Source organism: Cypionkella sp. TWP1-2-1b2 (genome assembly GCF_049896245.1).
Lineage (GTDB): Bacteria > Pseudomonadota > Alphaproteobacteria > Rhodobacterales > Rhodobacteraceae > Cypionkella.
Genome location: NZ_JAFCTX010000035.1, coordinates 1 through 46185 on the forward strand (window position 1 = coordinate 1; position 46185 = coordinate 46185).

Annotated in this window: 40 protein-coding genes and 5 pseudogenes; 29 read left to right on the forward strand and 16 right to left on the reverse strand. The window is 60.6% G+C overall.

The features are described from left to right. Positions 1-542: 542 nt before the first annotated feature. A complete protein-coding gene (locus tag ACP7AP_RS18745; protein ID WP_426036573.1) occupies positions 543-734 on the forward strand; it encodes a Mu-like prophage major head subunit gpT family protein in 192 nt (63 codons plus the stop codon). A 108-nt stretch (positions 735-842) separates the two neighbouring features. Here ACP7AP_RS18745 and ACP7AP_RS18750 read toward each other — a convergent pair whose 3' ends face one another. From ACP7AP_RS18750 to ACP7AP_RS18780, 7 genes are all read right to left on the reverse strand, one after another. Next, positions 843-1985 (reverse strand): OpgC family protein, encoded by a 1143-nt coding sequence (locus tag ACP7AP_RS18750; protein WP_426036575.1) that lies wholly within the window; start codon positions 1983-1985, stop codon positions 843-845. Next, positions 1978-3759 (reverse strand): glucans biosynthesis glucosyltransferase MdoH, encoded by a 1782-nt coding sequence (mdoH, locus tag ACP7AP_RS18755; RefSeq protein WP_426036577.1) that lies wholly within the window; start codon positions 3757-3759, stop codon positions 1978-1980. Before mdoH ends, ACP7AP_RS18750 begins: the two co-directional genes overlap by 8 nt. Positions 3760-3763: 4 nt before the next feature. Beyond that, entirely contained in the window at positions 3764-3940 is a 177-nt protein-coding gene (locus tag ACP7AP_RS18760) for a hypothetical protein (protein ID WP_426036579.1), read from the reverse strand. Between the two features lie 8 nt (positions 3941-3948). Next, a complete protein-coding gene (locus ACP7AP_RS18765) occupies positions 3949-5565 on the reverse strand; it encodes a glucan biosynthesis protein (protein WP_426036581.1) in 1617 nt (538 codons plus the stop codon). A gap of 349 nt (positions 5566-5914) precedes the next feature. Continuing rightward, positions 5915-6841, reverse strand: a complete 927-nt coding sequence (locus tag ACP7AP_RS18770; protein WP_426036583.1) for a nickel/cobalt transporter — start codon at positions 6839-6841, stop codon at positions 5915-5917. Beyond that, positions 6826-7467, reverse strand: a complete 642-nt coding sequence (locus ACP7AP_RS18775; RefSeq protein WP_426036585.1) for a DUF1007 family protein — start codon at positions 7465-7467, stop codon at positions 6826-6828. The genes ACP7AP_RS18770 and ACP7AP_RS18775 overlap by 16 nt, the downstream gene beginning before the upstream one ends. A 55-nt stretch (positions 7468-7522) precedes the next feature. Next, complete coding sequence (locus tag ACP7AP_RS18780) at positions 7523-9034, reverse strand: PLP-dependent aminotransferase family protein (protein ID WP_426036587.1); 1512 nt, start codon at positions 9032-9034, stop codon at positions 7523-7525. 112 nt (positions 9035-9146) lie between these two features. Between ACP7AP_RS18780 and ACP7AP_RS18785 the strand changes: the two genes are divergently transcribed. From ACP7AP_RS18785 to ACP7AP_RS18800, 4 genes are all read left to right on the forward strand, one after another. Further along, positions 9147-9830: a GNAT family N-acetyltransferase gene (locus ACP7AP_RS18785; RefSeq protein ID WP_426036589.1), complete on the forward strand. Its 684-nt coding sequence runs from the start codon at positions 9147-9149 to the stop codon at positions 9828-9830. Between the two features lie 10 nt (positions 9831-9840). Continuing rightward, positions 9841-10554: a pyridoxamine 5'-phosphate oxidase family protein gene (locus ACP7AP_RS18790; protein WP_426036591.1), complete on the forward strand. Its 714-nt coding sequence runs from the start codon at positions 9841-9843 to the stop codon at positions 10552-10554. Between the two features lie 99 nt (positions 10555-10653). After that, positions 10654-11355 carry a GntR family transcriptional regulator gene (locus ACP7AP_RS18795; protein WP_426036593.1) on the forward strand — a complete coding sequence of 234 codons (702 nt, stop codon included), beginning with the start codon at positions 10654-10656 and terminating at the stop codon, positions 11353-11355. Between the two features lie 126 nt (positions 11356-11481). Next, the gene (locus ACP7AP_RS18800) at positions 11482-12444 is read left to right on the forward strand and encodes a dihydrodipicolinate synthase family protein (protein WP_426036595.1); all 963 of its coding nucleotides are present in this window, start codon (positions 11482-11484) and stop codon (positions 12442-12444) included. 23 nt (positions 12445-12467) lie between these two features. Here the strand turns inward: ACP7AP_RS18800 and ACP7AP_RS18805 are convergent, their stop codons facing one another. Then, positions 12468-13076 carry a TetR/AcrR family transcriptional regulator gene (locus tag ACP7AP_RS18805; RefSeq protein WP_426036597.1) on the reverse strand — a complete coding sequence of 203 codons (609 nt, stop codon included), beginning with the start codon at positions 13074-13076 and terminating at the stop codon, positions 12468-12470. Between the two features lie 82 nt (positions 13077-13158). Between ACP7AP_RS18805 and ACP7AP_RS18810 the strand changes: the two genes are divergently transcribed. Further along, complete coding sequence (locus tag ACP7AP_RS18810; RefSeq protein ID WP_426036599.1) at positions 13159-14241, forward strand: aldo/keto reductase; 1083 nt, start codon at positions 13159-13161, stop codon at positions 14239-14241. A 46-nt stretch (positions 14242-14287) separates the two neighbouring features. On the opposite strand, the gene ACP7AP_RS18815 is transcribed toward ACP7AP_RS18810, so the two are convergent. From ACP7AP_RS18815 to ACP7AP_RS18825, 3 genes are all read right to left on the reverse strand, one after another. Next, positions 14288-16666: an aldehyde dehydrogenase family protein gene (locus ACP7AP_RS18815; RefSeq protein ID WP_426036601.1), complete on the reverse strand. Its 2379-nt coding sequence runs from the start codon at positions 16664-16666 to the stop codon at positions 14288-14290. Between the two features lie 3 nt (positions 16667-16669). After that, on the reverse strand, positions 16670-17671 hold the full coding sequence (deoC, locus tag ACP7AP_RS18820) for a deoxyribose-phosphate aldolase (RefSeq protein ID WP_426036651.1): 1002 nt from the start codon (positions 17669-17671) through the stop codon (positions 16670-16672). Positions 17672-17798: 127 nt separating this feature from the next. Next, positions 17799-18554, reverse strand: a complete 756-nt coding sequence (locus tag ACP7AP_RS18825) for a DeoR/GlpR family DNA-binding transcription regulator (protein WP_426036603.1) — start codon at positions 18552-18554, stop codon at positions 17799-17801. Positions 18555-18841: 287 nt separating this feature from the next. Here ACP7AP_RS18825 and ACP7AP_RS18830 point away from each other — a divergent pair, with 287 nt between their 5' ends. The 11 genes and pseudogenes from ACP7AP_RS18830 to ACP7AP_RS18880 all read left to right on the forward strand — a co-directional run bounded on the left by ACP7AP_RS18830 (position 18842) and on the right by ACP7AP_RS18880 (position 33595). Then, complete coding sequence (locus ACP7AP_RS18830) at positions 18842-19426, forward strand: ANTAR domain-containing response regulator (RefSeq protein WP_426036605.1); 585 nt, start codon at positions 18842-18844, stop codon at positions 19424-19426. Beyond that, entirely contained in the window at positions 19423-20595 is a 1173-nt protein-coding gene (locus ACP7AP_RS18835) for a CmpA/NrtA family ABC transporter substrate-binding protein (RefSeq protein WP_426036607.1), read from the forward strand. Before ACP7AP_RS18830 ends, ACP7AP_RS18835 begins: the two co-directional genes overlap by 4 nt. A 253-nt stretch (positions 20596-20848) precedes the next feature. Further along, complete coding sequence (locus ACP7AP_RS18840; RefSeq protein WP_426036609.1) at positions 20849-22207, forward strand: CmpA/NrtA family ABC transporter substrate-binding protein; 1359 nt, start codon at positions 20849-20851, stop codon at positions 22205-22207. A gap of 67 nt (positions 22208-22274) precedes the next feature. Then, positions 22275-23360 (forward strand): ABC transporter permease, encoded by a 1086-nt coding sequence (locus tag ACP7AP_RS18845; RefSeq protein ID WP_426036611.1) that lies wholly within the window; start codon positions 22275-22277, stop codon positions 23358-23360. A gap of 5 nt (positions 23361-23365) precedes the next feature. Beyond that, positions 23366-25009, forward strand: a complete 1644-nt coding sequence (locus ACP7AP_RS18850) for an ABC transporter ATP-binding protein (RefSeq protein ID WP_426036613.1) — start codon at positions 23366-23368, stop codon at positions 25007-25009. Next, positions 25009-27444, forward strand: coding sequence for a nitrite reductase large subunit NirB (gene nirB, locus ACP7AP_RS18855; protein WP_426036615.1), 2436 nt, complete (start codon positions 25009-25011; stop codon positions 27442-27444). Before ACP7AP_RS18850 ends, nirB begins: the two co-directional genes overlap by 1 nt. Then, positions 27441-27773, forward strand: coding sequence for a nitrite reductase small subunit NirD (gene nirD / locus ACP7AP_RS18860; RefSeq protein WP_426036617.1), 333 nt, complete (start codon positions 27441-27443; stop codon positions 27771-27773). The genes nirB and nirD overlap by 4 nt, the downstream gene beginning before the upstream one ends. Next, entirely contained in the window at positions 27770-30412 is a 2643-nt protein-coding gene (locus ACP7AP_RS18865; protein ID WP_426036619.1) for a molybdopterin-dependent oxidoreductase, read from the forward strand. Before nirD ends, ACP7AP_RS18865 begins: the two co-directional genes overlap by 4 nt. Then, complete coding sequence (gene cobA, locus ACP7AP_RS18870) at positions 30409-31281, forward strand: uroporphyrinogen-III C-methyltransferase (RefSeq protein ID WP_426036621.1); 873 nt, start codon at positions 30409-30411, stop codon at positions 31279-31281. The genes ACP7AP_RS18865 and cobA overlap by 4 nt, the downstream gene beginning before the upstream one ends. Positions 31282-31691: 410 nt before the next feature. Continuing rightward, a pseudogene (locus ACP7AP_RS18875) lies at positions 31692-32037 on the forward strand (hypothetical protein); the annotation flags it as partial. Between the two features lie 535 nt (positions 32038-32572). Next, positions 32573-33595 (forward strand): annotated as a pseudogene (locus ACP7AP_RS18880) (IS5 family transposase). Positions 33596-33838: 243 nt separating this feature from the next. Here ACP7AP_RS18880 and ACP7AP_RS18885 read toward each other — a convergent pair. Then, a pseudogene (locus tag ACP7AP_RS18885) lies at positions 33839-34673 on the reverse strand (IS5 family transposase). Positions 34674-34939: 266 nt separating this feature from the next. On the opposite strand from ACP7AP_RS18885, the pseudogene ACP7AP_RS18890 reads away from it, so the two are divergent. Then, a pseudogene (locus ACP7AP_RS18890) lies at positions 34940-35950 on the forward strand (IS110 family transposase). Between the two features lie 531 nt (positions 35951-36481). On the opposite strand, the gene ACP7AP_RS18895 reads toward ACP7AP_RS18890, so the two are convergent. The 3 genes from ACP7AP_RS18895 to ACP7AP_RS18905 all read right to left on the reverse strand — a co-directional run bounded on the left by ACP7AP_RS18895 (position 36482) and on the right by ACP7AP_RS18905 (position 38654). Beyond that, positions 36482-37126: a TorF family putative porin gene (locus ACP7AP_RS18895; RefSeq protein ID WP_426036623.1), complete on the reverse strand. Its 645-nt coding sequence runs from the start codon at positions 37124-37126 to the stop codon at positions 36482-36484. Positions 37127-37191: 65 nt separating this feature from the next. After that, positions 37192-37974 carry a hypothetical protein gene (locus tag ACP7AP_RS18900; RefSeq protein ID WP_426036625.1) on the reverse strand — a complete coding sequence of 261 codons (783 nt, stop codon included), beginning with the start codon at positions 37972-37974 and terminating at the stop codon, positions 37192-37194. Positions 37975-38009: 35 nt separating this feature from the next. Next, positions 38010-38654 carry a hypothetical protein gene (locus ACP7AP_RS18905; protein ID WP_426036627.1) on the reverse strand — a complete coding sequence of 215 codons (645 nt, stop codon included), beginning with the start codon at positions 38652-38654 and terminating at the stop codon, positions 38010-38012. A 178-nt stretch (positions 38655-38832) separates the two neighbouring features. On the opposite strand from ACP7AP_RS18905, the gene ACP7AP_RS18910 reads away from it, so the two are divergent. The 6 genes from ACP7AP_RS18910 (at position 38833) to ACP7AP_RS18935 (ending at position 42441) form a co-directional block, all read left to right on the forward strand. Next, positions 38833-39510 (forward strand): winged helix-turn-helix domain-containing protein, encoded by a 678-nt coding sequence (locus tag ACP7AP_RS18910; RefSeq protein ID WP_426036629.1) that lies wholly within the window; start codon positions 38833-38835, stop codon positions 39508-39510. 49 nt (positions 39511-39559) lie between these two features. Then, positions 39560-40858: an ATP-binding protein gene (locus tag ACP7AP_RS18915; RefSeq protein ID WP_426036631.1), complete on the forward strand. Its 1299-nt coding sequence runs from the start codon at positions 39560-39562 to the stop codon at positions 40856-40858. Between the two features lie 20 nt (positions 40859-40878). Beyond that, entirely contained in the window at positions 40879-41304 is a 426-nt protein-coding gene (locus ACP7AP_RS18920; protein WP_426036633.1) for a DedA family protein, read from the forward strand. Continuing rightward, positions 41301-41471, forward strand: coding sequence for a hypothetical protein (locus tag ACP7AP_RS18925; protein WP_426036635.1), 171 nt, complete (start codon positions 41301-41303; stop codon positions 41469-41471). The genes ACP7AP_RS18920 and ACP7AP_RS18925 overlap by 4 nt, the downstream gene beginning before the upstream one ends. A 336-nt stretch (positions 41472-41807) precedes the next feature. Further along, positions 41808-41996, forward strand: coding sequence for a hypothetical protein (locus ACP7AP_RS18930; RefSeq protein WP_426036637.1), 189 nt, complete (start codon positions 41808-41810; stop codon positions 41994-41996). 13 nt (positions 41997-42009) lie between these two features. Then, positions 42010-42441, forward strand: coding sequence for an LssY C-terminal domain-containing protein (locus tag ACP7AP_RS18935; RefSeq protein WP_426036639.1), 432 nt, complete (start codon positions 42010-42012; stop codon positions 42439-42441). A gap of 389 nt (positions 42442-42830) precedes the next feature. Here ACP7AP_RS18935 and ACP7AP_RS18940 read toward each other — a convergent pair whose 3' ends face one another. Beyond that, positions 42831-43442 carry a cytochrome b/b6 domain-containing protein gene (locus tag ACP7AP_RS18940; RefSeq protein WP_426036641.1) on the reverse strand — a complete coding sequence of 204 codons (612 nt, stop codon included), beginning with the start codon at positions 43440-43442 and terminating at the stop codon, positions 42831-42833. A gap of 194 nt (positions 43443-43636) precedes the next feature. Between ACP7AP_RS18940 and ACP7AP_RS18945 the strand changes: the two genes are divergently transcribed. From ACP7AP_RS18945 to ACP7AP_RS18965, 5 genes and pseudogenes are all read left to right on the forward strand, one after another. Next, positions 43637-43852, forward strand: a complete 216-nt coding sequence (locus ACP7AP_RS18945; protein WP_426036643.1) for a hypothetical protein — start codon at positions 43637-43639, stop codon at positions 43850-43852. A gap of 97 nt (positions 43853-43949) precedes the next feature. Next, positions 43950-44387: an MFS transporter gene (locus ACP7AP_RS18950; RefSeq protein WP_426036645.1), complete on the forward strand. Its 438-nt coding sequence runs from the start codon at positions 43950-43952 to the stop codon at positions 44385-44387. Positions 44388-44504: 117 nt separating this feature from the next. Further along, positions 44505-44831 carry a hypothetical protein gene (locus tag ACP7AP_RS18955; RefSeq protein ID WP_426036647.1) on the forward strand — a complete coding sequence of 109 codons (327 nt, stop codon included), beginning with the start codon at positions 44505-44507 and terminating at the stop codon, positions 44829-44831. Positions 44832-44925: 94 nt separating this feature from the next. Then, positions 44926-45354, forward strand: a complete 429-nt coding sequence (locus ACP7AP_RS18960) for a hypothetical protein (RefSeq protein WP_426036649.1) — start codon at positions 44926-44928, stop codon at positions 45352-45354. A gap of 263 nt (positions 45355-45617) precedes the next feature. Continuing rightward, a pseudogene (locus ACP7AP_RS18965) lies at positions 45618-46130 on the forward strand (ABC transporter ATP-binding protein). Positions 46131-46185 lie beyond the last annotated feature (55 nt).

Here is a 46185-nt window from a genome sequence, read left to right on the forward strand (position 1 = left end):
GGCATGGAGCGCCGTTCGACCCCAATGTCCCCGAAACCGACGAACTCAAACTCGCAGTCCTCAAGCTCGCGAAGAAGTGGAAGCCGACAAAAAAGTAGGCAGGTTCACCGGACGCTTACACACATTCTGTTTCCAACGTCGCCGCTACCCTGATCACCGCTTGCGGAGAACAAAAGGCTTTGATCGTGGTTGAGCGCCTTGGCGGTCAAAGAGTAGACATTCCCAAAAAAGTTGGTGGCAAGCTTGTAGAGGTTTTGGGCGCGGAAATCTTAGCGGTTCTCGTCGATAACTACGCTGGATGCAGAATCGACGTACCCTCGCGCGGCCATATTGAACGAACTCGCCGCCAAACACGGTGTCACCAGCATGTGGGTGCGCAAGCTGCGCGTCCAACTGGAAGCTGACACTTCCCCCGTCACCGAACCCCTGAAAATCTGATCATGGATATCACCGCTTCGCTGCTTAACGAAATGTTCAGCGGCTTTAACACCGTCTTCAACAAGGCAATGGCGGCAACGCCCGCATATTGATACAAGCTGGCGATGGATGTAAAATCCACCGGCTCCGATGAAACCTATGGCTGGTTGACGGGCGTTCCGCAGATGCGGGAATGGTTGGGCGAGCGGTACATCAAAAGCGTGACCGCCGCCCGCTACACCATCGAAAACCGCAAGTTCGAAAGCACGCTTCGGGTGAAGCGCGAAAACATCGAAGATAACCGCTTGGGCGTCTAGGGGCACGCGCAGCTTGGCTCATCCTCTATGCTTAAATATCCCCGCAGGAGGCTCTTTTGGTTGACCGCAGGTGCCTCCGGCGGGAGTATTTTGAAAAGAGCAAATCCTTTAGAGCGTGTCCGCGATCCGGGTCTGTTGCTGGCGCTTTTGGCCGTCGCGCAGCCATGCCACGGCGTAGAGGATCACCAAGCCGCCACCGATCAGCGCGGTGTCGAGCAAGAATGAGGGCGGGTTCATCGCTTTGGTGACTTGGGCTACATAAGCCAACACGGTGCTGGTGGCGAACACCGGCAGGGAATGTTGGCCGAGCAGGATCAGGCCCGCCACCTTCGGGCTGTTCGCCACGGTTTTCAGGGCGGGCAAGGCGCTGAGGGCGTAGGCGAGTGCCAGAATATGCAACAGGCGCGGCAGGAAGATAAAGCTTTTCTCGAACGAGGTGAAGACCGCCGGGAAATAGGCGTATTCGTGCAGCAGCCAAAGGGTATGGCCGCCCCAGTTTGCCACCCAGCCGATTTGTACCCAGAGGGCGGAGAGGATCAGGAACCCCCAAGCCAACCAAAGCGGTACTTTGCGCACGGCCAACCAGCGGCGGTTTTGCCGGATCGCGATTCCGGTCTGCATGCCTGCGACAAACAGCACCTGCCATGAGAACGGGTTGAAGAACCAGCCATTCGACAGCGGCCATGTTGGCATGGTGAAGCGGGCCAGACCGGCGAGAAACCACATCAGCAACGAGCCCGCCATCAACGCCCGTGGCCAGCGCACCGCCAGCGCCAGCAGCGCCGGAGCCCAAAGCATCAGCACGACATAGAGCGGCAGGATATCGGCATAGGCGAATTGGTGGCCGAGCGTTGAAAGCGGCAGCGCAAAGCCGTCCAAGTTTTCCAGCGCGGGGGCGATGTTGCGCTTGATCGCCATTTTGGCAACTTCGGAATCGTGTTGGGTGAAGGCGAACAGCGCGAGGATGCAGGCCACCACCAGCACATGCACCCACCACAGGGTGAAGGCGCGCTTCCATGGCCGCAAAGCCTCGGGCCAGCTTGCCCCGCGCAGGAATACAGCGCCATAGGCCAGCCCGGTCGCCATGCCCGACATCAGCACGAAGCCTTCGGCGCCATCGGAGAAGCCGAAGTTGCGCGAGGTCAAATTCTCGTGGATCGTGCCGGGGATGTGGTTGATATAGATCATCACCAACGCGATGCCGCGCAGCAGATCAATCCGGTAATCCCGGACGCGCGCGGGTTCAGCCAAGCTTGGCCTCCGCCAGCGGCGTGGCAGGGGCTGCGGGGGCGGTGATCGACCATGCGGCAAGCACGGCGTTGTGGCGGGTCAGGATTGGCGGGATCGTGGTGTCTTCTGGCACCGGAAACGCTTGAGGCCCTGCGATGCGCGAGGTCCACCAGATCAGCAGCGGGGCCGCTACCATCGGCAGGCCAACGGGCAGCAGCCACAGCGTCAGGACCGGGGCCATAAGATGGGTGGCGATCAAACCCGAAAGGCCCAGCCAAGAGATCCAGCTTCCGGCGGCCCAAGCCTCAGAAATATCCAATCCACCGTCTCCCCGGTTGTTCGGTGGCCAGCCACCGTCGCGTCCCAGAAGCACCTGTAAAACCGAACGGCTTTGGAAAGCCATCAGAATCGGTGCGATGAGCGAGGAAAGCGCCAGTTCGACCAGCATAGCGCGCAAGGAACCGCCGATGCCGCCAAAACCGCGCGCGCGTCCGGTGAAGATGGCATCCAGCGCCACCAGTAATTTTGGCATCACCAGAAGGCCGAAGACGCCGACGGCGAGGCCGATGGCTTTGGGGGTTTGGTCGTTGGGGAAGGTTGGGAACGGCCAGTTGGCCTCGGGGAAGTAATCGGGGATTTCGACCCAATAGACTGCAGCAATCGAGGCTGCAATGGAGGCCAGCCAGATCAGTGGGGCGATGTAGGCGAAGATGCCTTGGACGAAGACAAAGCGGCTCCAGAGTTTCAGGCCGGGGGCTATTACCAGTTTGGCATGTTGCAGGTTGCCCTGGCACCAGCGGCGGTCGCGCTTGGCGTGGTCGATGATATTCTCGGGGCCTTCTTCGTAAGAGCCTTCGAGATCGTCATCCAACCGGACCAGCCAGCCTGCACGGGCCAGCATGGCGGCCTCGACGTAATCATGGCTCATGATATGGCCGCCGAACGGGGCGCGGCCCGGCAGTTCCGGCAGGCCACAGCTTTCGGCCCAGGCACGGATGCGGACGATGGCGTTGTGGCCCCAGAACGGGCCGGTGCGGCCTTGGGTGGCGGCCAGACCGCGCGCGAAGATCGGCGAGTGGAAGCCTGCGGCGAATTGCATGGCGCGGCCAAAGCGGGTGGTGGCCCCGACGACACGCGGCAGGGTTTGCAAGAGGGCGAGTTTGGGGGCGGCCTCGATGCGGCGGATCATCTCAATGATGGTCTCGCCTTCCATCAGGCTATCGGCATCAAGGATTACTGCGTAGTCCCATGCTGCGCCGGAGGAGGCGATGAATTCTTCGATGTTGCCCGCCTTGCGGCCAGTGTTCTTTTCGCGCCTGCGGTAGAACATCCGGCCCTCGCCGTTCTGACGGGCGAGCAGGCGGGCGAACCAGTGTTGTTCTTGCAACGCGATCTTGTCGTCACGGGTGTCGGACAGCACGACGAAATCGACGCGCGCATTGATATGGGTGGCTTTCACAGACGCATCCATCGCGGCAATGCGGGCAAAGGTGATGCGCGGGTCTTCGTTGTAGACCGGCACGATGACCACGGTGCGGCCCTTGATGGTGCCGCTGACGCGGGCGACTGTGGGGCGTTGGCGCGAAGTCAGGCCGAGGAGGGCGGTGGCAGCGCCCCAAGCCAGCCACCAGGTGGAAAAGAAGATCAGCGTGCTGCGCAGCACATCCAGCAGGCCCACACCGTCCGCCGCGCCGTAGATCTGAAACACCATGCCAGCGGCTGCGGCGGCCAGAACGCTGGCGGCGATCGCCAAGGCGCGGGCGCTGATGGTGCGGTCGCGGGCGTTTTGGGCCATCGGATCAGCCGAGGCGGCGCAGGCCCGGGGCTAGGGCCCAAAGCCAGCTGCGCAGGGACCGCATCAAGCTGCCCGGCGGTGCGGTCAGCACTTGCTTTGGCATGGTCAGCGGCGCATGCGGCGGCAGCATGACATCGGCCATCCACGCCTGCTGCGTCGCAGGTTTTGCGTGGCTGGACATTGTTACACTCATGCAAGCACCCATTGATAAAGCCAGTTTTCCGACAACTTCCTACCATAACCCGTAATGTGGGCACCTAGTTCCACGGTGCCGCCCGGTTCGGCGGAAATATCCAGCACCAGACGCCAGAAATCGGTGCCGGGGATCTCGGACAGTGCCTGATGCGCGATTTCGCCGCCGGAAATCGTCACGATGGCTTTGACTTCGGCTTCGGGCGGCAGCGAGGCGAGCAGGCCGCCTTCGAAATCCACCACGAATTTACGGGTGCCATCGGCGTTATCGACACCCGAGACGCCGCCGATCCCGGCGCGGGTTTCTTTGACAAAGGCGATGTCCGAGGTGACATCGGCGGCCAAGGCACCCCAGCGCAGGCGGTAGCTGAATTCCATCATGGTGCCGGGGACGGGTTTGGCCTCGGGCACCCAGAAGGTGACGATGTTGTCGTTGACCTCAAGCGCGCTGGGGATTTCGACCAAGCGCACCGCGCCTTTGCCCCAATCGCCCAAAGGCTCGACCAACAGCGACGGGCGACGTTCGTAATGCGCGCCGGCGTCTTGATAGCTTTCAAAGTTGCGGTCGCGCTGCATCAGACCGAACGCGCGCGGGCTGGTTTCGGCGAAATACGATTCTGCGAGGCGTGGCGGGTTGTTCAGCGGCCGCCAGATGTGATCGCCATCGCCGCGATAGATCGCGAGGCCGTCACTGTCGTGGACGTTGGGGCGGTAGTCGTCGAAGGCGGCGCGGTTTTTCTCGGAAAACAGGAACATCGAGGTCAAGGGCGCGATGCCGATCTGATCGACCGCGTTGCGGAAGAACAGCCGGGCGGTGACGTCGATTTCGGTTTCAGCGCCCGGACGGATCACAAAGCGATACGCCCCGGTGCAGCTTTCGCTTTCTAGGGCTGCATAGACCGCGACTTCGCGGGCGAAGGGGGCGGGGGTTTCCAGCCAGAATTTTGAGAAGCGCGGGAATTCTTCGGGTTTGCCGAGGCCGGTGTTGATCGCAAGGCCACGCGCCGACAGACCATAGGCGTTGTCACGGCCCAAAGCGCGGAAATAGCTTGCCCCGAGGAAGGCCACGACTTCGTCGAACAGATCAGCGCGGTTCAAAGGTGCGTTCAGGCGGAAGCCTGCGACGCCCGGCAGCGGCTCATGCTTTGGCACGCGGGCAGCGACGCGGTCGTAATAGCGGAAATCGTCGGTCCAGAACGTCATCGGACGGGCCATACCGTCTTTGGTCTCAAACATCTGCACGGGTTCGGCGAACAGCCAGCCCAAGTGGAAGGCCTGCACGTTGAAGCCCGCTTTGGGGCCAGCCCAGCGGCCACGATCCGGGTTGAACTGCACGGCTTGGTAGTCGTCATAGTTGAAGCTGGTGAAGAAGCCTTCAACCTTGGCGGGGGCTTGGTGTGGCGTGGTCGCCCGTTGCTGCATTGCGGCGGTGAGGATATCAAAGTTGAATGGCTCTGCATTCACCACTTCTGGGGTCGCCGCAGCGGGGGCAGCCGTGTCGGCCCAAGCGGCGCTGGATAGGCTTGTGCTGCATTGCAGCAATGCCGCCGTACCCAGCAAAGCCAGGACGGAGCGGCGGTGGATGATCGCGGACAAACCCGGCTGACCCGGCATATTCACTCCTGCTCCCCGATTCGGGGAAAACTTAACGTAATTCGCAGGTTATCGGAAGTCGCGCCAGATGTCATGCTATGCAACCTCAGCAATCCTGCCATGCTGCAATCGCAAAGGATGCCGGACGCTAAGCCTAGACCCATTCAGGGGTTCAGATGGGGGAGGATGCACAAAAGGTCAATTCCAGATGTGTTAGCGGGCATCACAGGGTGGTGAAATGCGCGAGAAACTGCCGCATATAGGGGCAAATCGTGCTGCAACTGCACAGGGGGCGGCTTTCTGGCGAGATTTGGCGGCTGGGTTGGCCAGTATTTTCGCGGGAAAATCGCGAAAGGCCAGGGTGGGGGCGTTACAGTGTCTGAGTCAGCAGGGTAAGCGCGATGAGGGTGATCAGACTGCCCGCCAGAACCTCAACCCACGGCAAAACCTGCGCCACGCGGTGGAATGGCAGGTTGGCCAAAGCGCCCTCGCGCGCCCAGACAGCCATGCCTGCGACGGCGACGGTGATCACCGAAGTGCCAAGCCCCATCGCGAAAGCGCCTGCGATGCCCGCCAGAGCGATGCCGAGTTGCCATGTCAGGATCAGCAGGAACAACGCACCCGAGCAGGGGCGCAGGGCCACGCCGATGATCAGGGCGGCGCGGTCTTTCCAGCTGGTGGCACGTTTAAGCTCGGCAAGGCTGGGGCCGTGGGAATGGCCGCAGCCGCAGTCGGCGTCATGATGGTGGTGATGATGGTCGTGGTCGTGTGCCTGTGGCGCAAGCACAGCCGCTTGCCGCCAGATTTTGCGCAGGCCGCGTGTTGCCAGCCAGAGGCCCACTGCTGCGATTGCCAGCGTGCCAATCGGGGCCATCACGTCTTGTGCTACATTTTGGGCGGCGTCGCGGGTCCAGCCGAGCAGGGCAACGCCCGCGTAGACCAAGGCCACCGCGACCAGGCTTTGCGCCAGACTGGCGGCGAGGGAAATGCTGGCCAGCGACCAGAATGGCACCCTGCGGCCCATGCCATAGCCGCCGATCAGTACCTTGCCATGGCCGGGCCCAGCGGCATGCAGCACGCCATAGCTGAAGCAGACCGCAAGAAGGGCGAACAGCGCGCCCGGCCTGCCCTGCTTGATCGCGCGTACTCCGGCGGCGAGTTCATTTTGGATGGCGCGTTGGGCCTCGATCACCCAGCGTTCCAGCACCAAGAGGCCACCTGTCAGCCAGAGCGCCAGCAGGATCAAGGCAAGGAGCGCGCCAAGGCTGAGCAGGGTGCGTTTCAGTTTGGGCGGCATGTGACCTCCATCGCTTCGGCGAAATCGGCACCGAGTTCGGGATAGGCGGCTTCGGCATCTTGTGGCAGAGCGGCGATGGCGGCATCAAGTTTGGCGCGGGCGGCGTCTAAATCGGGCAACAGGGTGCGGGCGGTGCAGCCTGTGGCGTTGGTCAGGTTGGTGCCGAGTTTCAGGTAGTAGCCGACGTAGAGAGTGGGGTCGTAGACTTGGATCAGCAGCGGTTGGGTGATCTCAATCGGTTGGGCGAAGCTGCGGTAGTGGGTGGAGAGGATCTTGGCGTCTTTGTAGGCGACGGTCCAATCCGAGGGGCCGGCAAGCGGTAGCGGCTGGCCTGCCATCGAGGCATAGGTGTCGCCGGGATAACCTGCGTCCCAGTGCATATCAAAGCCGTTCAACTGGGTGGTTTCCTCGGGCGTCAGGTTGCCGTCGAAATCGGGATCAAGGCCCTTGTCGGTGATGATCTGCAGCGAGGTCAGGTCATCATAGCTCCATGTGATGCGTAGGCCCGTGGCGCGGTGTTGGCTGTCGAAGATCACCTCTAGCCCGGTGTCGATGAAGACATGCGGATGGGCTTGGGCGGTTTGCGCCCAGCACAGCAGCGTCATTGCCAAAGCCAGCGGTTTCATCGGCACTCCCTGTCTTGCGCGGACCCTAGAGTGGTGGCGGGGAAAGGCCAATGCTTTAGCTGTTGGGTGGCTGTTGTTTGCCATGCGGCTCGCGGGTGAGGGGATGCAGGGCTTGGCGGATGGCGGTGATGGCGGTCTTGATTTGGGCGGCATCAAAACTGCCGAAGCCGAGCAGCAGGCCGCAAGTGGGGGAGTGGGCGTAGAAGGGAGAGAGGGCGCGGGTTTCGATGCCGAGGCCGCGCAGGGTGGTGGCAAGATGCACATCGTCCAAGGGGGTGTGGAAGCGGAACAGCACATGCATGCCCTGATCGCCGGGGACGACGGTGCCGAAATCGGTCAGTTGGGCGGCACATTCCGCCAAGAGGATCGCGCGGCGGGCGGCGAACAGCAGGCGGATGCGGCGGATATGGGCGTCGTAATGGCCGCCTGCGAGGTATTCGGCTAGCACGCGCTGATCGGTGCTTTGCGCGTGGCGGTCGGCTAAGATGCGCGCGCCTGCGAAGGCGTCGGCTAGGCGCGTGGGCGCGATCAGGTAGCCCAAGCGGAGGCCGGGGAACAGCATTTTGCTGAAAGTGCCAAGGTAGATCACCGCACCTTCGGCGGCATCCAAACCCGCGAGGGCTGGAATGGGGCGGCCATCGTAGCGCAGCTCGCTGTCGTAGTCGTCCTCGATGATCCAAGCCTTGCGCGCCTGCGCCCAAGTCAGCAAGGCCAAGCGCCGCTCCATCGTCAGCACCGCGCCTAAAGGGTATTGGTGCGAGGGGGTGACGTAGGCTCCGGCGGCATGGGGGGCGAGATGCAGACCTGCGGCTACGCTGAGGCCATCATGATCGACAGGGATGGGCACTGCGATGAGGCCCGCATCTTGCACCACGGCGCGCAAAGGGATGTAGCCGGGGTTTTCCAGCCAGACCTGATCTCCGGGTTGGAACAGCACGCGGGCGGTAAGCGACAGACCTTGCTGAGTGCCTGCTGTTATCAGGATTTGGTCGGGCGTGCAGGTGATGCCGCGCATCCGGCGGACATATTCGGCGATCTGGATGCGCAGGGCTGGCAGGCCGTGTGGTCCGCTGTAGGCGGCGTCGCGCCATGGGGTGCGGGCTTGGGCGATGGCGATGCGGGTCCATGCTTTGCCGGGGGCGAGGGTTTCATTCGGGGCGCTGATGGCGAGGGGGATGGCGGCTTGCACGGTGAGATTGCGCGCTACCTCGGCCAGCAGGGCGGCGCGAGGGGGCAAGTCGGTACGTAGCGGGGGTTTGGATTTTGTGCCGGGGGGCAGAGGTATGCTGATCTGGCCTTGTGGGACGACTCGGGTGCCTGATCCGGGTTTGGCCTCTAAGTAGCCTTCGGCGATCAGTTGGGCATAGGCGGTATCGGCGGTCATCCGCGACACGCCCAAGGCGGCTGCGAGCGCGCGGGTGGAGGGGACTTGCTCGGCGGGGCGCAGGGTTTGCGCCAGCACCGCTGTGCGCAGATGTGCGGCGATTTGATCGGCCAGTGGAGCGGCTGAAAGGCCTCGGTTGAGGGGGATTTGAATTTGAAACGGGGCGGCGGCGGTTCTGCTCATATGGGTAATCCATGCTTTATACTGGCTGGATGATTATTTCGATTACTGGCTCTGTATATCTATCCGGTATCCTTCTAGCCATAGGGCATAGCCTTGCCGAAGGAGCATCAAAATGGCCGAAAACATGCAGCATTGGACATCGCGTCCACGCCCCGAAGCCGTGCCGCTGGAGGGGCGGTTTGTGCGGCTGGAAAAGCTGGAGGCAAAGCATGCCGATCAGCTTTACGATGCCTCGGTCCCCATGGATGCCGATGCGAAGTTCACTTGGCTGGCGGAGAATCCGCCCGAGGATCAGGCCAGTTTCCGCGCTTGGGTGGAGAAGGTTTCGGCCAGTGCCGACCCGATTTACTTTGCGATCATCGACAAAGCGACGGGCAAGGTCGCGGGGCGGCAGACCTTGATGCGGATTGATGCGGCCAATGGGGTGGTGGAGATTGGCAATATCTATTGGGGGCCGTTGATGGCGCGCAAGGCGGCGGCGACCGAGGCTTTGTTTCTGTTCGCGCAATATGCTTTCGATACGCTGGGCTATCGGCGGTTTGAGTGGAAATGCAACAATGACAATCTGCCGTCAAAGCAGGCGGCGCTGCGGTTTGGCTTTCAATATGAGGGGCTGTTTCGCCAGCATTTCGTGATCAAGGGGTTGAACCGGGACACCGCTTGGTTTGCGATGATCGACAAGGATTGGGTTAAGCTGAAGCCTGCTTATGAAGCGTGGCTGTCGCCGGATAACTTCGATGCCAGTGGGGTGCAGAAGCGGCGTTTGGAAGATATTCGCGCCGATTTTGGTGCGTGAGGGCATAGCAATGGCACCGCAAAGTTGTCCCGTCGACGCAACCAACCAGTTGAAGCGCCGCCATGATCGCGGCTTTTACGACCATGACACTGTGCATAAATTGCTGGATGCGGCGGTGCTGTGCCATGTGTCTTATGTGATTGACGGCGCACCCTATTGCACGCCGACTTTGTTCTGGCGCGAGGGGTCTACGCTGTATTGGCACGGCAGCAGCGCCAGCCGGATGCTGCGCAACCAAAGCAAGGGCCAAGCCGCCTGTCTGACGGTGACGCATCTCGACAGCCTTGTGTTGGCGCGCTCGGGGTTCAACCATTCTGCGGATTACCGATCTGTGATGGCGTTTGGCCATGCGCGGTTGCTGGACGACCCTGCCGAAAAGGCGGCGGCGCTGATGGCGGTGGTGGATCGGCTTTATCCCGGTCGCAGTGCGATGTTGCGGGCGAGTTTGGCGCAAGAGGTGAAGGCGACGGCGGTGGTGGCGATGGAGATTGAGCGCGCCTCGGCCAAGATCCGGGCGCGGGGGGTGGTGGATGAGGATGAAGATTACGCGCTGCCGATCTATGCCGAGCGGTTGCCGGTGAGGACCGTGATCGGCGCGCCAGAGCCCTGCCCGCGGTTGCTGACGGGAGTGACGCGACCTGCGGCTCTGGACGGCTATCGGGCGGGGCTATTGTTGGAAGATGCGCTGTGCGAGGCCCATGCGGCAAGTTTTTCCAAGGAATGATCGCGGCTAAAGTGGGCGCACTGGGCAGGGGCGGCACGCGAAGCGGTTGATTGGCGGGGGGCGTGGCCGTAACTGTGGGGGCCACAGAAGGATGATTTCATGGACAACTCGCCCCCTGCCCCGCCTGAACGCAAACGCGGGTCGGGCGTCAAGATGGTCTATGATCTTTTGCGCGATGACATTCTTGATCTGGTGATGCCGCCCGGCAGCCCGATTGATGAGGTGCAACTGGCGGAGCGGTTTGCGATCTCACGCACGCCGATCCGCGAGGCTTTGACACGGCTGGCGATGGAAGGCTTGATCGACACGTTGCCGAACCGGTCTACCATGGTGGCGCAGATCGACTTTGTGAACCTGCATACGTTTTTTGATGCGATCACCCTGATGTACCGGGTGACGACCCGGCTTGCAGCGCAGAATTGGCGGGCGGGTGATCTGGAGGTGATCCGGGCGCATCAGGCGGAGTATCTGGCCGCGTTTGAGGCGCATGACGCTTTGGCGATGATCGGCACCAATCGGGATTTTCATGCGGCTATCGCCGAGGCGGGGCGGAATCCGTATTATCTGTCGCTGTTCTTGCGGCTGCTGGATGAGGGGCGGCGGATATTGCGGTTGTATTATCAATCGTTTGACGACCGACCGCCGGCTTCGGTGATCACCGAGCATGAGGATATTATTGCGGCGATTGCGGCACGGGATGTGGCGCGCGCGGATGTGCTGGCGAAGGCGCATGCGGATCAGATTGTGGGGCAGATTCAGCGGCTGATGGCGCGGGATCAGCGACAGGATATTGCTTTGTAGGGTTAGCCTAAGTTTTTTGTAGACAAGTAAAATACAATATGTATATTATTGCGGAGAGATGGTTCCTCCGGCAGGTGCCTCATGGCGTCACAGGGGCCAATCGCGATTATCACAGGGATTAAGCAGATGCAGTCCGAGATCTTTTCAGGGGTGATTCCCGCGTTGATGACGCCTTGCACGCCAGACCGCCGCCCGGATTTTGACGCTTTGGTACGCAAAGCGCGGGAGTTGGTCGCGGCGGGGATGTCGGCGGTGGTCTATTGCGGCTCGATGGGAGATTGGCCGCTGTTGACCGATGCGCAGCGGATGGAAGGTGTGGCGCGGCTGGTGGCGGCGGGGATCAAGGTTGTGGTCGGCACCGGGGCGATCAATACCGCGTCGGCTGTGGCGCTCGCGCGGCACGCGGCGGAAGTGGGCGCGCATGGGTTGATGGTTATTCCTCGCGTTTTGTCACGCGGCCCCTCGCCCAGCGCGCAGAAGGCGCATTTCAAAGCGATCTTGTCGGCAGCGCCCAATCTGCCTGCGGTGATCTACAACAGCCCGTATTATGGCTTTGTCACCCGCGCTGATTTGTTCACCGCGCTCAGGGCCGAGCATCCCAATCTGGTCGGTTTCAAGGAATTCGGCGGCCCTGCCGAGATGCGCTATGCGGGGGAGTTTATCACCTCGGCTGGTGATGGCGTGACGCTGATGGTTGGGGTGGATACCGGAGTGGTGAACGGGTTTGTCAACTGTGGGGCCTCGGGGGCTATCACCGGGATTGGCTGCGTGTTGCCGCGCCCGGTGCTGACGCTGTGCAATTTGTCACGGGCGGCGGCGGCTGGCGATGTTGAGGCGCGGCAGAAGGCGCTGGAGTTGGAAGCGGCGTTTGCCGTGCTGTCATCGTTCGATGAAGGCCCGGATTTGGTGTTGTATTTCAAATACCTGTTGGAGTTGCAGGGCGAGGCGGAATATGCGCTGCATTTTAACGAAACTGACGTATTTAGCGCCAGCCAGCGCGGCTATGCAGAGGCGCAGTTCAAGCTGTTTACCGCTTGGTATGACGTGTGGAGCAAGCAGGGCGGAGCGGTGGCGCGCTGTTTGGCTTAGGCGCGATCAAGCTGGCGGCGTAATCAGGCGGGCCAGCAGGTCAGCGCGCAATCGGCGATCCCGAGCAGGCTTTCGCGCGTGCTGCCATCGCGGGCGAGAATCGACATGCCTTGGATCACTGCGACAACCATCGCAGCCAGAGCAGCGGCGCTGGTTGCGGGCGGCAGCGCGCCGCTGGTGATGTCTTGGGCGATCCGCGCGGTGAGACGCGTGATGATATCTTGCCGTATCGCTGCGACGGCGTGTTGAACGGCTTGCGAGGTGCTTGATCCGCTGGCGGTTGCGCTGGCCAAAAGGCAGCCGCGCGGGGTGGATGTGCCGGTAAAGCCGTGGGCGGCGGCGTAGAGCATAGCGCGCGCGGCAGATTGGGCAGTGGGGGCTTGATCCAACTGGCGCTGCAAATCTTCGGGCGCTGTGGCGTAAAGCCGTGTCGACTCCAGAAACAACTGCTGTTTGTCACCAAAGGCCGTGTAGAGGCTGGGCGCGGATATGCCCATCGCCGCCGTCAGATCGTTGATCGAAGTTGTCTCATAGCCATGCTGCCAAAACGTCAGCATCGCCTGCTTTAAGGCGGCTTGACGATCAAACGACAGCGGGCGACCGGGTTTGCGGGTGGGGGCGGTGGATTTCATAGTGATCACTATTAAACGGATTGACCCGCGCTGGCAAGCGGTCTAAGCAATCCATAGTGATCACTATGGATTAGGAAACATCATGTCTTTGACCGATTATCGCACGTTGGGCCGCTCGGGCCTTGTCGTAAGCCCGCTTGCGCTTGGCACCATGACCTTCGGGCCGGGGGGCTGGAATGCCGATGACGCTGTAGCGCGGGAAATCTTTGACAGCTATCGGGCGGCGGGCGGGAATTTTGTTGATACCGCCGATATCTACGCGGGTGGAGAAAGCGAGGTGCTGCTAGGGCAGTTCATCAAGCAAATCCAATCCCGCGACGAGATGGTGTTGGCGACGAAATTTGGCTTCAATGGCTCGGCCAGCCCACTGACCGCGACGCAGGCGGGCGGCGGCAATCCGAACGCGGGGGGGGCGGGGGCGAAGAATATTCATCGCGCGCTGGATGCCTCGCTGCGGCGGTTGAGCACGGATTACATTGATCTTTACTGGATGCATATCTGGGATGGCGTCACCCCGGTTGAGGAAATTGTGCAAACGCTGGGCGACTTGGTGCGGGCGGGGAAGATCCGCTATTATGCGTTTTCGGATATGCCCGCGTGGCTTGCGATGAAGGCCGCGACGATTGCCGCTGAACGCCGGGTTCCCGGACCTATTGCGATGCAGTTGGAATATTCGCTTGTGGCGCGGGATGTGGAAAGCGAGCATTTCCCTGCGGCGCGTGAGGCCGGGATGGGCGTGATGCCGTGGAGCCCGCTGGCGGGTGGTTTTCTGACCGGAAAGTATCAGCGTGAGAACACCAGTGGCAGCGGACGACTGAGCGGCGCCAATCCGTTTGGCGACAGCAAATTCACTGCACGGAACTGGGATATATTGGCGGAGTTGCGCGCTGTGGCGCAGGAACAGGGTCGCCCGCTGGCACAGGTTGCGTTGGCTTGGGTGATGGCGCGGCCCGGTGTGAGCTCGACCTTGATCGGGGCCAGCAGCGTGGCGCAACTGGAAATCAATATCGCGGCTTGTGAGATCACGCTGACTGCGGCGCAAATGCAGCGGCTGGATAGCGCAAGCGCGCCCGCGATGGGGTTTTCGGCATCGCTGACGCAACCGATGATCCGGCAGATGGTGTTTGGCGGTCGTGCCGTCACCGGATGGGGCGAGATGGTTTAAGGCGCGTCAGAGGGCCATCGCTGGCCCTCTGACACGTATAACGGGTTCAGACTCCGTAAGGTATCCAGATGTTCTTTACCGAAGTTGCGTGACGCAGCCAGTCTGCACCCTCGGCGCTTGGGTGGTGCCAATCGGTGAGGCGTCCGTGATCGACAAATGTGCGTTTGAGGTTGCTGGCGGAGAGGCGTTCCACTGACTCGGACAGGGCTTCCGAGCCGAAGGCCCAGAGTGCGTCAACGTCGGCATGAGTGGCCAGGGCTTCCGCCAAGGGTTGTTGATCACCTGTGACGATGTTGAGCACGCCATCGGGCAGATCAGAGGTTTCCAGCACCGCGTAGAAATCGGTGGCCGACAGCGGATGCGGCGCGCTGGGGACTGCTATCACGCGGTTGCCCATGGCGATCAGCGGCGCGGTCAGGCTGATCAGGCCCAAAAGCGGGGCTTCTGGCGGGCAGATCACCCCGACGACGCCGATGGGCTCAACCATCGCCAAAGCCACGCCGCGCAGGGGTGGGGCGTGGACGCTGCCTTCGTATTTATCGGCCCAAGCGGCGTAGCCGAACAGCCGCTCGATCGAGGCTTCGACCTCGGCATCGGCTTTGGCTGTGCTTTGACCTGTCATGGCGCTGATGCGGCTTGCGAATTCGGCGGCGCGGGCGGAGAGGTTTTCGGCGATGTAGTACAGCACTTGCGCGCGATTGTGGGCGGTGGTGTTGGCCCAACCTTCGGCCTTGCGGCCGGCGGCGACGGCGTTGCGGATATCCTTGCGGTTGCCCTCGCCGACTTCGGCAATGAGTGCGCCTTTCGGGGTCAGCACCGGGCGGGAGTAGTTACCATCGGGGCGGGCTTGTTTGCCTGCGATGAACAGCTTGGCGGTGCGGTCGATGGTTGGGGCCGCGAATTCGATTATCGAAGCCGCGCGGGCGGTGATTGGCGGCTGCGTTGGGCGCAGTTTGCGGCCTAGCATGGCTTTGGGCTTAAGGTATTCATAAGCGCCTTCGCGGCCACCTTCACGGCCAAAGCCGGATTCCTTGCGGCCACCGAAGCCGACCGCTGCATCGAACAGGTTGGTGGCATTGACCCAGACGACGCCCGCCTCGACCTTGGCCGCGACTTGCAGGGCGAGGCTGATGGATTCACTCCAGATGCTGGCGGAGAGGCCGTAGCGGGAATGGTTGGCGAGTTGAATGGCCTCATCCGGGGTGCGGAAGGTCATGGTGACGGCAACGGGGCCGAAAATTTCCTCCTGCGCGACGGTGTGGGCGGGTTGCACGTTTGTCAGCAGGGTTGGCGGGTAGAAGCAGCCGTTCTCGGGCATATCTATCGCAACTTGATAGAGGGTCGCGCCTTCGGCCACGCCCTGCGCCACGAGGGCGCGGATGCGGTCGGCCTGCACCGGGGCGACGATGGCGCCCATGTCGATGCACTTGTCGAGGGGGGAGCCTAGGCGCAAAGTCTCCATCCGGCGTTTCAGGCGGCGGATGAAATCTTCGGCAATGCCCTCTTGCAGCAGGAGGCGAGAGCCAGCGCAGCAGACTTGGCCTTGGTTGAACCAGATCGCATCGACGACGCCTTCGACAGCGCCATCGAGATCGGCATCATCGAACACGATGAAAGGGGATTTGCCGCCGAGTTCCAGGGTTAGGGATTTGCCCGTGCCTGCGGTGCGTTGGCGGATCAGGCGGCCAACTTCGGTCGATCCGGTGAAGGCGATTTTGTCGATGCCGGGGTGATCGACCAGCAGCGCCCCGGTGTCGCCTTCTCCGGTCACGATGTTGATCACGCCTGCGGGAAGGCCAGCGGCTTGGGCCAGTTCGGCAAACAGCAGCGCGGTGAGCGAGGTGTATTCAGCGGGTTTCAGCACCACGGTGTTGCCCAAAGCCAAGGCGGGGGCGAGTTTCCATGCCAGCATCAGGAACGGGAAATTCCACGGGATGATCTGGCCGACCACGCCGACGGGCGCGTGATCGGGGAAAGCGGTTGTTTGCAGTTGCGCCCATCCGGCGTGGTGGATGAAATGGCGGGCGGCGAGGGGCACGTCGATGTCGCGGGTTTCGCGGATGGGTTTGCCGTTGTCGATGGCCTCGACCACGGCGATCAGGCGGGCGTGGCGCTGGATCATCCGGGCGAGGGCATAAAGATGGCGGGCGCGGGCGTGGCCGGAGAGTTTCGCCCATGGGGCTTGGGCTTTGCGGGCGGCAGTGACGGCGGCATCTACATCTGTCGTTGTGCCGTGGGCTAATTTTGCCAGCGGTTTGCCCGTGGCGGGCTCGAAGGTTTGGAAGCTGTGATCCGGCGTGGTGAAGCTGCCTGCGATGAAATGGCCAAAGCTGTGGTTGTGGCGGGCGAGCCAAGCGCGGGCCTCGTTGTCGGATTCTTGCGAAAGACCATAGGACATATCGTCGAAATACTTTGCAATATTCATCGGTTATCCGATCGGGTGTCGGTTGAAAGCGGAATAGCCGCCCGTGACATGGGTTTCGAGTTGGCGTTCGATATCGGCCAGAAGCGAGGACGCGCCGATGCGGAACAGATCGGGTTCCAGCCAAGGGCGACCCAATTCTTCCTTCATCAGGAACTGCTGCAGCAGCACGTCTTTGGTGGTGGCGATGCCGCCCGCGGGTTTGTAGCCAACGCGGTACCCGGTACGATCATGGTAGGCGCGGATGGTGCGGATCATCGTCAGCGTCACCGCAGGTGTCGCGTTAACCGCCTCTTTCCCGGTCGAGGTTTTGATGAAATCTGCGCCCGCCATCATGCATACAAGGCTGGCTTGCGCGACATTGCGCAGGGTTTTCAATTCGCCCGTAGCAAGGATGGCTTTGACATGGGCATCGCCACAAGCGGCGCGGAAATCGCGCATCTCGTCGTAGAGGGTTTGCCAGTTGCCGGTCAGCACATGTTCGCGGGTGATCACGATGTCGATTTCAGCGGCCCCATCGGCGACCGAAGCCGCGATTTCGCGCAGTTTTACGTCATGCGGGGCAAGGCCTGCTGGGAAGCCGGTGGAGACGGCGGCAACGGGAACCCCGGTGCCTGCAAGGGCTTCAACCGCCGTGGCGACAAAGCGGTGATAGACGCAGACAGCGCCTGTGGTGATGCGGCGGTCGGCCATGCCGAGGGCGTCTTGCAGGGCGGGGGTCAATGGCTGTGCCGCCTTGGCGCACAGCCTTCGGACGCGTCCGGCGGTGTCGTCACCGCTGAGCGTGGTGAGGTCGATGCAGGTGAGGGCTTTCAATAACCAAGCCGCCTGAGCATCCTTTTTGACGCTGCGCCGACCGGGCAGACTGGCGACGCGGCGATCGGTGGCAGATTGGTTGACGCGGGTTTGGGCCACCCATTCCAGATCAAGCGGCATGCCTGCGTTGCGCCCATCGTGCAAAGTTGCCCGCTGCACCCTTGCAATGTCTGCCTGTATTTCCGGCTGCAATATTGTCACCGCGCGCCCTCCACTGCATCTGATCTTCAAAGCAATCCAACGCGCAACCTTCGTGCCGATTCGGCGTATTGCTTAATTGCGTTATTTTTATACCATAATATTTGTTATATTCACAACATTAATTTGCCACGATGCCGGATTGCCAGCTTGTGCCATCCAGCGGCAGCGGACCCGCTTCGGTGATTATCGCGTCAAAATCATCGGTATCCGCAAAATGCGCGGGGCGCACCCGACAGATCTTGCTTTGGTCGCAGACCAGATAGCGGCGCTGCGCCATCTGCATCGCTTTGCGCTTGATCGGCACCTCGTGGAATTGTTCACAAGACACGCCGCGCTGTTGGTCGATGCCAGAGGCGGACAGGAAGGAGGCATTGATGCCCAAAGCGTTCAGCGTGTCGGCCCCCGAAGCCCCGGCGAAAGAGGCCGAGGCGGGGTGATAGACACCACCCAGCAGGATAAGTGTAATATTTGGCTTTGCAATTAAACGATCTGCAATGTTGAAAGCATAGCAAACCACCGTCAGCCGGGTATCGGCGGGGATGAGATCAACGAGATGGATCAGTGTGCTGCCGCAATCTATGAACACGGTTTCGTCCGGTTGCAAATAGCGCAGGGCATGAATGGAGGCTTGACGCTTGGCGACGGAATGGCTTTCGGCAGCACGGCCTATCGCATAGGGGGCCTCAAGATCAGGCCTGCCCGCCGCAATGATATGTGGGCCGAGCGTGCCAAACAGATCGGGGTTTTCTGCTACATCGCGCCGCACCGTCATTTCTGACACCTGCATCAACGCCGCAGCTTCTTTCAGGTGGATCACCTTTCGCTCTGCCAAAGCCAGCGACAGCGCCATGATACGGCGGTTTTTTGCGTTCACTTTTGCAGTCCCTGAACTGTGACGTTATGTTAATTTTATAACATAATTGGCAAGTTTTCAATGTTTGTTATGAAGGAAACAATTCGAAGGCCTATCTGCTGATCTTAGTTTTCCGGTTGCAAGGGAAGCGCGCGGGGGGACCCGAAAACTTCGCCCCCCGCACATTTTCAATGCACGAGCACGACGTCTGCCCAATGTTATAGCACAGGCTAGGATATAGCCTGTTGCTGGCCCTGTTGATTGCAGTTGCGCTTTCCTCGCGTGTCGCATCGCCATCTTGCATTTGCATGGTACAAAGACTTTCCATCATTGTGGTTGAAAAGGACCGCGCCCGCGCGATGCTGATCGTTGATGGCCTGCGCGATGCGGGTGATTTTGATGTGATGGTGATTGCCGAGGAGACCGGACTTGCGCGCCGCATCGCCCAGCGCAACCCGGATCTGGTGTTGATTGATGCCGGAAATCCGTCGCGCGATGTGCTGGAGGAGTTGGCCTTGGCAACGGGGCCGACCGAGCGCCCGGTGGCGATGTTTGTTGATCAAAGCGACGGCAGCCTGACCAAAGCTGCTATTGAGGCGGGAATGTCGGCCTATGTTGTGGATGGGCTGCGGGCGGATCGGATCAAGCCGATCTTGGATGCGGCCATCGCGCGGTTTCATATGCTGCAAAAGATGCGGATTGAGTTGGCTGAGATTCGCCGGGCTCTGGAAGAACGCAAGGCGATTGACCGCGCCAAGGGGATTTTGATGCGGGCGCGGGGTCTGTCCGAGGAAGACGCTTACGCTTTGCTGCGCAAAACCGCGATGGATCAGGGGCGCAAGCTGGCAGACATCGCAGCGGCGCTTGTGATGTCTGCGGATTTGTTGAAATGAGCGTGCCGTTGCGCCTTGGCTATGTGCCGCTGCTGGATGCTGCGCCCTTAATCATCGCCGAGACTTTGGGCTTTGCCGAGGAAGAAGGCCTGTCGTTAGACCTGCACACCGCGCCCAGTTGGGCGGCGTTACGCGATATGCTGGCGGTGGGTCAGGTTGATGCGGCGCAGATGTTGGCCCCCGTGCCTGTTGCGATGGCCTTGGGGCTGGGGAGTGGCCCGGTGCGGTTTGAGGCGCTTTGCGTGCTGAACCTGAACGGCAATGTGATCGGGATTTCCAACGCTTTGTCCGCCAAGATGGCTGGCGCGGGCTATGGCTTTGATTTCGCCGATGCTGCGGCGGCGGGGCGGGCTTTGCTGGCCGCTTCTCCGAATCTGCGCATCGGTGTGCCCTATACGTTTTCGATGCACCGCGAGTTGCTGCAGTATTGGCTGGCCGCCTCCGGCGCGAGTGCGGCGCAACTGGACATCCGCACTGTGCCGCCGCCGCGCATGGCCGAGGCGCTGCAGGCTGGTGAAATTGACCTGTTCTGCGTCGGCGAACCTTGGGGGTCAGTCGCAGTGGAAAACGGTTCCGGCACCCTGTTGTTGCCGACGTCGGCCTTGTGGGCGCGGGCACCAGAGAAGGTCCTCGCGACACGGTTGGGCTGGGCCGCAGCCGAGCCCGCGCTGGTTGGGCCGTTGCTGCGGGCGCTGTGGCGCGCGGGGCGTTGGTTGGGGCGGGCGGAAAACCACATTATCGCGGCTGAGATGCTGACGGCACAGGGGCGTATTCCGGTCTCGGCGGAACTGGTGGAGCGGGCGCTGACGGGTCGGATTACGACCGCGCCGGATGGCACCGAGCACCTGACTCCGCAGTTGATCGAGTTCTTTGAGGGGGCTGCGGGTTTTCCATGGCGCAGTCAGGCGGCGTGGATTGGCGCATCTTTGGCGGGGCGGCATGGGCTGGATGTGGCAGAGGCCGCAGATGCTGCCGCTGGCGTGTTCCGCAGTGATTTGTACCGCCTGCATTTGCGCCCGGCCGGAGCCATTTTGCCAAGCGCATCCGAGAAACTGGAGGGTGCTTTGGCGCAGCCCACTGCCGTTCCTGCCGAGCGCGGCCAGCTGATTCTGCCCGCCGACCGCTTTTTTGATGCCCGGATTTTCGACCTGACCGCGCCTGTGCGCTGAAAAAAGCGGCGTCCCGATGCCGCGCATGCGAAATCGCCACAATTCGCGCAAAATCCGACACGGATGATTTGACGCTGCAACGCAGCATCGGCATGTTTAACACAAGCCGAAGGCAATGACGCCTTCACCGCCGACCCCCAAAGTTGGGAAAAATCCGAGCACCGCCGCTCGATCCACTGCCTTGAATGGGCATGGGATCTGGCGGCTTTTTGCATTTCAACGCCCCCGCCTCGGGGCCATCCGGGACCCAGATATGACACGTTTCGCCAGCCTGCTTGCCACGACCGCCCTGCTTGCCGTCCCCGCCTTCGCCGAAACTCCCGGCATTGAGAAATCCGAACTGACGCTGGGTTTCATCAAGCTGACCGACATGGCCCCATTGGCGATTGCCAAGGAAAAGGGCTTTTTCGAAGATGAAGGCCTGTCGGTAACGCTTGTGGCGCAGTCGAACTGGAAAGTGCTGCTGGATGGCGTGGTTTCCGGCGAGTTGGACGGCGCGCATATGCTGGCGGGGCAGCCGATTGCGGCCTCGATTGGCTATGGCACCAAGGCGAAACTGGTCACGCCGTTCTCGATGGATCTGAACGGCAATGCGATCACGGTTTCCAATGCGGTGTGGGAGGCGATGAAGCCCGGCCTTAAGATGGAGGGCGACAAGCCTGCGCATCCGATCTCGGCTGCTGCGCTGAAGCCAGTGATTGAGGCTTACGCCGCCGAGGGCAAGCCGTTCAACCTTGGCATGGTGTTCCCGGTATCAACGCATAACTATGAACTCCGCTATTGGTTGGCCGCTGGTGGCATCAATCCGGGGCTTTACTCGGCGGATGATGTGTCGGGCCAGATCGGTGGCGATGTGCTGATTTCAGTGACGCCACCGCCGCAAATGCCTGCGACTTTGGAAGCTGGCACTATTGACGGCTACGCGGTGGGTGAGCCGTGGAACCAAGCCGCGGTGGCCAAGGGCATTGGCGTGCCGGTGATCACCGACAATGACATCTGGAAGAACAACCCGGAAAAGGTGTTCGGGCTGACGGCGGAGTTTGTCGAGGCCAATCCGCAGACCACGATTGCGCTGACCAAAGCGCTGATCCGCGCCGCGATCTGGCTGGATGAAAATGACAACGCTAACCGGGCCGAAGCGGTGCAGATCCTGTCCAGCCCGGATTATGTTGGTGTGGATGCGGCGGTGCTTGCCAAGTCGATGACGGGGACGTTTGAATATGAAAAGGGCGACACCCGCCCTGCCCCCGATTTCAACGTATTCTTCCGCTATAACGCCACCTTCCCCTACTATTCTGATGCAGTCTGGTATCTGACCCAGATGCGTCGCTGGGGCCAGATTGCCGAGGGCAAACCGGATGCGTGGTTCGATGAAACCGCGAAATCGGTCTACAAACCCGATATCTACAAAGCTGCTGCCGAGGCTTTGATCGCTGATGGCCATGCCACCGCTGACGAGTTCGATTTTGACGCCAACGGTTACCGCGAACCTTCTGCCGATTTCATCGACGGGGTGTCCTATGATGGCACCAAACCCAACGCCTATATCGACAGCCTGACGATTGGGCTGAAAGACGGCCAGACCGTCGCGGGCGGCGAAATCATCAACTGATCCAATACCTTCTCTGAATTGACGGGTGGAATACCGCCCGTCAACGCCGCCGCTGATGGAGACTGACATGACCCTGCTCGACCCCGCCGCTTTGCCGGAAGAACCTAAAGCCGACCGCGCGCTGCGGCTGGACAAGCTGTATCGCTTGATCAGCAAATGCGACAAATGGTTCAAACTGCTGGGGCTGGCTTGGATCACCCCGATCTGGCGGGCGCTGGCGGGCGACAATCCGCGCGGGCAAGTGCCGGAAATCTGGCGGCTGGCGGTGGTGCCCATGCTGGCGATTGCCGGATTTTTGGCCCTGTGGGCCAGCCTTGCGCCGATGGTGCAGACCTCGCTGGGGGCTATTCCGGGGCCGGTGCAGGTGTGGGAGCAGGCGGTGGCACTGGACGCCAGTGCTGCGGCAGAGGGCGTAAAAGAGCAGGAGTTCTACGCCAAACAGGCCGCGAAAAATGCGGCTTTGGTGGCGGAAGGCAAGGCGGATGAGGTGAAAACCCCCGCTTATACCGGCAAGCCGACCTATTACGCGCAGATTTGGACCTCGATCAAGACGGTGTTTGCGGGGTTTATGATTGGCACGATTATTGCAGTGCCTTTGGGGATTTTGGCGGGGCTTTCGGCGACGGCAAATGCCGCGATCAACCCTTTGGTGCAGCTGTTCAAACCGGTGTCACCGTTGGCGTGGTTGCCGATTGTGACGATGGTGGTCTCAGCAGTGTATACCGATGGCGATTTGCCGAAAAGCTTCATCGTTTCCGCCTTTACCGTGACCTTGTGTTCGCTGTGGCCAACCCTGATCAACACCTCGCTGGGGGTGGCCTCGATCGACAGAGATCTGGTCAACGTTTCCCGCGTGCTGAAGCTGTCGCTGTGGAAAAAGATCACCCGGCTGGTGCTGCCCTCGGCGTTGCCGCTGATTTTCACCGGGTTGCGGCTGTCGTTGGGCGTGGGTTGGATGGTGTTGATCGCGGCGGAAATGCTGGCGCAGAATCCGGGCTTGGGCAAGTTCGTCTGGGATGAGTTTCAGAACGGGTCAGAGCAATCGCTGGCGAAAATAATGGTCGCGGTGCTGACGATTGGCATCATCGGCTTTTTGCTCGACCGGGTGATGTTCGCTTTGCAGTCGCTATTCACCTTCTCGAACAATCGGTGATCGCGATGGGCATCCTTGAGTTTAACAACGTTTCCAAGGGCTACGGCGATACGCCTGTGCTGCGCAACTTAAGCTTTCAGGTGCAGGACGGCGAGTTTCTGGCGATCCTTGGCTTTTCCGGTTCGGGTAAAACCACGCTGATCAATCTGATGGCGGGGCTGACCCTGCCGGATCGCGGCGAGGTCAGTTTCAAGGGCGCGCCCGTGACGGGGCCGGGGCCAGAGCGGGGGCTGGTGTTTCAATCCTATGCGCTGATGCCGTGGCTGACGGTGGCGGGCAATATCGGGCTGGCGGTGGATGCTGTGTCTAAGGGCAGCAAGGCCGAGCGCGCCGCTTTGGTGCAGAAATATATCCAGATGGTGGGCTTGGGGCATGCCGCAGACCGTCGTCCTGCGGAATTGTCGGGCGGCATGCGGCAGCGGGTGGCGGTGGCGCGGGCTTTGGCGATGCAGCCCGAAGTTCTGCTGATGGACGAGCCTTTGTCGGCCTTGGATGCGCTGACGCGGGGCAATGTGGCCTCGGAAATTGAGGCGATCTGGGCGGCGGACAAGCGCACTGTCGTGCTGATCACCAATGATGTGGAGGAGGCGTTGGTGCTCGCCGACCGCATCCTGTGCCTGAACCCCGATGGTTCTCTGGGGGCAGCGTTCCCGGTCAACCTACCCCGGCCGCGTGATCGCAATGTGATGGGTGAAAGCAATAAATTTAAAAATTTGCGCGCCGATGTCACCGCTTATCTGATGGATGTTGGCATCAAATCGAAATTGCCGGAAACCCGGCTGCTGCCCAGCCTGACCCCGCGCCACGCCTTGCCCAGCGCCTATGCCAAGGCGGCCAATTCGGCGATGGACGCGCGCTATCTGCGCTATTCGCAACTGCACAAGGTCTATGCGACGCCGAAGGGGCCTTTGACGGTGGTGGAGGATTTCAATCTGGTGCTGAAGAAGGGCGAATTCGTCAGTCTGATAGGCCATTCCGGTTGTGGCAAGTCTACCGTGCTGACGATGACAGCCGGGCTGAACAGCATCTCAAAAGGTGCGATCACGCTGGATGGCACCCACATTGAAGGCGCTGACCCTGAACGCGCCGTGGTGTTCCAATCGCCCAATCTGTTTCCGTGGCTAACGGCCAAGGAGAACGTCGCCATTGGGGTGGACAAGGTCTATCCGAAATCCACTCAGGTCGAGCGGCAAGAGGTGGTTGAGTATTACCTTGAGCGTGTCGGCCTTGGCGATGCGATGGACCGCCAAGCCGCCGACATGTCGAACGGCATGCAGCAACGGGTGGGGATCGCGCGGGCTTTTGCCTTGTCACCGAAGCTATTGCTGCTGGACGAGCCGTTCGGGATGCTCGACAGCCTGACCCGGTGGGAGTTGCAGGAAGTGCTGATGGAGGTGTGGAGCCGCACCAAAGTCACCGCCGTTTGTGTGACGCATGATGTGGACGAGGCGATTTTGCTGGCTGACCGCGTGGTGATGATGACCAACGGGCCAAACGCCACCATTGGCAAGATCACCGAGGTCAACCTGCCGCGCCCGCGCAGCCGCCGCAGTCTGATGGAACACCCCGACTATTACAACTACCGCAGCGAAGTGCTTGCATTCCTTGAAGAATACGAACACGGCCACAAGAAGAAGGACGTAGCCTGATGAAACAGAAATTGGTCGTCATCGGTGCGGGCATGGCCTCGGGCCGGGTGCTGGAGCAGTTGACCGAACTTGCCCCAGATGCGTTTGACATCACCTTGTTCAACGCCGAACCGCGCGGGAACTACAACCGGATCATGCTGTCGCCGGTGTTGTCGGGCGAAATGACATACTCTGAAATCGTCACGCATGATGAGGATTGGTATGCCGAGCGTGGTGTGAAAACCGTGCTGGGTCACGCCGTTACCAAGATCGACCGTGACGCCAAAACCGTGACCAGCGATGGGGTGGAAACGCCCTATGATCAGCTGATCATCGCCACCGGATCGGCTCCGTTCATTATCCCGGTGCCAGGGCATAAGCTGCCGGGCGTTGTCACCTACCGCGATCTCGAAGACACCAATGCGATGATCGCGGCGGCCAAACCGGGGGCTAAGGCTGTGGTGATTGGCGGCGGTCTGCTGGGGTTGGAGGCCGCTGCCGGGATGCAGTTGCGCGGCATGGAGGTGGTGGTTATTCACATCATGGGCCATCTGATGGAGCGTCAGTTGGACCCGGCTGCGGGCTATTTACTACAAAAGTCGCTGGAGGCGCGGGGGATGAAAATCCACTGCAAAGGGGCGACCAAGGGCATCCTTGGGCATGAGCGGGTGGAGGCCGTTCTGCTGGAGGATGGCACGGTTTATGACGCCGATATCGTCTGCATGGCGGTGGGTATCCGGCCAGAGGTGCGGCTGGCCAATGATGCGCATCTGGATGTCGGGCGTGGCATCACGGTGAATGATGCGATGCAAACCAGCGATCCGTCGATCTGGGCGGTGGGCGAATGTGTCGAGCATAACAAGCAGTTGTTCGGGCTTGTGGCACCTTTGTATGACCAAGCCAAGGTCTTGGCGCAGGCTTTGCTGGGGCAGGATAGCGCGTTCCGTCCGGTGCAGACGGCGACCAAACTTAAGGTGACGGGCTGCGATCTGTTCAGCGCTGGCGACTTCGCCGACGGTCCGGGCCGCGAGGATATCGTGTTCCGCGACCCGGCGCGCGGCGTCTATAAACGGCTGATGATTGAGGGCGACAAGCTGCTGGGTGCGGTGATGTATGGTGACACCGCTGACGGCAACTGGTTCTTCGGGCTGATCAAAGACGGCACCGATATCACCCCGATGCGAGAGTCGTTGATCTTCGGCCCCGCCTATCAGGGGGGTGCCCAAACGGACCCTATGGCAGCCGTTGCAGCCTTGCCGCCTAGCGCGGAGATTTGTGGCTGTAACGGCGTTTGTAAGGGCAAGATTGTTGATGCGATTTTGGCTGGGGCCAATACGTTGGACCTCGTGCGCAGCGCCACCAAGGCCAGTTCCAGCTGCGGCACCTGCACCGGGCTGGTCGAGCAGGTGATGGCGGTGACGTTGGGCGACAGCTTTACCGCCAACGCCAATCCGGCAATGTGCAAATGCACCGACCACACCCATGAGGATGTGCGGCGGCTGATCAAGTCGATGGCCTTGAGGTCGATTCCGGCGGTGATGCAGGAGCTTGGCTGGCGCTCGGTTGGCGGCTGTGCAAGCTGCCGACCAGCGCTGAATTATTACCTGATCGCCGATTGGCCGACGGAATATGTCGATGACCGCCAAAGCCGTTTCGTCAATGAGCGTAACCACGGCAATATCCAGAAAGACGGCACCTATTCGGTGGTGCCGCGCATGTGGGGCGGTGTTACGACGCCGGATGAGTTGCGCGCGATTGCCGATGCGGCCGACAAATATCAGGTGCCGCTTGTGAAGGTGACGGGCGGGCAGCGCATCGACCTTCTGGGCGTGAAAAAGCACGATCTGCCCGCAATCTGGCAAGACCTGAACGCGGCGGGGATGGTGTCAGGCCATGCCTATGCCAAGGGTCTGCGGACGGTAAAGACTTGCGTGGGCACAGATTTCTGTCGCTTTGGCACGCAAGATTCGACTGGGCTGGGCATCAAGCTGGAGAAGCTGTTGTGGGGGTCTTGGACGCCTGCGAAGGTGAAACTCGGCGTCTCGGGGTGCCCGCGCAACTGTGCGGAAGCGACCTGCAAGGATATCGGCGTGGTCTGCGTCGATAGTGGATATGAGATTTCGGTGGCGGGTGCTGCCGGGATGGATGTGCGCGAAACCGAATTTCTGTGCAAAGCCACAACCGAGGCGGAAACCATGGAAATCATCGCGGCTTTCACCCAGCTTTACCGCGAAAACAGCCGCTATCTGCACCGGATTTACAAATGGATCGCCAAGGTCGGCCTTGGTTGGTGTCAGGAGCAGATGGCCGATCTGTCGGTGCGCCGGGCTTTGTATGACCGCTTTATGTTGTCGCAATCGGTCTATCAGATTGATCCGTGGGCGGAACTTTCCAAACCCGATCAGCTGGCGCAATGGGCGCCGATGGCCGACCTTTCGCTGGAGGCAGCAGAATGAACTGGATCGACATTGGCGCGCTGAGCGACATCCCGGCGCAGGGTGCGCGGGTGGTGAAGACGGCTCAGGGCTGTGTCGCGGTGTTCCGCACTGCTGAGGACCGGGTGTTTGCGATTGATGATGCCTGCCCGCACAAGGGCGGGCCGCTGTCGGAAGGCATCGTGCATGGCAATGCTGTAACCTGCCCGCTGCACGCCTGGGTTTTCAGCTTGGAAACCGGGATGGCGCAGGGGGTGGATGAGGGTTCGGTGCAAAGCTATCCCGCACGGGTCGAGGCGGGGCGAATTTTGCTCGATGCCAACCGTTTGGCCCGTAGGGCCGCCGCATGATACACCAGCCCCACGCGCCTGAACCCGGCCAAGCGCGCACCACCTGCCCCTATTGCGGCGTCGGGTGTGGCATCTTGGCTGCGGCAGATGGCAAAGGCGGGTTGAGTGTGAAGGGCGATCCCGATCATCCGGCCAACAAGGGGCGGCTGTGTTCCAAGGGCAGCGCTTTGGGCGAAACCGTGGGGCTGGAGGGGCGGCTGTTGGCGCCGCGTGTGTTTGGGCAAGAGGTGGCTTGGGACGATGCTTTGGGCGTGGTTGCCAAGCGGTTTTCTAAGGTGATCGCAGATTATGGCCCGGATGCGGTGGCGTTTTATGTCTCGGGGCAGTTGCTAACGGAAGATTACTACGTTGCCAATAAGCTGATGAAGGGTTTCATCGGGTCCGCAAATATTGACACTAATTCAAGGCTTTGCATGGCGTCATCGGTCGCGGGGCATAGGCGTGCGTTTGGATCTGACACCGTGCCGGGGCTTTATGAAGACCTAGAGCTGGCTGATCTGGTGGTTCTGACCGGATCGAACCTCGCCTGGTGCCATCCGGTTTTGTATCAGCGCCTCGCGAGCGCCAAAGTTGCCCGCCCTGCGATGAAAATCGTGGTGATAGATCCAAGGCGCACGGCCACTTGCGACATTGCCGATCTTCATTTGGCGATTGCGCCTGGGTCCGATGCGGCTTTGTTCAACGCGCTGCTGGTGGCGATTGCCGACACCGGGGCGGCCAACCTTAGCTATATGTCCAATGTCACAGGCTACCCCGAGGCCCTGACCGCTGCCTGCGCCAGTGATCCCACAGAGACGGGCCTGCCCGCAGCCGATCTGGCCGCGTTCTTGCGGCTGTGGACCAGCACAGAAAAGGTCGTCACTGTCTGTAGCCAAGGCATCAACCAGTCCTCGTCGGGCAGCGATAAGGTCAACGCGATCATCAACTGCCACCTTGCTACGGGGTGCATTGGACGCCCCGGCATGGGGCCGTTTTCGGTGACGGGCCAGCCCAATGCGATGGGTGGGCGCGAAGTGGGGGGCCTCGCCAATATGCTTGCCTGCCATCTGGATATTGAGAACCAAAGCCACCGCGATGCGGTACAAGGCTTCTGGGCCAGCCCCGCGATGGCGCAAAAGCCGGGGCTAAAGGCGGTCGATATGTTCCGCGCGGTGGCGGATGGCACGATCAAAGCCATCTGGATCATCCACACCAACCCCGCCGTTACCATGCCCGACGCCGATGCCGTGACCGCCGCCATCAAAGCCTGCCCCTTCGTCGTCGTCAGCGATATCACGGCCCAAACCGACACCGCGCAGCTTGCGCATGTGCTGCTGCCCGCCACCGCTTGGGGCGAAAAGAGCGGCACCGTCACCAATTCTGACCGCACCATCAGCCGCCAACGCAGCATTCTGCCGCGCCCCGGCAAGGCGCGGCCTGACTGGTGGGCTTTGGCGCAGGTCGCCACCCGGATGGGCCACGGCAACGCCTTTGCGTGGCAGACCGAAGCCGAGATTTTCAACGAATATGCCGCACTTTCGGGCATTGCAGGCAGCTTGGGCAGCGACTTTGACATTTCAAACCTCGCGCAGCTAAGCGAAGCCGACTATGCAGGCCTCGCCCCTTTCACATGGCCGCAAAACCCACGCAAGCAAGGTGGCCGCTTCTTCGCCACGGGTACATTCCACACCCCCGACGCCCGCGGCCATATGGTGCCAATCACCCCCCGCGCACCGCAGGCCCTGACCGCCGCACACCCGTTCCGGCTGAACACCGGACGCATCCGCGACCAATGGCATACGATGACCCGCACCGCCAAATCGCCGCGCCTGAGCCAGCATCTGGCGGAGCCCTTTGTGGAAATTCATCCGAGCGATGCCGCACGCCTGAACATCCAACCCGATGATCTGGTTGAGCTTTCCAATGGACATGGCCGCAATATCCTGCGCGCGCTGATCAGCCAGAACGCAGCCCCCGGCCAGTTGTTTGCGCCGATGCACTGGACGGCTGAGACTGCCTCTGCTGCCCGCATAGACGCACTGGTGCCCAGCATTGTTGACCCGATCTCGGGCCAACCCGAAAGCAAAGCCGCCGCCGTTGCTGCCCAACTTTACCCCGCGCAATGGTTTGGTTTCGCGGTCAGCGCCACGCCGCTACAGCCGCAATCGGAATACTGGGCACGCGCACGCGTCCCCGGCGGTTGGCGGATGGAACTCGCAGGCCTGCACACGCCAGAAGATTGGGTGGCCTATGCCCGCCGTCTATTCGCCCTGCCCGGTGCCGAATCCGCCACCGTCATCGACGCCAAACGCGGCCTTGCCCGCATCGCGTTTCATGCCGAGGGCCGCCTGCTCGCCGCGCTGTTTGCAGGCCCCAGCCCCGTCGCCGTTGGCCGCGATCACTTGGCCAGCCGCCTCAACCAATCCGAACCCACCATCCTTGCAGGTCGCCCCCGCGCTGATATGCCCGACCCCGGTGCCACGGTTTGCGCCTGCCTGAATGTCGGGATCAACACCATCCGCGCGGCGATCCAATCGGGCCGCGCGCTGAGTGTTGCCGCGTTGGGTGAGGCCTTGGGTGCAGGCACGTCCTGCGGATCTTGCCGCCCCGAACTTGCCGGATTGCTCACCCGTTTCAAACTGCCAGAGGCTGCCGAATGATCACCCTTGCGCCCAAGCCGTTGTTTACAAACATGATCCTTGCATTCCGGGCGTGGCAAGCGCGCCTGCCCAGCCGTGCCAAGGCCCACATCACCCCGCAAACAAAAGCCGCCAAACAAGGCTTCGTCAGCTTTGTCGGCGCTGGCCCCGGTTCGGCGGATCTGATCACTTTGCGGGGATTGGAGCGTCTGCAAGCCGCCGATATGGTCTATTATGATCGCCTCGCCGATCCGGCTTTGCTGAAGCGTGCGCGCAATGGGGCCCGCCTGATCTATGTCGGCAAAGCCCCCGGCTGCCATGCGATGCCACAGGCCCAGATCAACTCTTTGCTGGTGCAATCGGCGCAGGCGGGCCAACAAGTCGTGCGGTTGAAATGCGGTGACCCCGGTATCTTTGGCCGCGGGGCCGAGGAAGCCGATGCGATGAACGCCGCTGGGGTGGAGTGGGAGATCGTGCCGGGTGTCACCTCGGCGTGTGCTGCGGCTGCCTCGGCCCGCAGCTTTCTGACCGAGCGTGGTCAGACCGAACGGTTGATCCTTGCCACCGGGCATCTGCGCCACGACGGCGCGCAGGATTGGACCACCACGGCGCAGGCGGGCACGACTTTGGCCTGCTATATGGCGGTGTCGCAGGCAGCATCCATGACGCAAGGGTTGCTTGGCGCGGGCTGGCCTGCTGAGAGTGCCGTGCAGGTGATCTCAAAGGCGCAGACCCGTGAGGAGCGAGTGTTTCACTGCCGTCTGGATGGGCTGGAAGCGCTTTGCGCGCAATATCCGAACCTCAATCCAGCGATCTTGCTGATCCGTTGGACGCTGAGTGACGCGACCTCTGGAGCGTTACGGGTCAACACCGTTGCGGTATCCGCCTGATCCCGTTCTTCGACAGAACGAATTTTGCACCGCAACGCCCGTCCGTGGTGATCATTCGGGCCGAAAGCTGTTATCGCGACTCTGATCTGGCGGGCTGTCCTACCAGACTGGTGTCGAAATCACTTTGGGTCGCGATGAAGGCCAATCTGCCTCTACCCGCTTATATCCTGCTTTCCGCCAAGAGTAAGGCGACGCTTGCTGCGATTTACTAGCGTGGCACGCAGCAGAACACATTGCACCCGTGGGAGCGCGATCTGGCCTATATCGCCGCATGGAAAGCCGCGGTTTTGGGTCCTCACCCCGGTCTTCCCTCCCGAAAATAATGGGCGGCGGAAGTAGAACTTTCTCGGCAAGATGCACGAGTTGATTTCGAATGAAGACAATCAGATACACTGTGGCTTAGATCATCCATAGCCCAGCAGACGCATGCAGGGCATACTGTCGAGAGAAGCGATTGTGCGGCTGCCGAGGGTGGTGCGCCGGTGGCCGAACTTTACCGCGAACATGGCATGATGCCATTGCCCGGCAATGGTTTGGCTGCAAATCATGACAGGGAGCGCCTCGTTCTACAAATGGCGGGCGAAGTATGGCGGCATGGATGCGGCCCTGATCGGCCAGATGAAGGCGATGGATAGAGCCATTTGTTCAAGCCCAATGGCGCGGGAGAACCGTCGTCTGAAGCGGATGTATGCCGAGTTGAGCATGCAGGCGGATTTGCCGAAGGTGGCGTTTGGAAAATGTATGGTCCGCCCCGCTATTTTAAGGTTTTCGTGGGTGACGCAGCGGCGCGCGTAAATCTATCCGGCTTCTGATCAGTCAGCCGCTTTTGGCGACAAGGCCTTGATGACATCCGCCCCATGGATTCCAGATGAGTGGCACGGGATGATGTCGGGTTTTTGCGCTTGGCTTACCCGCGGTCGATCAACGGTTTGGTCATCCGTTGGCTGGCAGGTGATGCGCGCATCAGCGCGAAGCACGCCCCCTGCAATGGGTTTGTGATAAAGGATCTGCTCAGGCAGCGGTGCCTTTTGACCGTGAAGCATGGCTGCGGCTTAGATGCCCAGGTCCAAGTCGCCCGTCGGCAGCTGTTAGCAATCTTGGTATTGCATGCCTTATCACTCATGCGAATTTACTATGTATGCGAAAACATACAAAATGAGTGACTGACCGTTGCAAAAAGTTGCACGTAAATCGTTACGCGCACCAGATATATGTTTCGCGTGCCATAACAGGCCCTGTTGCACAAATCGGCGGGATTCCCTGTGCGACTCCGTGGTGTTAGTCGGCGTGGATAAGCAAACCCACACCGCCTACCTACCGCACCACCAACTGGCGCAGCGACAACTCCGCCCTCAAGCAGTATGGTTCGTTGCTGATCTGGTTCGATCCTGCGACAGTCTGGCTGGCTGAACCGCGTGGTAAGCGAGGCCGTTCGGCCACCTTCACTGACGCGGCGATCCAAGCGTGCCAGACTTTGAAGGCTCTGTTCCGCCTGCCACTCCGGCAGACGACCGGACTGGTCGCGAGCCTTCTGGAGCTTGCAGGGTTGGATCGGCCCGTGCCCGACTTCAGCACATTCCGTCGCCGTCACTAAGGTCTGAATGTTGCCATCCCCTATCGCCAGAGCACGGGTGCCCTGCATCTTTTGATCCCCTCTCGTGGCTTGCCCGCAAACCACCGCCGGGCAACGGACAGCACCGGGATCAAGGCCGAGGGTGAGGACGAGTGGTTCGCCAAGAAACACGGGCCAAGAAGCACGGGCCATCGAAACCTCGGCAGTGGCGCAAGGTGCACCTTGGGATCGATGCCGACACGCTGGAGATCAGGGCCATCGAGATGACCGGCAGCCGGGTCGGGGACGCGCCGATGCTGCCCGAACGGCTGGACCAGGTCCTGCGGATCACCCCATCGACAAGCTCAGCGCCCCCCTCACGGTTTGCAAGCAAACCGTTGCCGGGCAACGGACGGTGCTTATGACACCCGCGCCTGCCACGCAGCCATCGCGGCGCGCAGCGCCTCTGCCGTAATTCCTGCACGCAAGAACGCGCAGCCATGGCTGAAAACCACGCGCGGCGCGCAGGCCAGCAACGACACTGTCCGCGCCCCTCGTCGCCTCGGCCGCACCATCTGGAGGCGCTGGAGCGGGTATCACCGACGAAGCTTGCTCGAGACAAAGATGCGATGCTTCAAGCTGCGCGGCGCGCGCGTCATGGCGCGCGATTTCGACACACGGGTCGCAGAACCACAGATCAGGGCAGCAATCCTGAACCGCTTTACAGCGCTCGGAACTCCCGAAACTCAACGCGTGGGGTGAGTCTGTTCAAGGGAAGGGAAAAATCGACCTCAGACTAATTTGTGCAAAAGAGCCCATAAAATGCACTGAACTATTTTGTATTTTGACACAAGAAGCTGCCGGACCCGGTCTGCGGCACTGGTTCTCTATTGAAGCTTCGTCTGACAGTGGGAACGGCCTGACAGCGACTATGTCGTTTTGCAGCAAGAGATGGTGCGACAACTCGATGTTGAAACTTGACGCTGGTGATCCTAGGGTCAGGACTCATAGCCAGAACATGACGGTTGCGGCAAGGGCGCAGGCTGAGAGGAACAGGTCAGCGCATCGTTCGTAGCGTGTCGCGATCCTGCGCCAGTCTTTGAGACGGGCGAACATGTCCTCGATCCATTGCCTGGTAGGGCATGCCTTCGTGCCCGAGAAGGTTGTGTCGTTTGTGGTAGAGGTCATTATCATGAGAAATGGTGGTTTTGCGGCCCTTGCGGGCAGGGATGCAGGGCTGAATATCGCGCTCGATCAATGCGTTGCGGAACTAGTCAGCATCATACCCGCGATCTGCCAGCAAGGTCCCTGCCTTGGGCAATGAGGGCAGCAGTGCCCGCGCCCTAATGTAGTCGCTGGTCTGCCCGGCACTCAGATACATTCCGATGGGGCGACCCTTCGCATCCGTCACCACATGCAGTTTCGAGTTCAGCCCACCCTTGGTGCGACCGATGAACCGCTTGCACCCCCCTTTTTGCCCCGCAGGCTGGACGCTGTGCGACGGGCTTTCAAATGGGTCGCGTCGATCATGATCGTCTCGACGTCCTGGCCCCCTGCGGCCAATTCGGTCAGTATCCGAGCGAACACCCCAAGACGGCTCCAGCCCACCCATCTGTTGTAAAGCGTCTTCGGAGGGCCATAGAACGCAGGTGCGTCGCGCCACCTCAACCCGTTGCGAGTGACAAAGATAATGCCACTCAGCACTCGCCCACTCTCACGGTTTGCAAGCAAACCGTTGCCGTGCAACGGGATCATCCACACGAGGCACCCCGTGCGACAACGGGAAAAATGGCTTGAGACGCTCCATCTGCGCCTCTGTCAGCCAGAACAGATCATCCATGCGACACCCCCTTGATGCCGAGAATCAATCAAACAGCGACAGCGAGCCCAAGCAATTTTACAGGTCCCGACCCTAGGCCGACGTCAGGTCTGCCAATTTAGTTCAGCGCCGCATTTTACTCGCCGTCATGCGATGCTGTAACGGGACTGAACATCGCGCGCTGCTCGTTACCGTTTGCAAGATCAGGGAAGTTGTCGATCTTCCCGTATCGGAGCCAAAAGGCGGACTACGGGATGAAACTGTTTGTCGGGTTGGATGTGTAGTGGGTGAAGACCGCGATTTGCGTGATCAGCGCGCATCGGAAGATCAAGAAAGAAGCTGAGGTTGTCAGCGAGCCAGAAGCGCTCGCACGCTGGATCGGCGCGCAGAATGGCACCACCGATGCCAGTGGCCTTGGGGCGGGTCCTTTGTCGCAATAGCTGCATCGCGACCTGATTGCGGCTGAACTCGAAACCGTGCTGAGGGAAACACGGCAAGTGAAGGGGGCGTTGAAGGCGATGCCGATCAAGACAGATCGCCGCGATGCGGACCGCATTGCGCGCCTGCTTCACCTCGGCGTGTTCCGGCCAGTTCACTGCAAATCTGTCTCGGCGCAAGAGGTCCGTGTCGTGCTCGGTGCCCGAAGGGTCCAACGGGGCATGATTGCGTTGGAAATGTCCCGGCGCGGGCTTTTGCGAAACTTCGGCCTCATGGTGGGTGCCATCTCTCGGGGCAGGTATGAACGGGGCAGGTATGCATATCGCATTCGCGAAATGGCGGATGGAAATGCGATGCTAGAGGCCGCGACAGGGCCGATGCTTCGGGCGCGGGCATCATTGCGACAAGAACTGGCGGGATTGGAGCGCCGTGTCCGCCAAATGGCTCAGGATGATCCGGTATGCCGACAGCTGATGTCGATGTACCGAGTAGGCGCGGTTGTCGCGTCGAGCTACCGATCAGCCGTCGATGATCGCTCCCGGTTGCCATCCTCGCAGAAGGTTCGGTCGTGGGTCAGTATGACACCATCGCGCCACCAATCCGGCGAACACGACGTCTCCGGCGGCATCACCAAGGCTGGCGATGTCAACTTAAGCTGCGCGTTATGTCAGGCCGCGACCGTGATGATGCATCGCGGGCGTCCGACATGGCTTTAAACATGGGCCCCACAGCTCACCCGCCGCCGTGCCCCAAAGCGCGCCATGGTCGCCTTGGCGCGTCGTATCAGCGTTATCCTTCATCGGATGTGGGGTGATGATACCGACCTTTGGTCAGACACCGCCACTCCTCATGCGCCCTGACAAATTGCACTCGCAACCGTTGCCTGCCTGACTGCAGGCTTTCGAGACCCCCACCATGGACGTGGCTCCGATGAAGCCATGGTCAGGACTGTTGCCGATCAACGTCGCGCACGCCTGTGAGATGGGCACATCGGAATTGCATTTGAACCAGCATCATGTTGGCAGCCACGCGCTGACCACGGACCGAAGCATGCACCCGGCAGAATCTCTGACAAAGTCAGCGACGAAAGCGGCACGGCTAAAACCGAAGCCTGGATTGGCAACGCAGCCATGCGAATGCCTTTGCATGCCAAAAGGCGCTTGACAGGGAAGACCCCGTTTCCGAAATTCTAAGCCTAGGCGAAAATATCCCGATGAACGTGGCGAGAAGCATGGTGCTGGCGATGGCCCCGCCAAGGGCTTGTGGCCATATTCTGCCGTTTTCTACAGGTAATCCCAAATGGTACGCCAACCGGGTTGAAGAAAATTTGGGCCAGCCAGAACCACATCGTCGAGCACTGGCCCAGAAAGAACGACTTGCCGCAACAAAGCCTACTTTGAGGCATCGCCGAAAGGATAGTTCACTGACAGGGCGACCAGCGGACTTGTCGATGCCGTGTCCTGCACCTGAAAATCGAGCGTGATTCTGTCGTCAAGGGCATAGCCGACCCCAGCACCCCAGTTCACGCTTGCAGACGGATCGGCGCGCCCGACATCGGCGTGCAAAGTCCAAGCGTCAGCCAGCACGAATTCAGCGCCAAGACTTTCGCCAAAGGTCTTTTCCGCCAGATCGTAAGACACCTCTCCCGAGACGGACAGCCGGTCGGATACTGGAACGCCAAGCGAAACCGCCAGTTCGGACGACGCGGCGTGTGTCTTGTCGTAAAAATGCTGCGTATAGCCGAGGTCATATACAAGCCCAGCGCCGATTTCACACCGGTAGCCCAGCGCCAAATCAAGTTCGGCTCGATTGCCGACATCGTCCTTCAAGTTTGTTGCCCAGACCCCGGCATAGAAGCCGTTTTTGGTGAGTTCGAAGTAGGGCTGGATGGCGGGGCTGTTGCCAGTCTCCGACAGACCGTCCGACAGGTAATTCGACGTGACGGTGACGCCGCCTCCGAACGACAGATCCTCAGCAAGCACGGTCGAGGGCACAAAGAGCGCGATCATCGAAATGGAAGCCACAAACGTTTTCATTGGAAGCCTTTTAGGTAGGTTTTTGGGAATATTTCGGCGACTGGAGTTCGGGTCAGTGGCACGGATCAGCCATGCGCCACCTTGTCGCGACCCTTAGGTTTCAGGCTCATGTAACCGACGATTGCAACGATTGCCGACAGGAACAGGGCACTGGTGATGATAGTGCCAAGGCCCATGCCGCCGTATTCGGTTGGTTGCGACAACAGATCGCCGAACGACGCGCCAAGCGGGCGGGTCAAGATGTAGGCAAGCCAGAACCCGAGGATCGGATCAAGCTTCAGAAAGAAATATCCGAAGGTGAGCGAGGCGATGATCATCCCGAACAGCACGCCAGTGGAAAGATAGCCCAGACCAAAATGCTCGGCGACCAGATCCCCCGCCGCCGTGCCAAGCGCAAAGGTGAACAGGATCGCCAGCCAGTAATATGCCTCGCGTTTGGTGGTAAAGATCGCGTGGATCGACAGGGTTTTCTCGGATGCGAACCAAAGCGCGAATGTCGCGGCAAGAGCCACGGAAAAGCCGATCGTCGTCGTGATCAGCGAGACGCCGAAGTTGTCCACCAGGTTGTCTGTCACCAGCGTACCGACGATGCTGATCAGCACCACCGCCAGCCAGTAAGACCAAGGCACATAGCGTTTCTGGCCGAATTGCAGCACCAAAGCCCCGATAAGAATCGCTGCCATGATGAGTGAGGTCATCGTCAAGCCGAGGCCCAAATTGACCGCCAAATAATCGGCAGCTGTTTCGCCCATGGTCACAGCCATGAGCTTGATCAGCCAGAAGTCCACAGTGACTTCCGGCACACGGTTCATGGCACGGTTGGACATTGCTTCGGGCGAGGTTTGCATGATGTGGGCTCCACTGCTGGGGGTGTTTGCGGCGTTCATTTCGACACCAGCGCCAAGGCTTGTGCCGAGAATCCGTCGGCCCGCTGATCATCATCAGCATTGCAACGCTCAAGCGCTTTGGTCTGGAAGTCGACGAAAGCAGCGTGATCCGCATCCGACAGTTTGGCGGTGGTTAGGCCGAGCGCCACCGCCTTCAGCATGACTTCGCAAGGCAAGGCCCGGCCATTGGCGTCGGTGACAGCGATGCCAGAGACAAGGGTGGCTGCAACAGGGGCGGCTGCGGCCGCGACAGGGCTTGTCAGAGTGGCTTGCAAGGCGATTAGAGTGGAACTAACTGCTGCCGCATCTGGCGTTCCGGCCCGCAGGGCGCCAAGCGCCGCATCAGCGGCATCGTCGATGGTGCCCCAAGCATTGCCGTCCAACGCCCGCAACGTCGCTGCTTGATCATCCCATGCCGTCTCGAAATCCTTGATCCGGGTTTTCGCAGCAGCCAAATCGCCCGTGGCCGCGATGGTCTGGACATTGGCTACGATGCCACTGAAGGCGGACATGTCGCCAAGGCCTGTGGTCGGGGTCGCGGTGGCTGCGGCAACGCTTGGTCCTGCAGGGTAAAGATTGAAGGCGGTAAAGGCACCGACTGGCACGATGATCAAAGCGGTGGCCAAAAGAAGTTGTTTCATTTTTCAAACTCCTGTCAGAGGCGGATTTGCCCCGTCAGAGGTGCTTCTAGCTACGAGGCCATACCGCCAGCTTTCCGTGGGCTTACAGATTTGTATGGTGGCCGCGACGTTTGTGTTAAGCCGCAGGTGCATTCAGACTGCGATATGTTATTTGCAACATCGAAAGACCAAACCCGCAATGCGCATCCTGCTGATCGAAGACGACCCCTCTGCCGCCAACTATGTCGCACGCGGTTTGTCTGAGAACGGCCATGTTTGTGACGTGCTGGCCGATGGCACCGATGGGCTGTTTGCTGCTACGCGGGAAAGCTACGACGTGCTTGTCGTGGACCGGATGATCCCCGGTCTGGACGGCCTGTCGCTGGTGCGCGCGCTGCGTGCTGCCGGGCGCAAGACACCGGTGCTGTTCCTGACGGCGCTTGGTGGCATAGACGACCGTGTCGAGGGACTTGAGGCCGGTGGCGATGATTATCTGACCAAGCCCTTTGCCTTTGCTGAACTGTTGGCGCGCGTCAACGCGTTGGCTCGTCGCCCGCCGGTGCAAGAGGTGAAAACCGTTCTAAAGGTGGCGGACTTGGAACTGGATCTGATGGGCAGGCAGGCCTTCCGTGGGGGGCAATCGATTGAGTTGCTGCCCAAGGAGTTCACGCTGCTTGAGGTATTGATGCGCAACGAAGGCCGCGTGGTGACGCGCACGATGCTTTTGGAACGGGTTTGGGATTTCCATTTCGACCCGAAAACGTCGGTGGTCGAAACCCACATCAGCCGCTTGCGCGCCAAGATCGACAAGCCGTTTGAGGTGGCCTTGCTGCACACTTTGAAAAACATGGGTTATTCGATTCATGCGCCCCGTTGATCTGTGGCGGCACAGCTCTTTCCGGCTGGCACTGGGCGTCACTCTGGCGGTGCTAGGCGCGCTGATCCTGGTCGGGGCGGTCGGCTACACCGTGCTACATCGACAGTTGGCCGATCGACAAGATGCGCGGCTGATGGAAATTTTCACGACGTTGCAGCAATCCGATGCCGACGATAAGCAGGATCTGGTTGAGGCAATCGCCGCCCGCATAAAAGCCAGCCCAAATTATTCGTCCGTTTTCTTGCTCAGGGATGCTGCGGGCAAGATTCTGGCAGCCAACATTCAGGATGTTCCGATCAAGTCGGGCTGGTCTACAGTCGAAGCCTCCGCTCTGGGAGTTCAATCCGACTATGCGTACCGCGTATATGCTGGCGACTTGAACAGTGAGCATTTGGTCGTAGGCTTAAGCAACGCTGATCTTGATGATCTGTCCGAAATCATTCTGAGCGGGTTCGGTTGGTCTGCCTTAGCGGTCCTCATAGCTGCTATCGCTGCCGGATCATGGATCGCATTCAGGCTTCAGCGCCGTCTCAGCGACGTAACATCCACGCTGCACCGCGTCGCTGGCGGGGATTTATCCACTCGATTGGCCGTGTCAGGCCGTGGCGATGATCTTGACCTGATTTCAGGCGAGATCAATCAGACGCTCGGCCGCCTTGGCGCACTGGTCGAGGCCATGCGTCAGGTCAGCGCCGATATCGCCCATGAATTGCGCACGCCGCTGAACAGACTGCGCATCCACATCGAGCAGGCGGCGCGCAACGCCGCCGTCGCTGCGCCTGTCGAGGACGACCTCGCTGCCGCCATCGCGCAAAGTGAAGCCATCGACCAGACCTTTTCCGCGTTGCTGCGCATCGCCCAGATTGAGGCTGGGGCGCGTCGGGAAAAATTCGCGCCGGTCGATCTTGCAGCATTGCTCGGTGACGTCGGAGACATTTATGCCGAGGTGGCGGAAGATGCGGGCCAGACCTTGCTGTGCGATATGGCGGGGGTCGCATGGGTGATTGGTGACAAGGAATTGTTGACACAGACCTTCGCAAACCTGATTGAAAACGCCATCCGACATTGCCCGACCGGCACGGCGATCACTTGCAACGTCCGGGCGGAGGGCAACCGAGTGACGGCGTCAGTCTCGGATACCGGTCCGGGGATTCCGGACGGGGAGCGTGAATTGGTGCTCCGCCGCCTTTACCGGCTGGAGAAAAGCCGGACGACAGAAGGTACGGGACTAGGGCTGTCGCTGGTCAAGGCCGTGGCTGATCTGCATGGTGCCGAACTAGCGCTGGCAGATGCACTGCCGGGATTGCGGGTAGAATTGCAATTTGCGCGGATCATCGGCGCGTCATAACCCAGATGCTTTGACAGTTCGTGGATTTCCTTGGGGCGCATCAATCCCTCGCAATCCTCTTTGCCTTTCTTGTGGCCTTTGGCGAGGCTTTGCTGATCATCGGGCTTTTCGTGCCCTTGACGACAGTGCTGGTCTGGCTAAGCGCATTGATCGGCTTGGGCGAGATGACATTTCTGCCAGTCTTTGCAGCGACCGTTGCCGGAGCCATTGCCGGGGATGCCCTGTCGTTCTTGGCTGGTGTGCATTGGAAACAGCAAATCCGTAAATTCCGGCCATTCTCGCGCTACAGCGCGCTGATGGACAAGGGCGAGCAATTCATTCTGGTCCCCGCAGCCGATCGGGGCGGTTGCGCGTGGCACTTTGGCTGGAGCGCCAAGGCGGCCGAAGTGGCGCTCTTGGGCGGGTGCTTCGAAATAACGATCAAATGCCACAAGTGGCGGCCTTGATCGGGCTGGTACTCCTCGCCTTCGCCAGCTTTGTGCTGTTGCTTGTGGCGGTGATTTTCGATCCGCAAATGGCACTGGCGGGTGCGGCAATCGGGCAGTTTGTGCAGGGTCTGCGCACGGATTGGGCCACCTCGGCGATGCTGGGTATCACCCTGTTGGCGGGATAGGGCTGTGTTGCTGCCGGTGGGGCTGGTCCTGATCGCAGTCCTTGCGGTCAGTCGGCAATGGGCGTTGAGCGGGTCTGTGACGGCAGCAAGCCTTGCCGGGGTTGCCTTTGTGCCTTTGTTCAAGATGCTGCTGCATCGCGCGCGCGATCCCGATGCATCAGGGGGCGGACGGCTTCAGCTTTCCCAGCGGCCATTCCACACTGGCCACCATCATCTTCGGTATGCGGGCCCTGTTCGTGGCGCAATCCCTGCCAGTAAGGTTTCGCAGTATGATTTACGGCAGCTTGCCACCTTGATTGCGCTGAGCGGACTGTCGCGCGTGCATCTGCAGTCGCATTGGCCAGCGATGTGCTGGCGGGGTTGCCGTTCGGCGGTGCTTTGGTCAGCGTAGTGGCCCCACTGCCGGATGCGCGGGTCGTGACCGTTCAGCATCGGATGTTTGCGGTCGTGCTGATAATTACCAAGGCCGGGCATCATGCCGCTTCATTTGTGGACTGGCTGGTCCGCCGCTACGGCCCGTTATGACGCCCCCCTGCCCGTGACGACGCTTGCTGCAGCTGACTGGCCGGCGACTGGCTGGCAGCAGCCCACCCATCGCATCTTACTGGATAGTGACCCAAGCAAGCCGATGCTGCTGCAAATCACTTGGGCTCTGGCAGACCTAGTGACCGCATTCGAAGCTGCCGGATGGCAGGCATCGCAGTCCATACAGTCGGGCGAGATCCTTTCGGCAATCGTGCCGTCTCGTCGGCAGCTTGGACGTCACGCACTGTGGCTGATGGCGCATCTTTTCCGCTCGGCATTGGTGACCCTCACCAAGATAGACGCCACCGATCAGCGCATGGTGTTGCGTATTTGGAAAACGCAAAACTTGGTGCAAGATGGCACCGTCACTGTCCCGCTTTTGATGGTGTCGCTGACAGGCTGGACCCGGTCGACTTCGGATATACGCAGCTGGAGGGCGTCGTAGTTTGGGCCGGATCACCCGATCAGTTGGCCACCGAAAAGGCCGGGTTGGTGGCGGTGCTGCCATAAACCATTGCGCAACCGGGCAGGATTGTCGATCTGCTGCTTGTCGCCGCGCAGCAATCGGTCCGGATTTCGCTTTTACAGGTTGCGTGGAAAGATGGAACCCGGAAGCCCGAGCTTGCGAAGCGCTGCCTCGTAGATCGAGACCAGCCGGGGATAGAACTGGCGATAAAGAAGCGGCTCCGCAATCCAGATCAAGAAAGACGCAAAGGCGGCAACCCTAAAAGCGCCCAGCATGCCTATGGGAACCGGTGCTTGCGCATCGGCATTGATCGCAAGAACGGCGTTGTGGTTCTAAAGCTCGACGACGGACAGGGACATCTTGAGGCCCTACCGCCCAAAGGACCACATCGTCGACAGGCGCATCGACCGCAAAAGATGGTGCAGCAGGGCCAGGCCAGCATGGGCAATCAGGTAGGCCCAAACCAGATTGGCCAACGCAAGATGTACCGTCATCGCGATCATCCCATCCGGTTCGGCCGAATGCAGACCAAGAGCGACCTGCACGAAATAGACCGCGCCGGAGGCCGCCATAGCCGAGATCAGCACAAGACCAAGGCCGTGAATGGCCGAAGGCAAGGCCGCCTCTGGGTCATGCTGGGGAAGGCGCAGCTTCAACGCTGCCCCGGCATGTACCTTGATGTCCCGCCCCAGTGCCGCCAAACGCCGCGCGGAAAACCACGGCAGCAACGCACCAAAGTCAGTCCCGCGCGACCGCACCAGGATTGTCACCCAAAGCCCGAACGCCAGAACCGTGGCCGCAAGGCCCGAATACCGGTGAATCTGAAACAGGATGTCTCCCGGCTGCACATCATCCGGTCCGTGCATCTGCAGGCTGGTCAGTAGCTGGGTCACGATAGCTAGGGCCAAACCTGCGTGCAACAGGCGGGTCGCGCGATTATGCCGGGTTTGAATGTTGGTGACAGGAGTGTTGCTGTGCATGTCGAGGTGTTCCAATGGGGGCGGCCAGAAGGAAATGGCGCGTTAGGCCAAACTAAATCTCCAAAACCGCGCCAGCCTTTCCGCTAGGTCACAAATTTGTAAGGTTGCGGGTATCCGTTCAAGTTACGCCGCCGCGAGACGCCGACGCATAGTAAGGGTGCAACCCAGTCCGTTCGTCGCCCGGAGCCAGCCCCATGTTCGCATCCAACCGCAGTCAGCTTCCATCCGGCATCTGGCTTCTGGGCTTCGTGAGCCTGCTGATGGATATTTCGTCCGAGATGATCCACAGCCTGCTGCCGCTGTTTCTGGTCACCGCCTTTGGGGACCACTGCGCTGATGATCGGGCTGATCGAGGGGCTGGCCGAAGCAACCGCTCTGATCGTCAAAGTGTTTTCGGGCGTGCTGAGTGATTGGTCCGGGCGGCGCACAGGGTTGCCGCTTATCGGCTAAGGGATTGGGGCCGTCACAAAGCCTCTGTTCGCCCTTGCCCCAAGCGTGGGTGTCGTGTTGACCGCGCGGCTCTTGGACCGCGTGGGTAAGGGCATTCGCGGCGCACCGCGCGATGCGCTCGTCGCCGTTATAGCGCCGCCCGAGCTGCAAGGTGCTGCGTCTGGGCTGCGCCAGTCGCTGGATACAGTCAGTGCATTTGCCGGGCTGCTGATTGCGGTGGGGCTGATGTTGCTTTGGTCAAACAACTTTCAGGCTGTGTTCTGGGTTGCGGTCATCCCCGCTGCGATGGCTGTGGCCCTGCTTGCTTTCGGAGTGAAGGAGCCGCCACCAAAGCCCGGAACGATCCGGCAAAACCCGATCCGGCGTGCCAGTCTTGCCCGCCTCCCGGTTGCCTATTGGCAAGTGGTTGGCATCGGTGCCGTCTTTACGCTGGCGCGCTTCAGCGAGGCGTATCGGTCCTACGCGCGCAAGAAAGCGGCATCCTTTTGGCGATAGTTCCGCTGGTCATGGTGGCGATGAACCTTGTCTAAGCCCTGTCGCCTGCCCGTTGCGGCGCCTTTCCGATCGGGTCAGCCATAGATCCCTGCTGGTCGGGGCCTGATCCTGCTGATCATGGCTGACCTCATTCTGGCCAGTTCCGCCCATTGGACCGTGGTTCTTGCCGGGGTTGCGGTCTGGGGCGTTCACATGGGCAAGACGCAGGGCTTGATGGCCGTCATGGTGGCCGACACCGCCCCGGCCGACCTGCACAGGACGGCTTACGGACGTTTCAATTTGGTCAGCGGGGGTGCACTGTTGATCGCAAGCTTTATGGCTAGGGTGCTTTGGGACAGCATTGGTGCCCCGGCGACGTTTTTGACGGGGGTCATGTTCAGTGCTGCGGCCTTGGTTCTGCTGTTCAAGCGTGGCGGAAATCTGCCCACCAAGCGCGGGGCCTGAGGTTGTAAGGTTGCTGACACCTGAGTGTAAGATGGCAACCCCATCTGTCCTTCATCAGGCCGCAACCCGTGGCCATGATTGACTCGAGAGACCCATGCAAACGAAGACTTCCCTCACGATCACTGGCGCGCTTCTGGCGCTTTCCCTGATCTCTGGCACCTTGGCCTTTGCCGAAACCCAAGGTGTCGAAGACCCTATGGCTGAGGCAAAGACCTTCCTGGCCTCGCCCACCAGCCTGTCCCAAGTAATTGCCGCCTCCGAAGCGGCTGCAGGCGGCAAGGTGTCCAGCATCGAATACCAGGGCGGGGAAAACGGTGCGCCTGACCTTATCATGGCCGAAGTGGTGCTTGCCGATGGCACCGAGAAAACCGTCGCCATCAACCCGGCCGATGGCAAGGTGATGAACATCACGCTGGCCGGGAATGACCAGCAGGGTGACGAACAGGACGGCGGCGCCGAGAATGAAAGCGGCGGCAAAAACAGCGATGACAGCGAGCAGGATGGCGAAAACGCCAATAACTGATCCCTGACCCGATGACAGGACAGGCGGTGTCGCAGGGCATCGCCTTTTTCTTTGACCAAAGGCCGTGGCCGAAAAATGTCCACATTACATAACTGTAAGTTGGGCGAAAGACCGCTGCGGTGTGGGCCAAGCAAACAGGGTCCACCAAGAACCAGCCCACAAGGGCAACGCGCAAAAGGAACCCCACAATGTCTGAACCCATGATCCGGTTGAACCGGCTAACCCAGTCTTTCGATGGGGTGACTGCCGTTGATGCCCTGTCGATGGAGATCGCCAAAGGCGAGGTCTTCGGCTTTCTCGGTCACAACGGTGCAGGCAAGACGACGACAATTTAGATGCTGACCACATTGGCGCGTCCGGCCTCTGGGACGGCGACCGTGGCAGGGCATGACATCTGCACCGACCCGTTGGAGGTGCGACGCCGCATCGGCTATGTCCCCGAAAACGTGCGGCTTTACGACACCCTGACTGCGGCTGAGAACCTGATCTTCTTTGCTCGCCTGTCGGGTGTGGCGGAGCCGAAGCGGCGCGTGGCAGAGGTGCTTGACCTATTGGACTGCACCTATCTGGCCGACAAGCGCGTGGGGGGCTTTTCCAAGGGAATGCGTCAGCGTGTCGGCCTTGCGCAAGCCATCCTGCACCAGCCCGATGTGCTGTTTCTGGATGAACCTACCTCGGGCCTTGACCCGATGGGCATCAAGATGCTCCGCGATCTAGAGCAAGTCGCCGTTCATATGATTCAGGCTTCCCATCTTGGACGGTTTCTGATTCCCTGATCTTTCCAGATATAGGGGATCGAGATGGGCAAATCACATCCTATGGAGCTTCGCA

Coding starts and splice junctions, on each gene's coding strand:
- ACP7AP_RS18795 (WP_426036593.1), top strand. CDS start 10,654: ATGGACAACTCGCCCCCTGCCCCGCCTGAACGCAAACGCGGGTCGGGC.
- ACP7AP_RS18790 (WP_426036591.1), top strand. CDS start 9,841: ATGGCACCGCAAAGTTGTCCCGTCGACGCAACCAACCAGTTGAAGCGC.
- ACP7AP_RS18850 (WP_426036613.1), top strand. CDS start 23,366: ATGGGCATCCTTGAGTTTAACAACGTTTCCAAGGGCTACGGCGATACG.
- ACP7AP_RS18775 (WP_426036585.1), bottom strand. CDS start 7,467: ATGAAACCGCTGGCTTTGGCAATGACGCTGCTGTGCTGGGCGCAAACC.
- ACP7AP_RS18900 (WP_426036625.1), bottom strand. CDS start 37,974: ATGCAAACCTCGCCCGAAGCAATGTCCAACCGTGCCATGAACCGTGTG.
- ACP7AP_RS18745 (WP_426036573.1), top strand. CDS start 543: ATGGATGTAAAATCCACCGGCTCCGATGAAACCTATGGCTGGTTGACG.
- ACP7AP_RS18815 (WP_426036601.1), bottom strand. CDS start 16,666: ATGAATATTGCAAAGTATTTCGACGATATGTCCTATGGTCTTTCGCAA.
- ACP7AP_RS18960 (WP_426036649.1), top strand. CDS start 44,926: ATGCAAACGAAGACTTCCCTCACGATCACTGGCGCGCTTCTGGCGCTT.
- ACP7AP_RS18760 (WP_426036579.1), bottom strand. CDS start 3,940: ATGTCCAGCCACGCAAAACCTGCGACGCAGCAGGCGTGGATGGCCGAT.
- ACP7AP_RS18840 (WP_426036609.1), top strand. CDS start 20,849: ATGACACGTTTCGCCAGCCTGCTTGCCACGACCGCCCTGCTTGCCGTC.
- ACP7AP_RS18800 (WP_426036595.1), top strand. CDS start 11,482: ATGCAGTCCGAGATCTTTTCAGGGGTGATTCCCGCGTTGATGACGCCT.
- ACP7AP_RS18835 (WP_426036607.1), top strand. CDS start 19,423: ATGAGCGTGCCGTTGCGCCTTGGCTATGTGCCGCTGCTGGATGCTGCG.
- ACP7AP_RS18940 (WP_426036641.1), bottom strand. CDS start 43,442: ATGCACAGCAACACTCCTGTCACCAACATTCAAACCCGGCATAATCGC.
- ACP7AP_RS18910 (WP_426036629.1), top strand. CDS start 38,833: ATGCGCATCCTGCTGATCGAAGACGACCCCTCTGCCGCCAACTATGTC.
- ACP7AP_RS18845 (WP_426036611.1), top strand. CDS start 22,275: ATGACCCTGCTCGACCCCGCCGCTTTGCCGGAAGAACCTAAAGCCGAC.
- ACP7AP_RS18785 (WP_426036589.1), top strand. CDS start 9,147: ATGGCCGAAAACATGCAGCATTGGACATCGCGTCCACGCCCCGAAGCC.
- ACP7AP_RS18780 (WP_426036587.1), bottom strand. CDS start 9,034: ATGAGCAGAACCGCCGCCGCCCCGTTTCAAATTCAAATCCCCCTCAAC.
- ACP7AP_RS18955 (WP_426036647.1), top strand. CDS start 44,505: ATGGCTGACCTCATTCTGGCCAGTTCCGCCCATTGGACCGTGGTTCTT.
- mdoH (WP_426036577.1), bottom strand. CDS start 3,759: ATGGCCCAAAACGCCCGCGACCGCACCATCAGCGCCCGCGCCTTGGCG.
- ACP7AP_RS18905 (WP_426036627.1), bottom strand. CDS start 38,654: ATGAAACAACTTCTTTTGGCCACCGCTTTGATCATCGTGCCAGTCGGT.
- ACP7AP_RS18805 (WP_426036597.1), bottom strand. CDS start 13,076: ATGAAATCCACCGCCCCCACCCGCAAACCCGGTCGCCCGCTGTCGTTT.
- ACP7AP_RS18830 (WP_426036605.1), top strand. CDS start 18,842: ATGGTACAAAGACTTTCCATCATTGTGGTTGAAAAGGACCGCGCCCGC.
- ACP7AP_RS18810 (WP_426036599.1), top strand. CDS start 13,159: ATGTCTTTGACCGATTATCGCACGTTGGGCCGCTCGGGCCTTGTCGTA.
- cobA (WP_426036621.1), top strand. CDS start 30,409: ATGATCACCCTTGCGCCCAAGCCGTTGTTTACAAACATGATCCTTGCA.
- ACP7AP_RS18765 (WP_426036581.1), bottom strand. CDS start 5,565: ATGCCGGGTCAGCCGGGTTTGTCCGCGATCATCCACCGCCGCTCCGTC.
- nirD (WP_426036617.1), top strand. CDS start 27,441: ATGAACTGGATCGACATTGGCGCGCTGAGCGACATCCCGGCGCAGGGT.
- ACP7AP_RS18945 (WP_426036643.1), top strand. CDS start 43,637: ATGTTCGCATCCAACCGCAGTCAGCTTCCATCCGGCATCTGGCTTCTG.
- ACP7AP_RS18865 (WP_426036619.1), top strand. CDS start 27,770: ATGATACACCAGCCCCACGCGCCTGAACCCGGCCAAGCGCGCACCACC.
- ACP7AP_RS18895 (WP_426036623.1), bottom strand. CDS start 37,126: ATGAAAACGTTTGTGGCTTCCATTTCGATGATCGCGCTCTTTGTGCCC.
- ACP7AP_RS18770 (WP_426036583.1), bottom strand. CDS start 6,841: ATGCCGCCCAAACTGAAACGCACCCTGCTCAGCCTTGGCGCGCTCCTT.
- nirB (WP_426036615.1), top strand. CDS start 25,009: ATGAAACAGAAATTGGTCGTCATCGGTGCGGGCATGGCCTCGGGCCGG.